General features: G+C 40.6%; 65 protein-coding genes and 1 pseudogene. 10 read left to right on the top strand and 56 right to left on the bottom strand.

The window, feature by feature from the left end:
- The 9 genes from G589_RS0115820 to G589_RS21425 all read right to left on the bottom strand — a co-directional run.
- Window positions 1–849: MFS transporter (locus G589_RS0115820; RefSeq protein WP_035776349.1), on the bottom strand; the 849-nt coding region annotated here is incomplete at its 3' end.
- 46 nt (window positions 850–895) lie between these two features.
- Complete coding sequence (crcB, locus tag G589_RS0115815) at window positions 896–1,264, bottom strand: fluoride efflux transporter CrcB (protein WP_013282473.1); 369 nt, start codon at window positions 1,262–1,264, stop codon at window positions 896–898.
- 32 nt (window positions 1,265–1,296) lie between these two features.
- Window positions 1,297–2,223, bottom strand: coding sequence for a GNAT family N-acetyltransferase (locus tag G589_RS21430; protein ID WP_013282472.1), 927 nt, complete (start codon window positions 2,221–2,223; stop codon window positions 1,297–1,299).
- Between the two features lie 279 nt (window positions 2,224–2,502).
- On the bottom strand, window positions 2,503–2,850 hold the full coding sequence (locus tag G589_RS0115800) for a type II toxin-antitoxin system HicB family antitoxin (RefSeq protein WP_022766333.1): 348 nt from the start codon (window positions 2,848–2,850) through the stop codon (window positions 2,503–2,505).
- A complete protein-coding gene (locus G589_RS0115795; protein ID WP_013282470.1) occupies window positions 2,847–3,107 on the bottom strand; it encodes a type II toxin-antitoxin system HicA family toxin in 261 nt (86 codons plus the stop codon). Before G589_RS0115795 ends, G589_RS0115800 begins: the two co-directional genes overlap by 4 nt.
- Before the next feature lie 78 nt (window positions 3,108–3,185).
- On the bottom strand, window positions 3,186–4,514 hold the full coding sequence (locus G589_RS0115790) for a hypothetical protein (protein WP_022766334.1): 1,329 nt from the start codon (window positions 4,512–4,514) through the stop codon (window positions 3,186–3,188).
- On the bottom strand, window positions 4,495–5,493 hold the full coding sequence (locus G589_RS0115785; protein WP_022766335.1) for an ATP-binding protein: 999 nt from the start codon (window positions 5,491–5,493) through the stop codon (window positions 4,495–4,497). Before G589_RS0115785 ends, G589_RS0115790 begins: the two co-directional genes overlap by 20 nt.
- A gap of 3 nt (window positions 5,494–5,496) precedes the next feature.
- Window positions 5,497–7,434: a Mu transposase C-terminal domain-containing protein gene (locus G589_RS0115780; RefSeq protein ID WP_026522813.1), complete on the bottom strand. Its 1,938-nt coding sequence runs from the start codon at window positions 7,432–7,434 to the stop codon at window positions 5,497–5,499.
- On the bottom strand, window positions 7,427–8,083 hold the full coding sequence (locus G589_RS21425) for a hypothetical protein (protein WP_022766337.1): 657 nt from the start codon (window positions 8,081–8,083) through the stop codon (window positions 7,427–7,429). Before G589_RS21425 ends, G589_RS0115780 begins: the two co-directional genes overlap by 8 nt.
- Window positions 8,084–8,363: 280 nt before the next feature.
- On the opposite strand from G589_RS21425, the gene G589_RS0115770 reads away from it, so the two are divergent.
- Window positions 8,364–9,422 carry a tyrosine-type recombinase/integrase gene (locus G589_RS0115770; protein WP_026522812.1) on the top strand — a complete coding sequence of 353 codons (1,059 nt, stop codon included), beginning with the start codon at window positions 8,364–8,366 and terminating at the stop codon, window positions 9,420–9,422.
- 15 nt (window positions 9,423–9,437) lie between these two features.
- Here G589_RS0115770 and G589_RS0115765 read toward each other — a convergent pair whose 3' ends face one another.
- Window positions 9,438–10,736, bottom strand: a complete 1,299-nt coding sequence (locus G589_RS0115765; protein ID WP_026522811.1) for an ABC transporter substrate-binding protein — start codon at window positions 10,734–10,736, stop codon at window positions 9,438–9,440.
- 2 nt (window positions 10,737–10,738) lie between these two features.
- A complete protein-coding gene (locus G589_RS21420; protein ID WP_051192471.1) occupies window positions 10,739–13,324 on the bottom strand; it encodes an ATP-binding protein in 2,586 nt (861 codons plus the stop codon).
- Window positions 13,325–13,475: 151 nt separating this feature from the next.
- Between G589_RS21420 and G589_RS20310 the strand changes: the two are divergent.
- Window positions 13,476–14,792 (top strand): annotated as a pseudogene (locus G589_RS20310) (heavy metal translocating P-type ATPase); the annotation flags it as partial.
- Between the two features lie 71 nt (window positions 14,793–14,863).
- On the opposite strand, the gene G589_RS0115750 reads toward G589_RS20310, so the two are convergent.
- The gene (locus G589_RS0115750) at window positions 14,864–15,088 is read right to left on the bottom strand and encodes a hypothetical protein (protein ID WP_026522810.1); all 225 of its coding nucleotides are present in this window, start codon (window positions 15,086–15,088) and stop codon (window positions 14,864–14,866) included.
- Between the two features lie 216 nt (window positions 15,089–15,304).
- On the opposite strand from G589_RS0115750, the gene G589_RS0115745 reads away from it, so the two are divergent.
- The 3 genes from G589_RS0115745 to G589_RS21410 all read left to right on the top strand — a co-directional run bounded on the left by G589_RS0115745 (window position 15,305) and on the right by G589_RS21410 (window position 19,438).
- A complete protein-coding gene (locus G589_RS0115745; protein ID WP_026522809.1) occupies window positions 15,305–16,003 on the top strand; it encodes a zinc-ribbon domain-containing protein in 699 nt (232 codons plus the stop codon).
- A gap of 234 nt (window positions 16,004–16,237) precedes the next feature.
- Window positions 16,238–17,971, top strand: a complete 1,734-nt coding sequence (locus G589_RS21415) for a response regulator (RefSeq protein WP_081669091.1) — start codon at window positions 16,238–16,240, stop codon at window positions 17,969–17,971.
- 33 nt (window positions 17,972–18,004) lie between these two features.
- On the top strand, window positions 18,005–19,438 hold the full coding sequence (locus G589_RS21410) for a GGDEF domain-containing protein (protein WP_026522808.1): 1,434 nt from the start codon (window positions 18,005–18,007) through the stop codon (window positions 19,436–19,438).
- A gap of 43 nt (window positions 19,439–19,481) precedes the next feature.
- Here G589_RS21410 and G589_RS20295 read toward each other — a convergent pair whose 3' ends face one another.
- The 38 genes from G589_RS20295 to G589_RS0115530 form a co-directional block, all read right to left on the bottom strand.
- The gene (locus G589_RS20295; protein WP_051192467.1) at window positions 19,482–19,955 is read right to left on the bottom strand and encodes a DUF4256 domain-containing protein; all 474 of its coding nucleotides are present in this window, start codon (window positions 19,953–19,955) and stop codon (window positions 19,482–19,484) included.
- 32 nt (window positions 19,956–19,987) lie between these two features.
- Window positions 19,988–22,108, bottom strand: a complete 2,121-nt coding sequence (locus tag G589_RS20290; RefSeq protein ID WP_051192465.1) for a DEAD/DEAH box helicase — start codon at window positions 22,106–22,108, stop codon at window positions 19,988–19,990.
- A gap of 42 nt (window positions 22,109–22,150) precedes the next feature.
- On the bottom strand, window positions 22,151–22,774 hold the full coding sequence (locus tag G589_RS0115720) for an L-2-amino-thiazoline-4-carboxylic acid hydrolase (protein WP_196811899.1): 624 nt from the start codon (window positions 22,772–22,774) through the stop codon (window positions 22,151–22,153).
- Between the two features lie 19 nt (window positions 22,775–22,793).
- A complete protein-coding gene (locus tag G589_RS20285) occupies window positions 22,794–23,171 on the bottom strand; it encodes a hypothetical protein (protein ID WP_026522806.1) in 378 nt (125 codons plus the stop codon).
- Between the two features lie 13 nt (window positions 23,172–23,184).
- Window positions 23,185–23,622 (bottom strand): GNAT family N-acetyltransferase, encoded by a 438-nt coding sequence (locus G589_RS21405; RefSeq protein ID WP_051192464.1) that lies wholly within the window; start codon window positions 23,620–23,622, stop codon window positions 23,185–23,187.
- A 10-nt stretch (window positions 23,623–23,632) separates the two neighbouring features.
- Window positions 23,633–24,088 (bottom strand): GNAT family N-acetyltransferase, encoded by a 456-nt coding sequence (locus G589_RS0115705; RefSeq protein ID WP_035776346.1) that lies wholly within the window; start codon window positions 24,086–24,088, stop codon window positions 23,633–23,635.
- A 25-nt stretch (window positions 24,089–24,113) separates the two neighbouring features.
- Entirely contained in the window at window positions 24,114–24,545 is a 432-nt protein-coding gene (locus tag G589_RS0115700) for a helix-turn-helix domain-containing protein (protein ID WP_026522804.1), read from the bottom strand.
- Window positions 24,542–25,618, bottom strand: a complete 1,077-nt coding sequence (locus tag G589_RS0115695; protein WP_026522803.1) for an acyltransferase family protein — start codon at window positions 25,616–25,618, stop codon at window positions 24,542–24,544. Before G589_RS0115695 ends, G589_RS0115700 begins: the two co-directional genes overlap by 4 nt.
- A 454-nt stretch (window positions 25,619–26,072) precedes the next feature.
- On the bottom strand, window positions 26,073–26,741 hold the full coding sequence (locus tag G589_RS0115685; RefSeq protein WP_155832565.1) for a hypothetical protein: 669 nt from the start codon (window positions 26,739–26,741) through the stop codon (window positions 26,073–26,075).
- A 298-nt stretch (window positions 26,742–27,039) separates the two neighbouring features.
- The gene (locus G589_RS0115680) at window positions 27,040–27,804 is read right to left on the bottom strand and encodes a hypothetical protein (protein ID WP_026511902.1); all 765 of its coding nucleotides are present in this window, start codon (window positions 27,802–27,804) and stop codon (window positions 27,040–27,042) included.
- 50 nt (window positions 27,805–27,854) lie between these two features.
- A complete protein-coding gene (locus G589_RS0115675) occupies window positions 27,855–28,196 on the bottom strand; it encodes a hypothetical protein (RefSeq protein ID WP_026522801.1) in 342 nt (113 codons plus the stop codon).
- Window positions 28,197–28,231: 35 nt separating this feature from the next.
- A complete protein-coding gene (locus tag G589_RS0115670; RefSeq protein WP_026522800.1) occupies window positions 28,232–28,672 on the bottom strand; it encodes a GNAT family N-acetyltransferase in 441 nt (146 codons plus the stop codon).
- Between the two features lie 42 nt (window positions 28,673–28,714).
- A complete protein-coding gene (locus tag G589_RS21400) occupies window positions 28,715–29,104 on the bottom strand; it encodes an Imm6 family immunity protein (protein ID WP_051192458.1) in 390 nt (129 codons plus the stop codon).
- A gap of 142 nt (window positions 29,105–29,246) precedes the next feature.
- On the bottom strand, window positions 29,247–30,065 hold the full coding sequence (locus G589_RS0115660; protein WP_026522799.1) for a hypothetical protein: 819 nt from the start codon (window positions 30,063–30,065) through the stop codon (window positions 29,247–29,249).
- A gap of 98 nt (window positions 30,066–30,163) precedes the next feature.
- Window positions 30,164–30,817, bottom strand: a complete 654-nt coding sequence (locus G589_RS0115655; RefSeq protein ID WP_026522798.1) for a hypothetical protein — start codon at window positions 30,815–30,817, stop codon at window positions 30,164–30,166.
- Between the two features lie 207 nt (window positions 30,818–31,024).
- A complete protein-coding gene (locus G589_RS0115650) occupies window positions 31,025–31,534 on the bottom strand; it encodes a YcxB family protein (protein WP_026522797.1) in 510 nt (169 codons plus the stop codon).
- Between the two features lie 141 nt (window positions 31,535–31,675).
- On the bottom strand, window positions 31,676–32,446 hold the full coding sequence (locus G589_RS0115645) for a hypothetical protein (RefSeq protein WP_026522796.1): 771 nt from the start codon (window positions 32,444–32,446) through the stop codon (window positions 31,676–31,678).
- A 64-nt stretch (window positions 32,447–32,510) separates the two neighbouring features.
- Window positions 32,511–32,771, bottom strand: coding sequence for a DUF3795 domain-containing protein (locus G589_RS0115640; protein ID WP_026522795.1), 261 nt, complete (start codon window positions 32,769–32,771; stop codon window positions 32,511–32,513).
- 102 nt (window positions 32,772–32,873) lie between these two features.
- On the bottom strand, window positions 32,874–33,458 hold the full coding sequence (locus tag G589_RS0115635; RefSeq protein ID WP_026522794.1) for an HD domain-containing protein: 585 nt from the start codon (window positions 33,456–33,458) through the stop codon (window positions 32,874–32,876).
- Between the two features lie 42 nt (window positions 33,459–33,500).
- On the bottom strand, window positions 33,501–34,022 hold the full coding sequence (locus G589_RS21395; RefSeq protein ID WP_026522793.1) for a hypothetical protein: 522 nt from the start codon (window positions 34,020–34,022) through the stop codon (window positions 33,501–33,503).
- A 998-nt stretch (window positions 34,023–35,020) separates the two neighbouring features.
- On the bottom strand, window positions 35,021–35,821 hold the full coding sequence (locus G589_RS0115620; RefSeq protein ID WP_026522792.1) for a Cof-type HAD-IIB family hydrolase: 801 nt from the start codon (window positions 35,819–35,821) through the stop codon (window positions 35,021–35,023).
- 147 nt (window positions 35,822–35,968) lie between these two features.
- Window positions 35,969–36,496 carry a nitroreductase family protein gene (locus G589_RS0115615; RefSeq protein WP_026522791.1) on the bottom strand — a complete coding sequence of 176 codons (528 nt, stop codon included), beginning with the start codon at window positions 36,494–36,496 and terminating at the stop codon, window positions 35,969–35,971.
- A gap of 51 nt (window positions 36,497–36,547) precedes the next feature.
- On the bottom strand, window positions 36,548–37,330 hold the full coding sequence (locus G589_RS0115610; RefSeq protein ID WP_026504501.1) for an aminoglycoside N(3)-acetyltransferase: 783 nt from the start codon (window positions 37,328–37,330) through the stop codon (window positions 36,548–36,550).
- An 84-nt stretch (window positions 37,331–37,414) separates the two neighbouring features.
- Window positions 37,415–37,792, bottom strand: coding sequence for a hypothetical protein (locus G589_RS0115605; RefSeq protein WP_026522790.1), 378 nt, complete (start codon window positions 37,790–37,792; stop codon window positions 37,415–37,417).
- 97 nt (window positions 37,793–37,889) lie between these two features.
- Window positions 37,890–38,231 (bottom strand): hypothetical protein, encoded by a 342-nt coding sequence (locus G589_RS0115600; RefSeq protein WP_026519507.1) that lies wholly within the window; start codon window positions 38,229–38,231, stop codon window positions 37,890–37,892.
- 57 nt (window positions 38,232–38,288) lie between these two features.
- Window positions 38,289–38,927, bottom strand: a complete 639-nt coding sequence (locus G589_RS0115595) for a GNAT family N-acetyltransferase (RefSeq protein WP_026522789.1) — start codon at window positions 38,925–38,927, stop codon at window positions 38,289–38,291.
- A 68-nt stretch (window positions 38,928–38,995) separates the two neighbouring features.
- A complete protein-coding gene (locus G589_RS0115590) occupies window positions 38,996–40,303 on the bottom strand; it encodes a glycoside hydrolase family 53 protein (RefSeq protein WP_242826464.1) in 1,308 nt (435 codons plus the stop codon).
- Window positions 40,304–40,388: 85 nt separating this feature from the next.
- Window positions 40,389–41,000, bottom strand: coding sequence for a hypothetical protein (locus tag G589_RS0115585; RefSeq protein ID WP_026522787.1), 612 nt, complete (start codon window positions 40,998–41,000; stop codon window positions 40,389–40,391).
- A 307-nt stretch (window positions 41,001–41,307) separates the two neighbouring features.
- Complete coding sequence (locus G589_RS21390; RefSeq protein WP_051192456.1) at window positions 41,308–42,396, bottom strand: ankyrin repeat domain-containing protein; 1,089 nt, start codon at window positions 42,394–42,396, stop codon at window positions 41,308–41,310.
- A gap of 32 nt (window positions 42,397–42,428) precedes the next feature.
- Window positions 42,429–42,743, bottom strand: a complete 315-nt coding sequence (locus G589_RS21385; RefSeq protein WP_051192453.1) for a hypothetical protein — start codon at window positions 42,741–42,743, stop codon at window positions 42,429–42,431.
- A 66-nt stretch (window positions 42,744–42,809) separates the two neighbouring features.
- Window positions 42,810–43,226: an immunity 70 family protein gene (locus G589_RS0115570; protein WP_026522786.1), complete on the bottom strand. Its 417-nt coding sequence runs from the start codon at window positions 43,224–43,226 to the stop codon at window positions 42,810–42,812.
- 487 nt (window positions 43,227–43,713) lie between these two features.
- Entirely contained in the window at window positions 43,714–44,370 is a 657-nt protein-coding gene (locus G589_RS0115560; RefSeq protein ID WP_026522784.1) for a zinc ribbon domain-containing protein, read from the bottom strand.
- A 204-nt stretch (window positions 44,371–44,574) separates the two neighbouring features.
- A complete protein-coding gene (locus G589_RS0115555; protein WP_081669088.1) occupies window positions 44,575–45,162 on the bottom strand; it encodes an SMI1/KNR4 family protein in 588 nt (195 codons plus the stop codon).
- Between the two features lie 45 nt (window positions 45,163–45,207).
- On the bottom strand, window positions 45,208–45,579 hold the full coding sequence (locus G589_RS0115550) for an SMI1/KNR4 family protein (protein ID WP_026522782.1): 372 nt from the start codon (window positions 45,577–45,579) through the stop codon (window positions 45,208–45,210).
- Between the two features lie 48 nt (window positions 45,580–45,627).
- Window positions 45,628–46,728, bottom strand: coding sequence for a Fic family protein (locus tag G589_RS0115545; RefSeq protein WP_026522781.1), 1,101 nt, complete (start codon window positions 46,726–46,728; stop codon window positions 45,628–45,630).
- Between the two features lie 124 nt (window positions 46,729–46,852).
- Window positions 46,853–47,215, bottom strand: a complete 363-nt coding sequence (locus G589_RS20250; protein WP_026522780.1) for a GNAT family N-acetyltransferase — start codon at window positions 47,213–47,215, stop codon at window positions 46,853–46,855.
- Between the two features lie 95 nt (window positions 47,216–47,310).
- Window positions 47,311–48,258, bottom strand: coding sequence for an L-lactate dehydrogenase (locus tag G589_RS0115535; RefSeq protein ID WP_026522779.1), 948 nt, complete (start codon window positions 48,256–48,258; stop codon window positions 47,311–47,313).
- A gap of 19 nt (window positions 48,259–48,277) precedes the next feature.
- Window positions 48,278–48,967: an ATP-binding protein gene (locus tag G589_RS0115530; protein ID WP_026522778.1), complete on the bottom strand. Its 690-nt coding sequence runs from the start codon at window positions 48,965–48,967 to the stop codon at window positions 48,278–48,280.
- A 106-nt stretch (window positions 48,968–49,073) separates the two neighbouring features.
- Here G589_RS0115530 and G589_RS0115525 point away from each other — a divergent pair, with 106 nt between their 5' ends.
- From G589_RS0115525 to G589_RS20245, 4 genes are all read left to right on the top strand, one after another.
- Complete coding sequence (locus tag G589_RS0115525) at window positions 49,074–49,733, top strand: Crp/Fnr family transcriptional regulator (RefSeq protein ID WP_026522777.1); 660 nt, start codon at window positions 49,074–49,076, stop codon at window positions 49,731–49,733.
- 112 nt (window positions 49,734–49,845) lie between these two features.
- Complete coding sequence (locus tag G589_RS0115520) at window positions 49,846–50,811, top strand: hypothetical protein (RefSeq protein WP_026522776.1); 966 nt, start codon at window positions 49,846–49,848, stop codon at window positions 50,809–50,811.
- Window positions 50,812–50,825: 14 nt separating this feature from the next.
- Window positions 50,826–52,049 (top strand): hypothetical protein, encoded by a 1,224-nt coding sequence (locus tag G589_RS0115515; protein WP_026522775.1) that lies wholly within the window; start codon window positions 50,826–50,828, stop codon window positions 52,047–52,049.
- Window positions 52,050–52,095: 46 nt separating this feature from the next.
- Window positions 52,096–53,943: a glycoside hydrolase family 3 protein gene (locus G589_RS20245; protein WP_051192451.1), complete on the top strand. Its 1,848-nt coding sequence runs from the start codon at window positions 52,096–52,098 to the stop codon at window positions 53,941–53,943.
- Window positions 53,944–53,949: 6 nt separating this feature from the next.
- Here G589_RS20245 and G589_RS20240 read toward each other — a convergent pair whose 3' ends face one another.
- The 5 genes from G589_RS20240 to G589_RS0115485 all read right to left on the bottom strand — a co-directional run bounded on the left by G589_RS20240 (window position 53,950) and on the right by G589_RS0115485 (window position 56,528).
- The gene (locus G589_RS20240) at window positions 53,950–54,453 is read right to left on the bottom strand and encodes an SDR family NAD(P)-dependent oxidoreductase (protein ID WP_051192449.1); all 504 of its coding nucleotides are present in this window, start codon (window positions 54,451–54,453) and stop codon (window positions 53,950–53,952) included.
- Between the two features lie 3 nt (window positions 54,454–54,456).
- Window positions 54,457–55,092, bottom strand: a complete 636-nt coding sequence (locus G589_RS0115500; protein ID WP_026522774.1) for a hypothetical protein — start codon at window positions 55,090–55,092, stop codon at window positions 54,457–54,459.
- Between the two features lie 311 nt (window positions 55,093–55,403).
- Window positions 55,404–55,871, bottom strand: a complete 468-nt coding sequence (locus G589_RS0115495; protein ID WP_026522773.1) for a hypothetical protein — start codon at window positions 55,869–55,871, stop codon at window positions 55,404–55,406.
- A 10-nt stretch (window positions 55,872–55,881) separates the two neighbouring features.
- Complete coding sequence (locus tag G589_RS22000) at window positions 55,882–56,034, bottom strand: hypothetical protein (protein ID WP_155832564.1); 153 nt, start codon at window positions 56,032–56,034, stop codon at window positions 55,882–55,884.
- A 17-nt stretch (window positions 56,035–56,051) separates the two neighbouring features.
- Entirely contained in the window at window positions 56,052–56,528 is a 477-nt protein-coding gene (locus G589_RS0115485) for an RpiB/LacA/LacB family sugar-phosphate isomerase (protein WP_022767566.1), read from the bottom strand.
- A gap of 82 nt (window positions 56,529–56,610) precedes the next feature.
- On the opposite strand from G589_RS0115485, the gene G589_RS20235 reads away from it, so the two are divergent.
- Window positions 56,611–56,934: a nitroreductase family protein gene (locus G589_RS20235; RefSeq protein ID WP_081669086.1), complete on the top strand. Its 324-nt coding sequence runs from the start codon at window positions 56,611–56,613 to the stop codon at window positions 56,932–56,934.
- 104 nt (window positions 56,935–57,038) lie between these two features.
- On the opposite strand, the gene G589_RS0115475 is transcribed toward G589_RS20235, so the two are convergent.
- A partial coding sequence (locus G589_RS0115475) for an IS3 family transposase (RefSeq protein ID WP_026522772.1) occupies window positions 57,039–57,266 on the bottom strand: 228 nt, incomplete at its 5' end.

Below are 57,266 nucleotides of genomic sequence, written 5' to 3'. Positions count from 1 at the left end.
CCCGACCTTATCATAAAGCCAGCCAAAGAATAGTGCAGCAAAGGCATCCACAGCCATTGCCCCAGCATATAGCAGGCTGAGCATGGATTCATTAAATGCTCCGGTATTAGCCGAATGAAGTGTGATCAGGGTGAAGTCTGCAAAGCCAAAAGCAAAAAAGCAGATGGCCGCCATGAACAGAACAAATGACTTCCTGAATTCAAAGCTTGCCGGTTTATCTTCCTGCTTTTCAAAGATCTCCGGATCAGGGTATCTTATCTTTGCTGTCAAAACAAGAGCTATGGTGATCATTGCAGGAACAAGCAGTATCGCAAAAGAGATTCTATATGTTGTAAAAAGGTCGTCTGTACCTTTTACAAGAGCTGTTACAAAAAGCAGTACCGGTCCGAGAAACGCGCCAAGCTGATCCAGAAACTCCTGATAGGCAAAGCCTTTTCCGGTTCCGATCTCGCTTGCCGCAAAGCTTACCAATGTGTTTTTGGCAGGCTTTTTTATCGCTTTTCCGATACGCTCCAGGATTACAAGACCGCAGGCCCAAATCCAGCCATGTTCAGGTACGAGTGCCAGTGCAGGAATCGCCAGAGCCTGTATTACATAGCCCGTGATAACAAATGTCCAGTATTTCTTCGTTTTATCTGCTATAAATCCGGATATGAGCCTTAGTGAATACCCGCACAATTCTCCTATACCGGACACAAATCCGATGGTTGCAGCGGATGCCCCTGCGAGGTTCAGATATTCGCCCAATATGCTTCTGGCGCCTTCATGAGTCATGTCCGAAAACAGACTTACGATTCCCATCAGGGTTATAAATATTATGGCGCCAGACAAAGCCCTTTTTTTATCCATGTTCTACTCCACTAATCCCGATTTGCTTATTTCATTATCCTGAAATTCAAAGTTTTATTATCGTCGCAAGTTTCTTTCCGCATAGAATTCCAAATATGCAGCAACAACAACTCAGTACCACATATAATCCGCCATTCATATATTGTTTCTTCTCAAACAAATTAAAAGCTTCAAGGGAAAATGTAGAGAATGTGGTAAAACCTCCACACACCCCTGTCTTCCAGAAAAGAATGGTATTATCAGATACACTTTCTCGGTTACTGGTAATTCCAACAACGAATCCAATTAGTATGGCACCGAGGATATTTGTAATCAGAGTTAATATCGGAAAATAAGTCTTAACAGGAATCAGACTTATTGCATATCGCGCTACTGCACCCAAGGCACCACCAAGTGCTACAAATAGAAAATTCATATCAACCTCTCTATTGTCATATATACTGAAATTTAAAAAGTATTCTCTGCCTTACTCTTAAGATAGCTATCAGCCTTTTTAAGCATCTCTTTTTTGTTATCATACTCTATGGTATTGATAGCATCTTCAAGTTTAAGAATCTTCAGAGCTTTGACCTCGTCTGGTCTTGTTATGCTCGGAGATGAGTCTTTATACTTAGCAAGGAAATAAACTACCTGCTTTGTCACTCCAGGTTTTTCTGAAAGCGTATACTGTTCGCTTGCTCTAAATTCAGTGTCTAACTCGACTTTCAGATTTGTTTCTTCCTTTATTTCACGAAGCGCAGTTTCTATTTCAGTCTCGCCTTCTTCCATATGTCCTTTTGGAAAGCTGTGAGATCCGCTCATTTCCTCAACTAAAAGATATTTTATTACTCCACCGTCTATAGTGTATACTATTGCCCCGCAAGATTTTTCAAACTTATCATTGAATTCTTTTTTACCCAGTTCCATGTAAATATAAAGAGAAGGATCTTCTCCTAAAGCAATAACATACTCAGGCATTTCTTTCTGAATAAATCCCAACTTACGGTACAAATTTATTGCCTTGGCATTAGCTGGATGGGGATCAACCCACAGATTTTCAGCTCCTTGTTTAAAAGCTTCTTGAATAGAGTATAGTAGCGCCTGCGTTGCAATCCCTCGGCCCCTGGCAAATTCAAATAACTTAATATCCAAAGAAGCATTTTTAGTTTCCGAATCAATACGATATTGAGTCTCACCGCAGTATTTGCCATCTTCAAAAATTGAATAATGATTTTGCTTTGGTCTTGCAGATATGAATCTATCTAACCATTCTCGTACTGCTTCCCCTGTCTCATGCAATCCTCCTGGCCAGATATACTGCATGACGTCTTCATCTGCCCACAGGTTTTGTATATTCTTGATATCATCATATGTTGATTCTTTAATAGTTATCACTTAGTTCAGCCCCTAAATCTTTAGTTTGTCTTAGTCAGTTTTAACTGAAATCTAATCAGCGAAATGAATCACTTCTACAGATTATAATGTCCTAATTTTCTCCACAACTTTTTTAAACTCATCATATCTAATTTGCTCAGAAAAGGTTTCATACCCTTATTTTTTAATAGTTGAAACAAATAAAGAAAAGCCTTGTCATCAAGGCCTTTCCATTATAAAATCCATCTTTAGTTATCAGTTCTCGAATCGGCGAATTAACAAAAATATTGCGTCTTTGGGCTAACCTTCTAGGATGTCCAGTTCATCATCAATAGCTCTGGATACAAACTGGTTTATTGTGATTCCTTCATTGGCAGCATATAATGCAATTTTCTTGTGCTGTTCGGGTTTAATACGGACATTGAAGGAGCCTTTAAACTCACGCTCAGGCTCTTTACCAATCTTTTTGCAGTAATCCAGGTAATTATCTATACAGTCATGCATTGACTGGGAAAGCTCTTTTACCGATTCTCCATGAAAGTTCAGAGAATCATTGATTCCGAGAACATGACCGATAAAAATCTGATCTTCCTGGTCAAATTCTACCTTTGCATGATATCCGTTGTATTCCATCAGTGAACTTATCATTCTATCTCACCTACTTCCTTAAGAAATGCTATGACCATCTTTACATGATACCTGTACAGCTCATTGCCTGGGTGTGGACCGTCAAATTGAAGGATGCGCTTGGTTTCAACATGATAATAGCCTATTCCTGATCCTCTTCCGCCCTCGAACTTTTCGCAGCCACATTGCTTCATAAGTGCGTCGAGTTCTCTTATTGTAAAACTTGTCGGTGCGGGTTTGGACAGTATTTTTTCTAGTAATTTTGATTTCTTTGGCACAGTAATTCCTCTTGCAACTATTTTCTAGTTACAATATAACACTTTAGCCCTACCTCGTCAATTCCAACAGAGTAACAGCTAGCATTTCCTTATTTCATACATATCTTCATGTTTCAGATACAATACCTGATATGTCGGGATTATTAGTGTGTTCCATGGATCAGATATATATACTCCGCCTGTAGACGTTGCTGATTTCTTGAACTGGATCCATAGGTCATCTATCATATCTGACATGATGAAAAGTTTAAGATAAACTTTATCTGCTTCAGATTCGCCAATTTCGTAAAAACGTATCCCACCTACACAAGTAACATCTTCCAGAGTATATGACCGTAAATTTCTTTGCATTACAGGCCGGATGTTGTGTCCAAGGCAGGCTGCGCTGATAGCATCACCGGGCTCTTCGAAGCCCTGCATTATCCATGTGAAGCATATTGCGAGCAGTGTCATATCCGAATCACGGATACTGTCCACGTAATGTAAGGTGTTAACATCGTTTTCTGACAGTGAGAAAATGCCCTTGCCTATGATAGACATATATTTTGCGAATAAAAAGCAGTCAACCATATCATAAGAGTCATACTCTGCAGGCATAATACGGAAGAACTTCTTTATGCGCTCAAATGGGTTATATACTACATTCTGCTGATTAAACCACGTGAAGAAACCCGCTTGAAAACAATTATATGTTTCCGGGCGTCGATCAACATACATTTTCGATATTATAGGCGTTTTATCTGCTTCTTTAGAAAGAATAGGTGAATAAAGATAACTTATATTTGAAGTGTACACTTTCCCATATTTTTCAAAAGATCTATTGATCACATCTGTATCATAAAAGTCATTTGGATTAGTCCTGCAACAAGGAAGGGGTAATAAATAAGCATTAAATCCTGTCCCTTTCTCATACGGACTGCATCTGATTCCTTCAGCGTGATAAAAATTATGTTCAAAAACAAATCTCCCATCCGTCCCTGTTCCCGGGTGGAAAGGGCAGGTCTTTACATAATGGAACTGATGGATTATGCTATGATATCCATCTTTCAGGCATTTGGGGCATATTCGCATATGATATGTACCAAAATAAGATCTTGCAGTGTTATAATCCATATGCGCAAAGATTTCCATTTTGTCTATATACCACTGGGGCAAAATTTTATTAAGGCACTCGATTGTTTCTAAACTGTTTCTGCAATGTCCATCCATCTGAAATCCTTCTATATATTTCTTCTCGTTGGTCGCTTCAGCTCCAAGCATTTTGAGCGCATGTTTACTTGAACATATGTTGACCCTGCAAAAGTTTGCAAGAATGCTGAATATGGATTCATAAGGTCTCACCCATTTTTTATCCCATCTGTATTTTCTGGAAAAAAGTAAATCCTCTTTATTTAGTGTATTCATCATCTGATTCACCATAGCCCGAAAGCGCTACACAACTTTCAAGTTCCTTTCTCGTAGGGAATGCAATTGGACTGCTTCCCAGTTTTCCATGCTTATTGAGGCAGATCACCAGTGAATCTATGAAATATTTCATGGGAATATCTTCTGCCGCAATCCTCTTTTGGATCCTTACACTCTGAAATGCTTCCCAGAAGTCATTGCTGATATCAAAAAAGGTCTTACCATCTGCGTAAGGAAAATAAAAATCCACAAGTCCATCCGATAATATTTCATAGTCTGTAATGCAAACATGAAGTTTATCTACCGAAGCCATGCAGAACTGGAGCTCTTTGGGATCCTGTATACCAAAGAACTGGCTTTCATTGATCATGAAACGTCCAACTATCTGATCTTTGCCCTGAAGTTTAAAGGAATGCTTAAGATCCTTAAGTTCCCTTGTCCCGTACATGAACACAGATAACTGGATATCTTTTCCGCTAAGATTGTTATATAAATCCATAAGCCAGTAAAAATCCTTTTCCCTTAGTTTCCAGGCTTCATCAATGAACATGACTGCTTTCTTAAAGGGGGTCTCGTGAGCACGTAATATAAGCTCATTAAGAACTCGTTCTTTTAGTATTAGTGCGGTACTGTATCTGGGACATTCATAGCCCATAGCCATAAGTATCGAGGCATAGAAGTTTCTCTCAGTTTCGGGGTGATCAGTCACATTCCATATAATGACCATTTCACGGCTCCCATATTGATTTCTTATGGATTCAGCTACATAGTTCATACACACCGTCTTGCCTATCCTGGCTCTTCCATAAGTAATACTCCCACAAGCTCCTATGCCGAGCCATGAATTGATTCTCCGTTCTTCATCAAGGATGCTCTTAGTCGGAAATACAAGCTTACGGGAAGTAAGATAGCGGATAGTCATCTGTGATATGAACTGTTCTGATATATTATTAGCTGATACAGCTTCTTTTGCAGAATACACGCATTAACCCTCCTTTCTGCTTTGGAACATCAACGTATAAAGGTCTTCCGGTGAAAGACCTTTAATATCTTCATATCTTAGTACAGCCCCAGTTTCCTGTTTTTTACGTACAGTCTCCAGGTTAAATGTATTATCACTTTGCTGTTCTGCTGCTATGCCCTTGCCAATCTCACGTCTGACTATATCTGCCCTGGTAGCGTTTCTCCGGCTTTTCTTTCCTTTGACATCAAGGCTTGATATATATGCATCTATCGGTGTATCAAATATTAGTTTTGATCTCCCACGCTCTCTGGCAAGCTTCAGGGCATTCTTTCTCGTCCTGACGGAATGTGATTTTGTACCGAATTCCCCACTTGCCTTAAGCGTGTCTATATATCTGCCATCCTGATCATATGCCTCAATACTGGAAATATCCCTGGGGTCATAAAGGATGGTCAGTGACTGTCCAAGGTAGTGTTCAGTGGCAGAGAGTATCTTGCTACGATACTCAGTACCCATAAACTGAATATATGCGTGTTTGCCATGTGCTGCCCTACCTCTGACAGTGCGTTTGTCCATCCTCATGTTCAGACGTTCTATGACTGATATGATCATATCTTCGTCAGCCACATATGGGTAAAGCCCTGCTTGAAACAGTTTGCAGCTCATGCACTCTAATGGTGAAAGTCCATCTACCCCTTTATGGGGTGTGTTATTATACTCAGCTATGAGAACATCTATCAGTTCAGTCATCTGTTCATATGTGACATCATATTTTATTGCATTTTTTTCAGGGTTTTTTCTGACAGGATCTTTGGTATCTGACCCGGTTGTTGATGGCAGCATATGGAATCCTCTGGACTCTAGCGTTCCGAAAAATCTTTCAACAATTCCTCTTGTTTCGGGAGTTGCAACAGATCCATAGTTAACGCAGCAGCCAAGCTCATCTACAAGTTTTCCTACCGTGTATGCTGAAAGATGCGATTTTGCATTATCCAGCATTATTGAATCAAAGACTGCATATTTGAAATCAGAAAACGCGGTTGAATAGAAACCGCCATTAGATGGATACTGAAGTCCTTCGATGGTCAGATCCAGCAGAGTTTTCGGTATGATGGCATTTTTAATAGCATCCATGACATCATACTGGTCGTAATTAAATTCCTGAGAAAGGGAATATCCAAGGATACATCTTGTTGCTATATCTATCACGGCTATTAACCACGCCCTTGTAGCAACAACCTTGCTAACAGTGCCGTCTGTATTGGGTACATCAATTACATATTCGATATCTATGATGTGGCCGTCAATCTGTACTGTAGCAAAAGGAGCCACCGGATTGACTGTAAGCCTGTGCCCAATCCCTGTAGACGCAAGCTTCTGGGCAGTATTTTTATCAAATCTTCTGGCATTTAAAGAAATGTTATCAGCTTCAAGTTTATGGACGTAGGCACACATGCTGACATATCCACGGTTTTCTGTAGTAAATGGGTACTGCCACTCTGTGATGCCAAGATTGCGGCATTCTTTAAGAAATAACCTGTGAAGTGATGTTATGTTCATGTTCCTGACAAGCGTATATTTCCTGTCACCAAAATAACACCCTATTATGAACTCTTTCAATTGAGGATACTTCTCCAGAAGCTGATCAAACTCTCTGCCATGTCCTGATCTCGTTTCTCTAAAGGGTTTACCTCCTGTTAAAAGACCGTGATATCCAAGAATATTCCCTGCATCATTTGAAGAAAGACATCTTTCTATCAGCGATACCATCCTCGAACCGGGGATACCTGTCATTTCAGTAATCTTTTTTACAGATTCGCCATCTATGTACATATCTACAGCCTGCTTATTTAGCATATACCTACTTCTTTTAGATTCAGGGACAGTACTGATAAGCGGTTCAGTCCACATGCTCCTTGCCTGGCGGAGTTCTTCGATATTATATTTTTTATTAGCCAATGGAGATCACCTCCGTATCTGCAGAGATGCAGTCTGTATTCATATTGCTCAGTGTGACCAATCCTCTATAGTACAGATCTGAAATATAATCCAGCGCTCTGTACTTTTCTAGGCGCCCCATCTTTTCAAGTTCACCGATACATATATGCCTTTTTGCCTGGATAAAACTTAGGAAGATCCTGTCTGCATTTAATCCACAAGCTGTGAATCTTCTGGCCCTGGCTGCAAGAAGCGATATATTTCGGATATAGAAAGGTCCTATTTCAATATTCTTTTCGTTTCGGAATACAAAATTGACATCATTCTGTAAGCACCACGCCGACTGGCAGGCAACCTTCACATGATCCTTACTATCATCAGAACTGCAAAGATATGCAACACCTTGATATTCTTCTGTTCCGTCTTTATATTTTACCCATGCATTGAACAGAACCTTTGACTCCTTCCCTCCTATATAGACAGTAGTTTCCAAAGGATATTCACAGTACCACTCCACATCAGGATTCATCTCAAGAGTAAGAATATTCTCATATTCAAGGTTAGAAAATACTGCTACTCTTCTCCGAAGTTTTCTGCTGTGAAATACCCAATAGTTACTGCCATAGCTTGAACTTCTCAGCCTGAAAATAGGTTCCTCGTATCGATACATTTTTAGTGCACCTCCTATCGATAAAATTAAGTTTATATAACGATAATATTATCGGCATAATTATATCCTTGGCACTCATATTCGGCTTTTTACACTTTTATCTTTAAAATTACGGCTTTTTACAAAAATAGCTTAAATGGTACGGCTTTTTACGATTTTTAGCTTTAAAAATTTAACCTAAATGGAGAGTAATGTAAAATGTGAAAAAAAAGAAAGCCCATGGTTGTGAGCTTTCTCGTATATGTATATTTTACTGTTTTAGGTTAATCTGACAAATGCCATGGCTGAAAGAACACCCGCTAAGACAAATACACAGAAACTTAGAGAAATCACGGATTCTTTACCTGAATTTACCCATCAGTATTTTTATTCGGGAACATCGAGTAAAGCCATACTTACAAGGCTTTCTTATGCGCTTGATATAAGGTTTTTCCTCGAATATGCAGTGAATTTCCTGCCATATTTTCCTGAGAATCAGGTAAAAGACCTTTCCCTTGCGGATATTAAGCAGATTAAAGCCACAGATATCGACAATTTTCTCACCTGGATGGATGAGGATCAAAAGCTCTCGGAAAGAACCAGAGCAAGGCGCAGATCCTCAGTATCCGGGCTCTTTGAATACCTGATAAATACCGAGAGAAAGCTTGATTATAATCCGGTTTCCGGCTCACAATCCGTGGAAATCCCTGAAAATGAGTATGTTACATACTTAAATCTCGATGAGCAGGAACAGCTCCTTAATTGCATCAAATATGGCACGGGACTTACCAAAAGACAGCTTGCCTTTCATGAAAAATACCAAAAACGTGACCTTGCAATAATATTTCTTTTCCTGGATACAGGCCTTAGAATCTCGGAATTACAGGCCCTTGATGTAAATGATGTGGTTATTTACGAAGACCCTTTTGATGAAGAAAAAAACGAGTGTTATGTTTTAGCACTGCGCAAAGGCAAGAAAAAAGCCGGCGTTGCGTCAAAGGTCTTTTTCTCCGATGAATCCAAGGAATATATTCAGGATTATCTGGAATCAAGGAAGATCCACGGCGAAAAGTTCACGGAAGACACTCCCCTCTTCTCTACTACTGCCGGAGAGCGCCTATCCATCCGTGAAATACAGCAGATGCTCAAAAAGTATGTAAATGCGTCTCTGAAACGCAGTGATATCAGCGTCCACAAGCTCCGCTCCAGCTTTGCAATGGAGTTTTATAAGCATGAAAAGAATATCCTGGTGCTCCAGCAGCGAATGGGACACAGATCCATCAATGCCACCAATATCTACGCCAGAGCCAGCGACAAGGAAGAAGCGGTCAAGAGTTCAAGAAACTGGCGAAAAAAATAGAGCGTTGTTAACGCTCTATTCTTCCGGAATATTTCCGTATGAAGCAATAGCTTCATCGACTGTCATTTTGCCGTTTCCGATAGCATATATAGCAGCTCTGAACTGTCTTACTGCAGGATCCAAAAGACCTGTTTCCTTGTCACTAAAGCTCCGTTTATCCGGTACATCTGCCAGCGCCGAATAACGTTCGTCAGATGAGAAGTCATCGGTTGGTGTGATCAGTCGCTTTAATCCGGCCATGTTATTAAGCTCTTTTTTGGTGATCAAAAAGCGCATGAATTCATTGGCCATATCGAGATTCCCGCTGTTTTTGTTGACTGAGAAGCAAATACTGATCGAATTGATGAAATATCCGCCGTCGTCACCTGCAGGTACGGTAAAGAATCTGTATTTAAAGGGATTGGCGGTAAAAGCATCCGACTTACTCTCTCTCTTGGCTGTTCCTGATACTACATCGCCTGTAGCAAACATCATTGGAACATCGCCCTCAAAGAATCTCATGATAACCTGATCATATTCGTCTGTGATCTCTTCCTGGCATTTTGCGATATCTATGGCGTCAGATTTAATAAATTCATCAAGCCTCTCAAGTGCCGGACGCATCAGCTCTCCTGATCCCGGCTCAAAATTATTGAGAGCATCTACCTTATCACTGTTCTGTATTACATTGTAGGCAAACATAGGATATGCAAAGCAGTTAAACAGACCGGATCCGCTGAATTTGTCTGCTCCCATCATGGGGGACTCATATCCTGCGCTCCTTAGCTTCTCGCAGACGCTCACAAGCTCTTTATAATTTGTCGGAACCTTTAAACCCTCTTTTTCAAAGATATCCATATTTACGAGCATTCCGTAGGACGTGGTAAATATCGGGAGCATGAGAACATCGCCGGAATCCGTGGTACGTATCAGTGAATCCCTGATGCAGGAATAGTCGATATCAAGCGAAGAATCTGACAAAACTTCGCAGGCTTCAAACATGGCATCATACTTCTCATTTCCGATCATTGCACTGTTGGTCGTAAAGATATCCGGTGGCTCGCTGCCTACAAGAGCACTGGAGATTACGTTATGGTAGTCGTCCATTGTCACATACTGCAGGCTTGCGTTGGGATAATATTCGTAGAAACGCTCAAACTCTGCTTCCAGCGACTCGAAGTTACCGTAACTTCCGGCAACAGTCAGGGAGAATTCGGTATCTTTGTCATATTTTGGGACAAAGGCCTTATCCGCACTCTTTCCACTGCCACAGCCCGGTAAAAGAAGCATAACAGCGATGCTCAAAGCAAGTACCATCCTAAAGTTCTTTTTCATGATCATTCCTCCTTTTCATTTAGAGGCTCCAGGTCATTCGCCAGTTGCCTGTATCTGGAAAGTAGTTCTTCAAGTTCTTTATCCAGCGTATCTAAATCACCGCTTTTTCCGGCTTCTTCAAGCCTTGCGGCGAATTCGCCCAGCTCCAGCGCGCCTATTGAGCGTGATGCACTCTTAAGCGCATGAACCTTTATGGTTGTGTTCTTTATATCTTTCTCAGCCCAGTATTTTTCAATCTCTTCGGCCTTCTTTTGGGCGCTGCCCGAGTACATCTTAAGAGTTTCGATATAATCCTCGGCATCGCCACAATATGAAAGACCTGAGTCTAAATCCAGCTCCCCAAGGCTGTTTAGGAAGTCCGGAAGTTCCTGATCGGGCGCTGTATTGTTATCGGAAACAACTGTTACCTTGTCCTTCGGAAGATATTGCAGTAACGTCATTTCCAGTCGCTCTGCGTCAATTGGCTTGGTGAGATAGTCATCAAATCCGGCATTGGTGTACATCTCGCGCATTCCCGATATCGCATTGGCGGTAAGACAGATTATCGGCGTTTCTCTATTTGAAGTGTCAGCTATGCCCTTCATCTCCTTAAGGGTCTCAATGCCGTCTTTTTCAGGCATCATATGATCCAGGAAGATAACATCATAGTGATTTTGGGTGAAAAGAGCTATTCCTTCATCGCCGCTTCCTGCCGTATCTATCTGCAATTCGGTGCGCTTTAGCAGATTTACAAATACAGTGAGATTGATGGCAGTATCATCAACTACGAGTACCCTTGCATCAGGCGCTGTGAATTTCTCGCGGTAATTTGCCCGCTCGTTGAGTGAACGTCTGAAGGCTTCCTCGAAATCGCCGATGGGATCCCATTTAACGACCTTCTGCTCAAGTTCAAAAGAAAATACCGAGCCCTTACCATATTCGCTCTCAACCTCAAGATGACTGCCCATCATGTCAAGGAATCTCTGGGTGATGGCCATACCAAGACCTGTACCTTCGATATGCCTGTTCTTCTTTTCTTCTATACGTTCAAAAGCAACGAAAAGCTTGTCAATGTCTTCCGGTTTTATTCCAATACCGGTATCTGCAACGCTCACTCTAAGCATGACGCGATCCGGCTTATTCTCAGGCTTATGAGCATGTACCGAGAAGGTAACGGATCCTTCCTTGGTATACTTCACGGCGTTTGAGAGAATGTTTGTGATAACCTGCTTTATCCTGATCTCATCGCCGCAAAGAGTCGTTGGAATATTCCTGTCTATATCCAGGTCAAAAGCAAGGCCTTTTTCTTCTGCTTTCTGTTGCACCATATTCACAAGATCATTGAGAAGTGAAGCAACACTGTAATCTACGTTTATGATCTCCATCTTTCCCGCTTCTATCTTGGAGAAATCCAGAATATCGTTGATGATGCCAAGAAGCGTACTTCCCGCAGATCTTATGCTCTCTGAATACATTCTGATACTGTCATCTTTTGAATCCCTGAGTACCATCTCATTTAAGCCGAGTATCGCATTCATAGGCGTACGGATGTCATGAGACATGGTGGACAGGAAGTAGGACTTGGCCTCATTTGCCTGATTTGCCTGCTGCGCAGCCTCTGATAGCTTGCGATTATAGGTCATCATTACAGTCGAATTGAATATCAAAAGAACTATGAATCCAAGGGACGCTATTCCCAGGAGCAGCCAGTCTATGGACCTGCTTGCCACAAGGTCTTTTGCCGGGATATAGGCCAGTAAGAACCATGTCGTCATAGTCTCAAGGGGCGTGTAAGACAGCACACAGTCCTCTCCCTTATAGTTCTTGATGGTCATAGTGCCTGTTCCGCCGGCTATTTCGTTTATTACATTCTCATATTCCTCTGACGAGGTCGTATTATATGACTTGAAGTATTCAAAGAAATTGCTGTTTTTAAAGGATTTACCGTGGACAACGTAATTACCTTCCTTGTCTACGATACTTATTTCGACATTTTCATATTCGCCTTTTAAAAAGACAAGCTTCTGTTCAAGACGGCTGAGCGGAACAACTCGCATCAGCAGCCCATCCTTCTGCATTCCGCTTTCTTTATCAAGCAAAGTCACATGGTTTAAGAACGCGATGGACTGTACACCGTTCATGGGATTTGTATAGGCCCTTGTAAGGTGAACAACTTCGCCTGAGCTGCTCTCGCTGTCGATATTGTCAAAGATATTTATGTTTTTGTAGGAAACTGTATAGTCATCGGGGTCAGATACTTTGGCTGTTGTGGAGATGCCTGTCCTCTCAGGGCTGTCAAGAAAGACCAGATGAGCCACAACCTCAGGCAAGATCCTGGTTTTCCCGACAAAGGATATGGCTTCCTCTGCTGTCATCGGGGTACCGGCTTCTGCTGAACGATTGATATAGTTGGCCCATATATCACAAAGGTGTTGTTCATCTTCAAGGTAGTTGGCGATGATCTGATTGGTGGTCACGGTCATCTTTTCAAAGGCGATGATGCCATTTTTATTGCTCTCTTGCGCCCTTGTATTCGCATACCTGATGATGAAGAACAGAATGAACCCCATTATGAGAAGATTTATTGTTATTATCAGGCTTCTTTTCAACCTCTGCCCTCCGGGTTACAGCAAAGATAGTTACTTATTACTATTAATTATATCATTTTTACGACAACGAAATTCCTAAATAACAATAAACAATTACAAAAAGAGCTCTGAACAATTTCTGCTCAGAGCCCTTAATTATTCACAAAAACATAAAGTCGAAGGATCCCTGGTATATGCCGGAACGGTTATTGATGAAGGTGAGCTTGTCATTACTGTACAGAAAGCCCAGGGTAAGGGACGGTATGACAGGATCGTGGCCATGATAGAGGAATCGGAGAAGCTCAAATCTGAGTCGGAAGCAAAGGCTGCACATCTTGCAGACAAGCTTGTTCCGTATACTTTCGGTGCTACTCTCCTCACCTGGCTGATCACAAGAAATGCCACCAAGGCAACTTCCATACTAATGGTTGATTTCTGTTGTGCGCTTAAGCTTGCAATGCCGATTTCAGTACTCTCTGCCATGAGGGAAGCAGGAAATCGCAAGATTTCCGTAAAGGACGGTAAGTTCCTTGAGGCCGTAGCTGAAGCAGATACGATTGTTTTTGATAAAACCGGAACTTTGACACATGCTACCCCGAAGGTAGCTAGGGTTGTCACTTTTGGTGGCCATGACGAGAACGAAATGCTGCGCCTTGCAGCGTGTCTTGAAGAGCACTACCCTCATTCCATCGCCAACGCTGTTGTCAAAGCTGCAGAGGAAAAAGGCCTTGTCCATGAAGAGAAACATACCAAAGCAACCTATATTGTTGCGCATGGAATATCAAGCACCATAGACAATCAAAAAGTGTGCATTGGCAGTCATCATTATATTTTTGAAGATGAGAAATGTACTGTTCCGGATGGTGAAGATGAGCTTTTTGATTCTCTTCCACCTGAGTATTCGCATCTTTACATGGCTATAGGCGAAGTACTTGCTGCAGTTATACTTATTGAGGATCCGCAGAGAGATGATGCACCTTCAGTAATAAGAAGATTAAAAGAAACCGGTTTTGAAAATGTTGTTATGATGACCGGAGACAGCGAAAGAACTGCCAGATCTGTTGCAGAAAAGGCAGGCGTAACAAGATATTTCTCTGAAGTTCTTCCGGAAGATAAGGCAAACTTCATAAGGAAAGAACATGAAGCCGGCAGAAAAGTCATTATGATCGGCGATGGAATCAATGACTCCCCTGCTCTTTCCGAAGCAGATGCAGGAATAGCAGTCAGCACCGGAGCGTCCATTGCAAGGGAAATCGCTGATATAACCATATCTTCAGATGATCTTGGAGCTCTTTTAACACTAAGAAGTCTCAGCACTAAGCTGATTCGAAGGATCAATCTGAACTACAATTCCATAATCGGGTTTAACTCATTCCTGATAATCATGGGAATGCTGGGAATCTTTACTCCCACAACCACTGCATTTCTTCACAATGCATCAACTATTGCTCTCAGCATGAAGAGCATGACGAATCTGCTTGATGAATGAGTTAAAATTCATCAAGGTCAGACATGTAAAACTCTGACCAGCTGTACTGTTTCATAAAATCGCCCATATACTTATATTTTGAGGATAATTCCCTCAAGTCCCAGGCGAGTAAATGTATTCTGCAGATCCTGTTGCGCAGCTGTATCAAGCTCTGCCCTGGCGCGCTCCTCTTCTGTCATTGAATCATAAACAGCCATAACTTCTTTTGTCATTCCATCAAACGCCGGATCATCTTTCAAAAAGGACTTTGCAGCCAGGGATTTATTCTTTTGTCGCTTTTTTCCTTTATTTGCCATATATACATTATAACAGAGAGTTTTTCTTGCTTCTATGGCCGCCAGTATACTGCAGAGTGTTTTGATGTTCTTCTTCAGTATCGTTAACTAATACTTCTCATCAATGGTCATATATTGTATTATAAAGTTAGAAACGCAGTGAGTATTTATGCACATTTTGGTTGGAGGGGTTATTAATATGTGCAGTACTAAATTACCTAATAAGGAGGATGAAAAATGTATTGTAGTAAATGTGGGGCAGAAGTAAAAGAAACAGCGGAATTTTGCTATAAATGCGGATGTTCGCTAAAAGATGAAAGACCTGAAGAATCTTCCAAAAGAATGATATCATTTCAACAGGCAGAATCACAAAAATCCAACGGTACGTTGCATCTTGAAATCGCAACGCCCAATTTAAGTAATATTAATATAACAGAAAGATCTCTTTTTCTTATAATTATTCTTTTTTCAAATGCTCTTGTAACCGCTAGTTTTCTCTTTGATACCGTAGAAGGAAGTGTACTGGGGCTGTCAGTTTCAAATGGTTCATTTGGTATGTTTAAGATGATTAATAAAATGGGTTCATATGGGATTTCAACTGGTGGACTTAAATTTTTAGCTTTTCTTTCTATTATTTTTTATATTATTTCAGCGCTATATCTATTAAATGCATTTCTAATGGTGAGAAACAAAGAGTTTAGCAAAGTAGCACCTTCTGTTAAGATATCTACTATAACCGGATTAATTCCAATATTGGTTCAAGGATTAATTATTCTTGTTTGTAACTTTGCGCTCAAGGTTAGTTTCTTTGACGAAAGCCCTTTTAGTTATACATTCTATGGCTGGCTTGTCATTATTGCTGCAATTTCAAACCTGTCATATAGCATAAAACGATTCATAGCAGCTTTGGCAAAAGATGGTATTATATCCCACTAATGAAATTGCAGTCTTTTTTGTTGTGATATTAAATTTATTGGTAAGAAAACCAGGGTTAATTGATTTTAAGCAAATTAGTCCTGGTTTTTTGAATAAGATGATATAAAAAGCATATCTAATTATTGTTATTAAAAAGAAATTGCCAGAAAGGCGGCAAATAACTGGACTTTTGTTATGCTTAAATAGAAGCAATTAAATAGACGTGCTACGTTGTATCCATGTTATAATCTTTTTATGGAAAACAATAAATCCCGCGTGCTTATCGTCGATGATATGCGCATAAACAGAATAGTGCTGGCATCTATACTGGCGACACATGGAATCACCTCTGATCAGGCCGAAAGCGGCATAGAATGTATCGATCTGTGCAAGGCAAATGACTACGACCTGGTCCTGTTAGACCATCGCATGCCCGAGCTTGACGGAGTAGATACTCTTGTCAGGCTAAAAGAGATGTTTAAAGAGCGCGGAAAAGATGTTCCTATAATCTGTCACACAACAGAGGAAGGCCGAAGCAATGTAAATCTCTACAAAGCTGCCGGGTTTGCCGATGTTTTGATAAAGCCCGTTGATCCAAGGGAACTCTACGAAGCCATCATGATGTACCTTGGGGATGAAGAGCATTCCTCTGACACGGAAGAAGATACTTCTTACGACTCCGGCTTATCTGATGCTGAGATTGTAAGCGGCGAAAGGTCCGGAGATTATGAAATTGATGTCAAAAAAGAAATAGAAAAGCTGCCTGTTTGGCTCAAGATCATTCCACAGCTTGATCTGGGCGTAGGTGTTACGAACTGTGGCGACTATGAGGATTATCTGGACGCCCTATATATCTTTTACTCTTCTGTGGATGAAAAAGCTGATGAGCTGGGATTCTTTCTTGAGTACGAAGACTGGACCATGTATGCCTTAAGAGTCCACTCTTTAAAGAGCATGGCAAGACTTGTTGGTGCCAAGAAACTTGGAAAAACCGCAGCAATGCTGGAAGCAGCTGCCAGAGAAGAAAACTACAGCCTCATAAAAAGAGAAACAGGCGACTTTCTAAAGGCCTACAGAGAATTTAAGAATTCCCTCTCTCCTATTGAAAATGAGGAGATATTTGCCAATAAAGCAAAAGAGTCTGAGCAGATATCACCTGTTATTTCTAAAGAAAACAACCCCTTCCACCGCCCTTCTATTCTATATATCCAGAGCGGCGAGGGAATCGTCAAAAAAGGTATCGTAAATAATCTTACTGAGGCTAAGTTTAATGTCATTACAATACCTGATGAGCCCGACAGGATCATAACCGGCAGAAATGAAGCTGACATTGTGATCTACAATCCCGGGTCCAATGACGCATCCAATATCAGCATAACTATGAATCTTCTGGGAGAAATATGTCAGGATGATTCCAAGATACTGTGCCTTACAGGTGAACTTACCGACATCAACAAGGCTATGGCGTCAAATGGCTCACACAGAGTCTCAAGGACCTATCCAAGGCCGGTTGATATCGGGACTTTTGTAAATGATATGGTCTTTTATACCGAGCTGGAAACTGATTTCCACAGAAAAAAGACCATCTTTGTAGTTGATGATGATCCTGCGTATCTGTCAGTTATCCATCACTGGCTGAGCTCTCTTTATAACGTGCAGTGCTTTAACAGCGGAAGCGAGATGCTATCGGGGCTCTCCACGGTTACTCCCGACCTGTTATTGCTTGATCTGGAGATGCCCAAAATGGATGGCTTTGACCTTATGAAGATCATCCGCACAGATTATACTGATCCCAGAATCCCTATAATACTCCTTACAGGCAATAGCAATAAGGATATCGTATTCCACGTTCTTGAGTACAAACCGGATGGATATCTTCTGAAAACCTCACCCAAGGAAAATATCCTTGACGTGATACGCAGGTTTTTTGCTGAGTCTATGTTTAAGCTGGCCCATGAGGGTAAGGCTGTTAATGACGAGAATACATAAGAATCAGGCATATTTATGGTCGCAGGAGGGAATATGCAAACAGATTTAATCATAAAAGAAAACGAATTGATCGATCCGGCGATCTATCCTGAAGATCAGCGCGGTCTGGTTGAGGATTTTAATGCGCGTATCAAGCGCTTGACAGGTATTATTACCGGAATTGGAAAAGAGTATCATACAATCTGGGTCATCAATTCCAAAACAATGGACATGGATCTGTACCGCTCCACCGGAGAGAATACAAATCGCTCTGCTGTGGCACTCGGATTTCAATTTGACAATTACGACCGCTTTATTGAGGAATACGTTGACCGTTTCGTGGTAACCAACATTGAGAGCATCCAGCGTGATGTGAAGATGGACTACGTACTTTCCAGGATCAAAGACGGAGATCTGTTTACGCTTGATTATATGCGTCTGGCTGATGACGGAAATATGTCCTATCATCAGATGGCATTTGCACTGGCCGGACAGCCGGGTGAAACGGATAATTTCATCCTGGCTTTCAGGGACATTGATAAAACCATTCGTAAGCATATTGCAGATAAGCGCTATTTAAGAGAACAGTTGGATATCGTGGAAACCTTAAGCCGCGATTACTACAATATCTTCAAAATAAATCCCAAGACCGGTGATGTGGTGATCCTGAAGCTGGACGGCTATGTTACCAAAGGTATGGAAGGTGCCGGAGAAAAGGTATATTCCTACGATGTACTCTATAAACAGTATGTAAAGGACCGTGTGTATTCTGAGGATCAGGAGTGGATGTATAATGCCATCTCTCTTGAGACGATTAAAAGCAAGCTAAAAGATAATTCGGAGTATGTGTCCAGTTACCGAGTTATGGATAAAGGCGAGGTACACTATTATCAGTTTACGTATATTCTCATCAATGCCAATGTTCCCAACAGCGATTTACTTGCCGGTTTCAAAAATGTAGATGACATTGTGGCTTCAGCTAAAGAGCGACAGAATCTTGAGATTCTTGCCAGCACCGATTTAATGACCGGTATTTTAAACAGGGGAAGCGGCGAGCGTAAAGTGATCGACGCTATGGCTAACAATAAGGCAGGAATGCTCTGCATTCTGGATATTGACAAGTTTAAAGAATTCAATGATAAACTGGGCCATAATGTCGGTGATAAGGTGCTTCGAGGAATCGCTGATGTTTTAAAGATCACCTTTAGGGATGAGGATATCATCTTCCGCTTGGGTGGTGACGAATATGCTGCATATGTTATGAATTTGAATGATGAAGAGGCCGGAAAAGTCGTATTGGAGCGTCTTTTTAGTGAGATTGCCAAAATGGATTTTCCTGAACTCGAAGAGAGAAAAGTCTGTGTCAGCGCCGGTGCTGCGTTCTACAAAGGAGGCGTGAAACAATCCTTCGAAGAACTCTATAAACTGGCGGACAGCGGCGTATATGAGAGTAAAAAGATAGATGGAAGTGCAGTGACTTTCCGCTAAGATAAGCAAAGAATAATCCAGGCAATGCCTGGATTATTCTTTTTTATATAAGCGTATAGCCTCTGAACCCGCGCACGGAATAGTACGAATCCGCCCCGTTATGGAATGTGAAAACCGTACCGTAACGTCGTTCGCAGAACAATGCACCGCCCTTGTCGCGAATATCATCCGGCGTAGTGATCCAACTTGACGTTTTCAAATCAAATTCCCCGAGACTTTGCAGTCGGCGATAGAGTTCCTCCGTCATGATCAAAACGCCGATTTCTTTTGCTTTCCATTCGGCGCTGCCTGACGGCGGGTTTTTAGCACGCCCCTGTAATGCCTTTTCGTCATAGCACAGGCTTCTGCGCCCAGAAGGGGACTCCTTTGCGCAGTCGCAGAAAATTGGCTTTCCCGTCTTTTCGTCATAGCCGATGGTATCCGGTTCTCCTCCGCTCTCCTCCATCCTTCTCAAAACATCCATGGAGCCCGGATGCTCAAGCAAACGTTTCTCCACGTCAAGCCAACTCAGTTCCATATGAAGATTCTTATTATCCTGAAACCTCGCTTTTAATACTTCTTGCTTTCTTTTTCAATCACATCGCTGATCCATTCCTTGTCCATAAGGTTGTCGAAAGCACCTGCCAGTACTGATTCGCCTGCATAATTGTCGAATTCGTTCTGCTTCTGTTCAAGCACCAGCATCATTTCTTCGTCTATGGTTTCCGGGCAAAGAAGATGGTACACCGTCACGTTCCTGACCTGGCCCATTCGGTAAACCCTGGAGAGTGCCTGGCTTGTAAGGGACGGCTTTATCTGCGGCTCACAGAATATCACCATGCTGGCAGCCTGTATGTTAAGACCCACTCCTCCTGCTATTATCTGGCAGAGCAGGATGCTTCCATCTTTTGCCTCGCCAAATCTGTCGACTATATCCTGCCTATGAGCTACGGGTGTATCTCCACTTATAACGCCTATGCACTTATCGCCAAGGATCGTGGCCACTTTGGATATGGTATCTCTAAAGAAGGAATACACAACGACTTTTCTTCCCTCCGCCTTTGCCTCATTGCACAGCTCAAGGAGCCTGCAGGTTTTAGCGGAAGTTTTTATGTCTTCCTGAAGAAAGCCCACGCGGCGCATATCCTGGAAATTCCTGTTCATGACAGCCGCAGTATACGCTTTTTGGTCGTCAAAAGACATTTCGCACCATTCCTGTTTCTCGTCGATAGGAGGCAGCTCTTTTAACACCTGAGTCCTTGTCCTTCGCAGATAAACAGGAGATAGCGCCTCTCTGAATTCCGGAACATGGCTAAGGTGCGCCATTCCTCGAACCTCCTTGGTCATGTCAGGCCTTACAAAATCTATCAGATTGCACATTTCATCGACACGATTCTCCAGAGGTGTCCCGGTCATCATAAGAATGCGCTTGGATTCATTATCAAGGCGCCTGATGTACATGGTCCTCTTGGCATCGGGGTTCTTGATGTAATGCGCCTCATCAATTACCAGCATCTCGAGAGTCATGTGATTGTCGATACGATTCACTATTTTCCCCATGGATTCGTAGTTGGTGATGGCGGCTCCCCCATGATCTCTCCACCTGTCAAATGCATCATCTAAAGTCTGGCCATGCAGAATGTACGCATCAATGTTGCTGAACTTCGATAGCTCTTTTGACCAGTTGACAAGGACACTGGCCGGGCAGACCACCAGAAAATGACATAATCCATCCGTGGTTTCTTGAATATGAGCCATGGCAGCTATCGCCTGAATGGTCTTACCAAGGCCCATCTCATCGCCGAGGAGGACCTTGCTTTGATGCAATATATACTTTGCGCCGAATTCCTGATATACACGCAGGTTCCCTCGAAAGGTCTTTTGCGAAAGTTGTATGCTACTTATTTCTTCGGCCAGCTGCCCGGGTATGCTGTCGTAGATAAACGGCCTGTTACCACTGCTACTTCCAAGCTTCTCCAGCAGGGCATAGAAATCCGCGCTGTTTAGCGTAAAAGCCTGCACTGCATCTTCGCTAAGCGAATTGATGGCGCAGTGATACCTGTCAATAAGGCCAAGGAGCTTTTCAAAGAAAGCGCTGTTGCAGAATTCGTATATCTCCGAAACCATATTAATGGTGCGGGTTTTTTTATCGTTTCCGGAAAAGAGCCATCCAAAGCCGCCAAGTATTATACCTGAGGATGCGACTTTCGCGGCATACAGATCAAGGTTTTTGGCCGGCTCCTGAGCATCTCTGCGCACATCTTCACTCTTTAGATAGCGGTACATCTCAGTAATCAGCTCAGGGTCATTTGCATCAAGCACGATGGAAACCCTTGATGAGAGGCTGTTTGCAAATTCAGTGATAATATGCCTTATGGCCTCTATCTGCTTATCGCCGATGCCTTCTATGTTCCGGATGTCGTAATCAGTAGCTTTTGCGATCTTCCCAAGGTCGGTATATCCGGCCTCCTGAAGGGCTGCCACGCGTATACCAACCTTGGCATTCTTAAGCTCCTCAACGGAAAATTCGCCAAGAGATTCTCTGGCTTTTTCGGATGCCATCCTTTTGCAAATGGCTTTAATGCGGCTTTCCTGCGAGTCTTTCTCTGCATAGATGCTCTTAAACGCATCGTTGGTGTCATTTATCGCCTTTATTAGTTTTTTCAGATCCTTAAAGTCAGGTTTCTTCATGGCTTCATACCTTTATCGGCTGTGTCTTGAGACAATTGTACGTCAAACTGAAAGTTTTTTTCTTCTGAACTTATAATCGCACATAGTCCCGCCGTTCCCTATCTGCTGTGAATATAAAAAATCCGCACGGGGCAGATCACTGTATAAAATATCATCAACCTTGCAGAATATCGCAGTCATCTCAGGCATACCATATTTTTCGAATATCTGATGGAAAATGCACTTATGCGTTATCATAGAAAACTCATCCCTACCGCACTTCGGGAACTCAACATCCCATCCATATCCAAGTGTATTCCTAAACTTCATTGGCATAGTAAGCTTGAGAAAACGCACAAACCAGCCATTGTTCGCCAGCTTTTTCATAGACTTGATCTGCGGTTCTATGAACTTATACATAGCATCGGCTGTATACTGTTCAGCCTCTTTTCTCGGCATGCCCTTACTTTCAAGCACTTGAACGATAGCAAGGGATGTAAGAAGATTACACAAAAACCCGTAGTTCTTGGAATCTGTATATTGAGAGTTCTCGAAGAGAAGGACATTCATCTTATCTATCAAAAGAGCCCGGTCCTCCTCGTCCCATTCTTTATACAGGTCTCTGAAACGACTTCGAGGGATCATTTTCCTTGGTATATATTTCTTGTTCATAATCTCACTTTTCATTTTTAGGAATTCGTCCATATTATTGCTTCAGGTAATCAATTATCCCCTGGATGATCTCCGGGTTCGGATATCCTTTACCGTCTTTGCCTTTCATACCGTATAGCATCGCATAGGCAAAGTTATCCGCCATACATTCCTCCGGATCAGTTACATAACCGGTATTTGTTCCAAAGACCTCATCAAAGTTTGATGCCTGTTCGCTGGTATAATAAATATCCGTTCCGTCAACAGGAACTAGAGCCGTAGCATCGTTGGACATAAAGCCTGATTGTGCCTCGGCATAACTCTTTGTTGTGATACAGGCCGTATAACAATCAATCAGTTCTCCGTCTATCAGAAATGTTGCGTAGGAGTTGTGGTGCTCCACATCAGGGTTACTGATATATCTCTCAAGCACACACGGAGGTAGTTCATCGCTCAATCCCTAATATGTGAGATTTCATTTTGAAACCATACTTTTCATACAAATGAATCGTCTTGTTACCATCAACCACTTTTACTTCGATATGTCTGACATTATTTTGGTCAAACATTAGCATAGCCCAGTCCATGAGTTCTTTACCAAACCCTTTTCCTCGGAATTCTTCCTTCACCACCAAATAGTCCAGTTTACCGATTCCTCCTATAATATCTACTTTGCAGAAGCCGATAATCCGGTCTTCAATTTCAGTGACTGCAATATAGGATTTTTTCTCTCGTAATGCAGCCTCAAATGATTCCAGGGTCTTTTCATATGAATTTAAAGGATAAAATCCTTTGAAATTCACAGAAGTTGTATTGTGATAGTCTGATAACTCACGAATACAATCGTACAGTTTGCTTACCTCGTTCGGTGTTATTTCTCTCATACTATTCCTCCTACAGATTCGTCAGTACCATACATTCTGTAGAATCAGTAAAGCCCATACTTTCATAGAGTGGTCTTCCCATTGCGGTTGCATCAAGACTGATCTCTGTTGCACCTTTTTCCCATGTTTTCTCGATCAGCATTTCAACCATTTTTCGCGCTATTCCCTGACGATGGTATTCACTTCTTGTGTAGACATTCATAAGATGGGCTCTTTTTCCTGTAGGGTGCGCAAAGGTTGGCATTATCCTGATAAAACTCATGGATGCACAACCAATAACTTTATCTCCGTCGCTAGCCAGAACAGTCATCTGATCTCCATTTAAAAAGTAATCACGACTTTCATTTATCACTTCATCTGAATGTTCATAATTTTCTGGTAGGTTGTTCACTACCGTAAGCATCTCAAGGCGAATACTCATCAGACAGTCTATATCATCTTTTGTAGCAATTCTTATATCAATCATTTTCATCTTCTCCTCTTGTTCATAGTCACTCCATACTTCCTTTTGCACTGTTGATAAGTCCCAGGAGACCTTTTTCTTTTATAAGGGCAATACCCTGGAATTCATCTCCGAGAACTATCAGATTGTCGCCTGTTCTTATATCGAAGATCTTTCTTGCTTTGGCAGGAATGACGATCTGACCCTTATCTCCTACTTTGACCAATCCAAAGATATGTTTTCCTTTTGGTGGTATGCCATATCCCAGGTTCTCTGAATCAGTCTTTTCATATGAGATAAGATCGTCCATGGTTACACCGAAGATGTCCGCCAGCTGCTTACACCTCTCTATATCCGGAAGCGACTCTCCGGTCTCATATTTTGAAAGCGTCTGCCTGGATACGCCTATTTTCTCGGCGATGTCTTCCTGCGACAGATTGTTAAGCTTTCTTAATTCAATAAGGTTATCAGCAAAACTCATTCTTTCTTCTCCTTTTTTATTCCCAGAACACACCACCTTATGAAAGGTATACGGCTCATGATTTCATACAGAAGGTAGGAGCCTGCGAATGCTGCTATTGCAACCAACAGGTATACGATGACAGGAGCAAGGGACGGACATAATGTATGCAGATACCATCCGCTGACAGCGATCATCAGATAATGGAATACATAGAGGCCCCATGATTTTCGGCACATCCACCTTGAGAAGGCATTCTCAAAATTGCCCCATTTTTTCATGAAGGCAAGTATACCGAGTGTTCCAAACCATGCGTATACATTGCACATGATTGTATCCAGAACCACGTGATCCGGATAAGGCTGACCTATATATAAAATCACGAAGGCTACGCAGGATGCGAGGGCAAGAATGCTTAATAACAGCCAGCTTTCGCCAAGTCGATCCATCACTTCGTCATGGGACAGTACAAAGTAGCCGATCAAAAAGCCCAGTCCGTAAATACCGAATCTGTATACCACTATTATCGGTGTGTTAAGTATCTGCGCTGCTCCGTATACGGGTATGACAAGAAGTATAAGTGTCAAAAGATTTGCTTTGCCACAGATATTATAGAATCTGTCTTTTTCAATCCTTCTGATCAGTACCAGTATCAGGCTGAAGAGCCAAAGCATCTGAATGTACCACAGCGGACCTGATCCGCTGACTGCCATTATCAGGAAAAGGATTGGCCCCGGTACGTTGTTCATGGAATTAAAAGCACCGGACATCAGCATGTTGTAATAGCCAAGAACCCAGCCGAAAACCAGAAGGCCGATTGTTGATGGCACAAGATACTTTCTTGTCCTTACTCTGATGAATTCCTTCTCTGTTCGCTTAACCAGTTCATAGCGGGCTGACATGCCGGATACCACAAACAGAAGTAACATGAACCAGGGATATACAATGTACTGATACGTATCCTGGGGCTGGTGCTCACTGAAGGGACCGATGATTCCATGTTGTATTACACCGTTGAATATGTAGATTACATGATAGATGACAACCAGCACTACTGTTATCCAGCGAATATTATCCAAATATGCCTTTCTCATATTTCTACCACCTTTGCTAAATATTTTAACATTTTTTTAATCATAAAAAAGTAAGCTCCGCCTGTCTACCAAGCGAAGCTTACAAATTTTTCTATTTTTTGTTAAATTTGGTTGCGAGCGATTAGTTATATAAAAGCTTCTGTTAAATTCATGTTAGTTCCGCCTTTTCCCGTAAAGCACGCTGTTCTTCATTGTTTTCTCCGTTCTTATCAGAAAACAAAAAACGAGGCGATGAGTTACCTCTGTTGCAAAGCTCCGTGGCAAGTTTATCTAAATCCTCTAAGCCAAAGCTATTGTATTCAGCTTCTGATATCTCAAAATACCTGTCGTACCACGAAATCCATGGAACCACGCATGCCATAACGTATTTGTTTATGCTCGGTAGATATCCTACTCGATACAGCTTTTCGCTGCGGATCTTTTCATTTTGTAATATCATAATATTCTTTCATATTTAATCCATCAGATCGCTGACCTTTACCACTCCACCGGAGATACTACAGCTCCAGTAATCATCCTTAACAGTATTAAAATCAGCTGTGTCACTGCGATCAAAAGTATAATATCTATCGTCATCAACCGGATATGCTACGATAGTATATCTTTTTCCATCTGTTGCTATATCCTTGCAACAAAGCTCCATACGCTTATTCATGTCAGAATTACTGGTTAATTCCCTCTCTGGAATGATGAAGCGAATGTATACTCTTATATTTGGATTTGCTTCATATAGATCATCCAATGTGCTATTGGCATCAAGGTCACTCGAAAGATATCGAATTGTTGGATAAACCTTATACTCAGCAAAAAACTTATCAAAGTATTTAGAGATATACTCAGCTTCATCATACTGTAATAGGTAGGATGCATACTCATCCTTCAGAACGTCCTCACGATAAGATACAGCAATCTTTTCATTGGACGCCATTTGGCTAGTCCGGTATCTGTACTGTGAAGTTTCCTCGTCATTGTCTATATATTCGAATCTTTCCCCATACTTTTTCGCCATCTGGCGGGCCACATGACCTTGACTTGGAGCGATAAAACCGCATCCCGCCAACAAGGAAATACAAACGGCCAATATTCCGGCCCCTGTAGCCTTTTTCATGATCATTTCAATCATCGTTTACATGCCATTCCTTTTGTATCTGTAATTCCGTTTTTATACATATATTCTAATTCTCCTCCGTGGCAATTTATCTTCCGATATATCTTACTATCATATATTTCTACAATTACGAACTCAGGCAAGACTTTTTATCCAATCCCCTATGGGCCCCAAAATGCAGAAGATGATCTGATCATTCGTTGCTACAAAATTTCTTCGCATTTATCCTGCATATCCTGCGTGATCTTGTCAAAAGCTGCGGCTCTGGGTGCAAGGTACCCTCCGAGAGATATACCTATGATCGTCACATCCTTCAATTTGAAATAGTCAATGCAAATATCACTGACCAGGATACTATAATGATACCTAAAACCAACTTGATGCCCACTTCCGGCCTGAGGTCATAGAATTCCATTTTGCCAAATCCAATCAGAGACATCAGGACTCCAATTATGATCATGATCAATGGTAGCAGCGTCGCAAACAAAAGAAGGAAAATAGCTGCTGCGAAAAAAGCATCTACTCGTAAGCAATCACTGATCATTGAGCTATTCAAAAATCCCACTAGCAAAAAAATGCCTACGAATAGAAAAATAATACCGGCAATGCGAAACAAAAATCCCTCTTCCCAGCTTAAGCGTTTGTGATTCCATATTCCCGGGAGATATGCAAAACCGTGATCTCTCAGATAATGTTCAATGATGGAAAGGAGTTTGTCCTCATCAAATCCAATATTCGCCCAATCCTTATGATCGATTCTTTTTCTCCAAGGCAAATTCTTCGGTGTAGAGAGTGAAAAAACAGCTCTGGTCTCCGTGGACAATGGCGGCTTATAAGTATCTTTGACAAGCAAGGTTTCACCGCCGCAAAACGTTTTGTCTCTGCTAAGTATATATGTCACATAAAAGGAACCGGTGTCCCTGTTGTCAGTTTCTTCCGAGATTTGCTGCGTTTTCCACCTGGCAACAATTTTATTTTTTTGAACAGTTACAACAAAGGGATATTCATCCGAGTTTAGATCCCTTTGTATTAAAGCTTTAAAATCATTAAATTCTTTTCTATTAATCCTTTTCTTCATGTTTTACTTAGTCCATTATCCTGTAATTTAATCGCTCTACAAATTTGAATTTATTGTATAAAATACCTTTTCACCCATTTGTGATGAAGAAATACCATAATCAGAATAGGAATAATCGTGCCTATACATAACGGAATCACGGAGTATATGCTGTCTCCTCCAATAAACGCAGAACAAATCCACGAGCCAATAATACAAATGCCATAAATGATCCACATTACGCCATGTTTCTTATTCCATGAATTGACATCTGATAATTGATCTACTTTCGGGGGTTTTTCTCCTGTATAAAAACCAACAGGTTCCTTACTCTTTAGCTGACTAACTCCAATTCCAAGCATTATCATTGCAACTATACAGAAAATCACACCAGAAATAATTGTTCCAGCCATCTTTTTTCCTCCGTTATCCTGGAATATATTCCGATTTATATATCAAACCTATAGACTTTCACTTTTCGTTTACCCTCCGCATACATTTCATTATCTTCTGGAATATTTGCTGTCTCAATAAATATACCGCCTACATGCTCGCAAGTTTTGTAAGAAGCTACATTAGCCGGATCACATGTAATAATCAAATAATCCAAGCCATGTTTCTTCGCCTGTTGAAACAGAAGTTTACATGCCTTGGCGGCATAATGGTGCCCGCGATAAGGTTCATCAATTCCATAGCCGATGTTGCCGCCAATATATGTTTTGTCATTGTGTCCTATCCTTAAATCGCATTTTCCAATCGTGGTTCCATCCACTAAACAAATATCCAAATAATAAGCTGGGAGCCACCTCTTCTCAGGTTGTTCCTCACATGTTTTAGTTAGTTTTAAAAATATTTCATCTGTCTTTAAATCTTCTACACCAAAAAACATATTTTATCCCTTCAAATTCATCTTTCTCGGTTATCCTGAAATTTACTGTTTCATACATTTCTCATAACCAGCTATCAATCTTGAATAGGTGTCTTCATCAACCAATTCAATCGGCTCGGGAAAATAATCTGCACCTTGTTCTTCATAAATCTTACGGCATATATACGCTACCGCATCAATAATGCAATTCCATACTTCAATCACACACTCATCTTTTTCAGATTCCTGATACAGTGTCAAACTACATTCTTCATCATCTAAAAGATCATACAACTTTTGAGATACATCCGTTTTATCATTCAGCCATTTCCGGGTTAAATCCATAGCTTTTTCGACATAGCAAACTGCGTCCTCATCACCTATCTGTTTCTTTATATTTTCGATTATTCTAAGACAATGATGTATTTTTTGTAATTCAATTTGATCAGCCATGCGTCTTAATTCCCTTTTATGAAACATTCCTTTAGTAAGTTATGCTGAAATATAACTATTCCAACAAATTTGAATTTATCTTTCAATAACATAGTACGTCAAATCACGTTCTTCTCCGAGATACTCAAATTTAGCAAAGCTTTTACCACAATTTCATTAGCTGCTTTTTCATTTCACACATCATTGGTATCATCCTGCCGATAGCCCATATGTAAAGGGTAGATTTGTTATTATGTACATGATAGCTCTTCCAGCCCGAAGCCACGTTATACAAAGGATGAATCGCGGCACAGCCGGGAACAGTCAGCTCTACATGTTGTTTGTCATAGTTAATCTTGGCGCCATCATAGACAAGCATTATTTCTGACAAAATAGCAGCCAGCCCCATGAAAAGGTCATACATCTCTTCCTCATTATCGGGAGTTATCTCTGCTTCCCTTTTATCCCACAGCACTTCATCAATACGTTTCAGCTTATCCTCTGCGGATTCAATTGAAAGAATATGATAGATAGCATCATACTTTTCTACCAACTCTTTTCTATGCTCTTTAAAATACTTCTTTCTTTCAGGTGTTTCAAAAGGATCCTCCTGGACAGGACCCTTGTCCGTTAGCATCTCTTCCAGGATTGCAGGGGCCTTTTCCTTTAAAAATGAAGCAAAGAATTCTATTACTTTTACGAACTCCTCGTCTGTTTCAGCCTCCCAGTTTCTCTTGTTCTTATACTCAGGTAAAACCTTACCGATTTCCACAATATCATGCCCTCTGGCAGATGTGTAGATCATCAGCATGTAATCTTTTTGAACCCAGCTTTCCTGCTGAATAGATATGCACTGCTCTACGCTTCCAACGGTTCTTGAGAAAGTCCATATGACACCAAATAATTTACGCTTGTAAGTAAAGCCCATATCCTTTACGGCCTGGCCTATAACATCTTTTATTACTTTATTCCTATTTAGCATAATCGTATTTCTTTTCCTTGAACATAAACATCTGGACTATTATCCTGGAATATAACCATTCCTTCAAACTTAAAGTTATAACAATTGAAAAACGGTTACTATAAAATGAACAGTAACGTAATGATAGGTAATGCTTTCCTATAATCTTTGTTTGTAAAAATATATGCTGTTCCAAATAGAAAACCAGCCACTGCAGAAAAAATCCCAACAAGCACACTACCTTTAGTCAATATGTGAAACAATCCCCATATCAGTCCAAGAACAATTCCCCCATAAGGAATCTTATCGTTATTAAACCATTTCTCAAATGCCTTCTGACCATAGACAATAACAAGAGAAATAAGGAATCCTTCTGCCAGATAATAAATATATTGGAATATGAACAAGATCGGTTCCTTAGAATTCCATTCAATAAGGACTTTAAAACCATTCCAATCCAGATACTTCGCAATGATATTTACTACGAAGCACACCAAGAGTGCTACGTATTGCCATCTCTTTAATTTTTCACGGCGCTCCCAGATATCGAAGTTTGTCGTTTTCTTTCCGATATAGATTACTATAATTCCGGCAATGACCCACAATACTGTAGTTATTACCCAATGAATTATGTTTTGCGATGCACTGTAGTTACTTACATCAACCCCCATCTTCCCTTCAACGAACTGACTCAGCAATTCTATAGCAAAAGCCGCACATGCATACAGCGCACACCATAAGAAATCAAAGCCAGTTACTTTCTTTTCACCCATAAAAAAGTTTTCCTCCCAAAACATATTAAATGCAACTTCTCAATGATACTATTTCCATGCAAAGAAAAAAAGAGGCCCTTACAAAATCGTAGTAAAGACTCTCTTCTCTTCATTTCACTTTTATTATAGAAAATAACTTCCAATTTTCCGCTCTAAGTCCATAGAAGGTGGAGCGTTATACTGAAAGATAAAGCTTTTCTTTATGTCTTAAAGCTTTTTTTTCTTATTGCAGTTTATCTCAGTCTTTTTATTCTCCAGGAAAGCTATCAGCTCAGACGAGCAGTTTTCTTTTGGAACTATCATCATCTGTCTCGCTGAAGGCTTAAGGAAAAAGAAGTTTTTGTCCTCGACAATCCTGTAGATAGCGCTGTAATTTGATCTGGCGCTAACCTTTGGAGATGTCCACTCGAAATCTTCTTCATTGAAGGTGTAGTGCACATTTAAATTTCCCAGGGCTTTATTGGTCTTTACCTGTCTGCGAACACTGAAATCAATTACAAAAGCATAGACAACTATTAGAATAATTGAGGCACTTGCACCTGCGAAAATATCGCTGGCATTATTCTTCATTATGCCGGATATGATTAATTTGCCCGGCATAGCTATGTAAATAAGGAGAAATAACCACCAGTATTCCTTTAGCATAATAATCAGCCTAGCTCTTGTCGCCTTCTTTAACCCCTTATAATCACAAAAAAAATCTGCTTCATATGGCATTTATGTTTTCCTCCAAACAATACTTTTTTCTTATGCTATTGCACAAAATCACAGAGAATTATATAACTTACCAGCACGGATATCAAGCCAGTTAAGCTGTATGATAATCGTTTCAAAATCATTCAAAGATTAGAATGCGAACTACTCTTCTTCAGCAAGCTGCATCAAAATAGGCTTGGCATCGATACTGGTGTCATTCAAATTGCATCTCATCTTGTCTGCAAGATCAAGATTGGAAAGTATCTCTTCCTTTGTTATTTTTAGGCTCCTTTTGCTCTTGATCAGGTCTTCATGAACTTTGCCATCCGCACGATACGAAATAAACGAATACTGCACACTATGGATAAACCATGCTATTCTTACATCGAGGTCCTTAGATCGCTTTTCCTGGCAGAACCTGCCGTACATTTCTTTATAGTCTTCACGGCTATCAACTTTTAACAACTCCGGAAGAATATACTGCTCGAAATCATCTCTTATATATTTCTTGATCTCTTCAACAGGCATATCTACGGGCATTCCATCCCTGAACCCGCCTATATTGTAGCCTTCAACATTATACAAAGGTGAGCACATTCCAAAATACGGCAAGAAATAATTGCTATCTATCTTCATCTCGCCTATTCCGTATTTTGGTTTTGCTCCATTCCTTCCATCATGCAAACTGATACGAAAACCAAAGGATACTCCAGACAATATATTGTTAAATCTGTTTCCATCCATGTGGATGACCAATTTCTCTCCGTCAGACAACTTCCTGCACCAGGTATTTCCACCTACAGTAAAACCATGTTCTTTTAACATAGGCTTAATGAGTTCTTTGACCACTGCATCCCTTATCTCAAATGGATTAGATTTGGTCAGGCGAATAGCCTCATTGTACACATCTTCGAAAGTCAGGTCTTCTTTCATGTTTATTTTCTCCTTAGTCGATTCTACTGAAATTTAATCGCTCTACAAATTTGAAGTTGTCGGGTTAGCGGTTCGCATTCATCGATACCATTCTGTGATATGCTTCTTTGTGACTTTTTGACTCCTCATAAAAATCTGCCATATCATCACACGGAAAGTTATTGCAAAATGCGCAGAAATCGATCTCTTTTTCTTTGCAACACTTAACAGGCATACATATATCTTCTTCCGTCCACTGTGTATGCTTGCAGGAAGGACAGATTTTGTTAATGTAATCAGAACATGCAAAGCAGTTAACTCCGCAGTAGGCTATTTGGGTATTCATCACGCGCTCCTAAAATCTCGATTTGCTTAACCGTTTATACTGAAATTTAATCGCTCTACAAATTTGAATTTGCAGATGCTTTACTTTCCAGACTTCCTATTGCTAAGGCCTAAAATTAGCCTTATCAACCACTTCATACAAGTCTTTACCCATTCTTTTCTCGAAGTATGCTTTCAATCCAAGATTCGTGTTCCATTTGGACTGATCATAACTGCCATACCGATTCTTTACATCAGTCATCCTATCAATGATATCCATGACACCTTCAGCTCCTGAGATTGCATCACAGAGTTGAATCAATTTGTCGTAATCATCCAGTTCTATTTCTGCAAGCCCTGTTTGGATAAGTTCCGTTTCTTCGGGAGTTGTATCACGTTTTCCGACGTATCCTTCGATGTCTTTCTCATTAAATGAGTGTGTAAGACAGATACGCGCCACATCATCATACCCAAGTGACATCATATAGGAATAACCGTCTGAAACATGTCCAAGATGTCTTTTCCCGAACTTTCTGCCTATATCATGAAGCAATCCTAAAACATATGCCTTCTCGGAATCCATTCCGGAGTATTCAGCAATCTTCTCTGCACAATGAGCCGCAGTTCTGCTATGATTGCCCCAAGGCCCCGGATTGCAGCTCTCTGCTTCTCTCAATATTTCTTCTGTCTTATCTCTAACCGGATACATAGTCACCTCTCATCTGCCACAAATGCTAATAGCAGCTATCAATTAAATGAATATAATTTTCTCTTTCAAACTCAAAATTGCAATCCACTCGAACCATTCTTTACTGTCCACTTTTGCCAAAGCTATATTGTCGCCATAGAGCTCCCAGTCCTCATCCGTGTATTTTTCCAAATCTAGAATCCCGCTAAGCCTCTCTTCTTCGCCATCTTCTTTGCTATGGTCTACTATCCCGATCCGCTTCCAAATAACTGTTTTTTTCTGCATAATAACATCCACAACAATAACTAAGCAGGAAAAATCAAAATCATCCGGACAACTAAGTATGGGAGTTATTGCCTGTCTTTGATTCAATACAAATCTCATAAATCTGGCATCTCCCTCATTATCATATTTGTCTGTCCAACAGATTGCAAAACAATCCAGTGGAGTTAACCTTTTCATAAACTCTGAATTGTCGGGTAGCCACTCCTCGAAATATTCATATAATGGTTTGCCATCAATGAAAAAGACCCTGTTCTCATATCCACTTGGTATTCTGATTTCCTTGATATCTATTGTATTCATTGTATTTCCTTCTGCGTAATGGCAAACCGCGATTTATCAATCTATCAAATTATATAATCACTCAACAAAAAGGAAAAGTATTTACCATTTTAGCCATACATAAAAAGCCGCAACTCAAGGATTTTTCATCCCCGAGCCATGACTCTTCTACGCTTTTATCTGACCTGTAATTGTATTCAAAAGACGAACATACTAGAATAGTAAACAGACTTAAATAGAGGCCGATGTTATTCTTATCATTATTAAATAAGGAGCAATATGAAGCAAATAAACTTTTATCAAAAAAAATATGAAGCATTAGAGACGTTTTACGGATTGGATGATGACGAAATAATGGTATTTAACGAAGAAATTGAAGAGGTTGAGGCGTTACTGTAAAATAAATGGTCTCTTTAATTTTCTGAACATTTCACCTAGAATTGTTGCGCTTTCCGGATCTTCCAAAGAGGTTTCCAGCCCCGTGAATACTGATAAACGAATATAGGGGTTTTTAGATCTTAAGCTCAGGTTTGTACCGAAAAAGTGTTCACGAAACCAACTGTTTTGAGGAGGGGAAAAAAGCTTTTGGAGGCGCTTAATTGATATGATTTAAGTAAACGTTCAATTTAATACTATTAAAACTAAAGAAAAGGACAGGTATCACACTGATTCTGTCTTTTCCAAATTTTCCACTATTATAATAACGTGCGAGAAAACCCCTTCCGATGAAGTCGGTTGTGGGATGAATCGCCTTTACACGAACAGTTGTTCGTACTAAAATAAATCAATCGGAACCTTGAAAACTGTATATATGGGGTTGCGCCACGAATCAAACAAATCAAGAACCTGTGGCACGTAAAATATACAAGGTGTTTGTTCCCGGCGCCACAAGCGCATCTAACAACATTTGCAAGTATGCCGAAGGGTTTTACCCGACGGAGTAGCGGCACTGTGAACGTGCCTTACTATACTGCTTTGGTATTGTAGAAACCATTTCCGATGTTGTCGGTGATGGTAGTTCATAATAGGCCAATACTCCTTAAGGCTTCTGAAATGCTCTCGTCATCATTACTTCCGATCACACACGAGAATTCCTTCTTCAATTCCTCCGGAGCATTTCCCATCAGAAAAGGAAATCCTACAGATCGTAGCATTTCTGCATCATTAAAATGATCACCAAAAGCAACCGCTTTCTCCGGCGGAATGTTCATATACGAGCATACTCGCCTGACTCCGTCGGCCTTTGTAATTCCCTTTCTCATGATTTCAAGAAGAACATCTGAGGATTTAACTATCGACAGCTTTGGAAATCTCTTTTTCAATTCATTTTCTATACCACATATTGCTTCAGGCTTACATATGCAAAGGAGCTTTCCTATGATTGCATCTTTTGGAAGAAGCTCTATGCCGCCCTCTGTTGCACAGACCTCAACGATTTCCTCTTCTGCGCGGACCAGTCGGTCATTCCTGTCATTTACAATCCACAATTCTTCTGAATAGATATTCCATGTACAGTCAATCTTCTCCGCCTCTATATAAGAAATAATATCCCTCGCGTCATCGGCATCAAATCCCTCCGAGTACATTATCTTATCGTTTTCATCAATGATAAGCGCCCCACTATAACAGATCATCGGGCAGGTAAACCCGTATCTTTTAAAAATCGGCCGTACTCCGGATGGTCCTCTTGCTGTCGCAATGACAAAAGGGATATTGGCTTTCTTTAGGGCAAATATTGCATCAAGTGTGCCCTTAAGCATTCTATGTTCACTGTTTAGAATTGTTCCGTCTATATCTGAAAAAACTATTTTGAAATCCATTGATGTCTCTTAACATTTCTTTCTAAAATGAAGTTGTATCGCCGGGTATGAACCGAACACGGGATCAAAGGCATAGCCAAAGGTTCCCGCCGCCACCCGAACATCCCTCAATCATCACATCAGGGAAACTGTCCCTCAATCTCTCCATCAGCCTTTGAATGTATTAAACCAAGCTCTCTCTTCAAACACTTTTTTCTTTGGTACCAAGGGTTCGCTTTCAGCCACTCCTACCGGTAATATACATACAACTTCATAATCCTTCGGCACCAAGAGAATATCCGCTATTTTGTCACATATTCTATCTTCATCTGTAATATGGCCTTCATACCAACAACTCTGATATCCAAGTTCCACAATCGTAAGTAGCATGTTCTCAATTGCAGCAGAGTAATCCTGCACTGCAAAGCATCTATCCCGATATGCATTTATCCTTTGCGTCAACACCACAATTATCGCCGGTGCTGTTTCACATGCCGGTGGATTGATTACTTCCTTAATCTTCTTTAAAATATCCGGGTCATCAACTGATATAAAACTGGTTGTTTGCTTGTTACATCCCGATGGAGCAGCCATTCCTGCTTCCATTATTTTTACCAAATCATCTTTGGGAACCTGTTTAGACAGATATCTTCCTCTATAGCTGTGTCTTTTATTTATTATCTCTATTACATTCACCGCGTGATCCTCCGCAAACCGCCTCTTTGTCGTTCTAATTTATCCTGAAAGTTATTTTCTGTTACATTCTATCCACGATACAGCAAAATCTACTAATTCACGTTGGTTCATCAGCTTTATATCAGCATTGCCCACTTTTACCTTACATGTAGTATAGGCTACTTCAAATGCCCTTCCTATATCTTTGAAGTCCTCTCCATCAACATACAATGTTTCGTAAGCTTTCCAGACACGAACACCATTCTCCATGACTGCACTGTGTTCAATGCAGGTATGTTTGCTTGAGTATTCTGCACGCGCATCCGCTAAATGAATGGAAGTATTCTTATCATAATCAACTCCAATCAGTAAAACTTTCCCATCGAGTTTATAAAGCCTCCCAATTGGTGATGAGTCTCCAAATATATTCGAAAGATCATGGTTCTCAGTTAAATACTTAGCATTCTTTCCCCAAGCTGCAACAGATCTGGCAGGATGGTCACTCCTTAATGTTCCAGGCCATGAACGGAACATTTCGGCAACCGCACCCATAGTGTTTGTCGGAGTAATCGCCTTATCATATGCCGGCCAGTTTTCGCGTATTGTATCCCAGTCAGCCTCATCTGCATCCCAATGAACTCCTGTTTCCGGATCAAGGTTTTTCCATGACTGTGTAGGCATCATAATAGTTCCATTCTGCCCCACAACATCAATCAAAGCTTCAATAATAGTCTGTGCACCACCACATACATATCCAATCTGTCCAAGTGATGTATGTACCATTACTGAATCACCATTCTGGAGCCCAACACTTTTTAATGCACTTACTATATCTGATTTAATGATAGTCTTCATACTCTCCCCTGTTAGACATTTTAAACTGGAAGCTTTATTCCAGATTCAAAGCTTCTCTTATAGCACTTTCATAAAACAGTAATTCTACTTTCTAAGGTTTTTGTCAGCAAAAGAATACACGATATTCCAAAACTCGTCATAATCATTATTCAAAGCCAGTTTACTATAACAGTCCTCGACTTCTTTATCTGAAGAAGCCGCACTAATAAGTGATAATACACTTGCTTCTTCAAATATTCCCAAATTATTTAATGCTTGTATTTCTCGCTCATAAGTTCTAAATTCCAAGCCTTCCATCTGCAATTCGGTATCATAATCTATTATTGCTATAATATCGTTTATCCATTCCGGATAGTCTCTAAGCTTAATTCTAACATCCGGATGCTTGTAAATATCAGCGAGGGCTTGAACTAATTCTTCGCCATTATGGCAATTATGTAACGCCTCATCAATAAAATTCATAAATTCTTATAACCCCTTCTATTAAGCAAAAACAAAATATTCTTAGTTAATTATCTTCCAATTTTATGTTCCAACGTTCATCCCGACAAACTTGAATTTAACGCTCTGATGAATATTTTGCAATCCAGCCATCTTCAGTGTATAACTCGCCAGCTAATCCATCTGAAACATCTCGAATATCATCTTCACCGACTGTAAGTATAAAATTATCGCTATCTTCAATCATACACAAAGTATTATGAAGGCTTGTGTCCACAATCATAGGGATTAGGTCCTTAATAAATTCCTTAGCGCTTTCATCCAATGATTCATATCTTCTAAAAAGAGCCTGATTATCCTCTGATTTCATCAAACCACTTATTTTTTTATGATACTGTCTAATGGTGCGATCTCGAACCTCTTTTATAAGATCTTTTCCGAAATCATCCTTTGAATACATATCTTCCTCCTACAAATATTGATTTGTCTTAGTCGATAATACTGAAATATATTCCATTTATAGAATCAGTTTTTTTCTCACCGTATATGTATTGCCGGACAGTTCAAAGATTTCAAAGCCGGCCTTTTCATATAATCGTAACGGTCCGGTAAAAGCCATTTCTATATTCTCTCCATCCTTTACCGGATATGCTTCAACATATTTGTATCCTTCGAGCTTTGCATCATCACAGATTCTACGTAAAAACTGCGTTGCAATTCCCTTACCTCGGTATTCCGGAGAAATTTCAAAACATACTATAGCCTTAACTTCACCTGGAGCAATGTTATGTGTGTATTCCTCATCATCAGGCAAAGTATGCAGATCAAATTCACCGGTTCTATAGTAGCTCATCCTGTCATTCGAATTGCACCAGCCTATTGCTATTCCATTATCATATGCCAAATAGCCCTTGATTTCTCCTGACTGCACCATTCTTTCAGCTGATTCCCTAAGTGCTCTTATCCAGCCTTCCAGTCCGTTACCATAATCCTCTGCCCTCTGATACAATTCCTTTTCCATTCTTTCTTTGCTTAGATTGAATGCATTGCAATAACACGGATAGAATGGCGATCCATCTGAAAATGCCCTATTATCAAAGAAATCAAAATAATCCTCCGCCAAATCAGGAGTCAAACTCTTTATTACATATTCCATTTTCTGCTCTCCTCGTAAGACAAACTGCCGATTTATCGTTCTCGTTTAAATCCAAAGATAATTCTCCCTTAGTAATTTCTACCATTTCGCATATATTTAAAAATATTCAGAGAATCCAATGGGTGTCCTTCGAAATCAAAAAGCGCCTGATTATCCCAAGAGCTTCCGCCATAGTAAAGACCCGCATCCTCCGGATCATAATCTGAAGCGTAGCTACTGGCCCATCCACTTCCATATTTCTCCCAGATAGCGGAGTTATCTGCATCAGCAGGACCTACAGGAATCCACGCGCCTTCCCAGTAGAAAACACCTATTCCCCCTACTTCATTCACATTCTTACAAATATCACGGATCATTGTGGCCTGTCCTATGGCAGACGCGGGATAACCCTTTACCAAATCATTAACAGTAAAACTGTTTGCTGATCCATCGCCATCTGAAGTGGTATAGCAATAAGACGTCTCTGCTATGAAAGCTTTTTTTCCATACTTTTCACTAATAAGCTCAAGGACACGACTCATGTTTTCAAAGCTGCCATCCCAAAAGGGATAATAGCTCATACCAATCATGTCAAAGTCAAGTTCACCCCGCACCAGCCTGTCAACCAGTGTAAGTACATCTGCTTTGTCTTCAATCCTGGTATAGTGGACAACTACAGCAATCTCTTTTCCGTAAGATTCTGATACTTCACGTACTGCCATACTTCCCGCTTTTAAAAGTTCAAGAACCTTTTCAAACTGCCGCTCTCCTGACATTCCGTAGTTAATCTCATTACCAACCTGTACCATCCCTACATCTACGCCGGAATCAAGAAGCTGTGAGAGGCTGTCTTTAGTAAATTCATAGAGGGCATCCGCTTTTTCTTCCACGCTCATGCCCTCCCAGGCTTTGGGAGCGTGCTGTCTCTTAGGATCTGCCCAGAAATCGGAGTAATGAAAATCTATCATTACTTTCATCCCATTGGCAGTAGCTCTTTTCCCAAGCTCAACAGCTGTTGGAAGGTCATTATTACCGCCACCATACCCATTCCCATTCTCATCATAAGGATCGTTCCAGACTCTTAAGCGGATATAGTTAATCCCTGAATCAGCATAGGTTTTGAATATATCCTGCTCTTTGCCGTCAAAACCATAGTACTTAACACCACTTTTTTCTTCAGTCAGTACTGAAGATGCATCCATTCCAAATATGAAATCATCTGAAAGTCCATCAATAGGCGATTCCCAGGTTTCTTCCGGTACTTCCTCAACTACTTCTTGCGTTTTAACCGTCACTTCTTGCGTTGATACCGGTGCAAGCTCAGTTTCTAAATCTCTACAGCCAGCTAGTGATATCAAAAGAATCATCGCCAAGACGTTATATACTACTTTTTCCATAATCCAACACCTTTCCCAGTATACTGAGTAAAAATATTCTCCGGCCATTATTCCCCCTGCAAACTTCTATTTTTCATCTTAAGCATTAAAATGATTCTTTATCCATTTTTGACACAGCCACTGCGCATTCAATAGCAATCCTTGCAGCTTCATCTTTTGGAGCTCCCGCCTTTAAAGACATCATCAATATATTCTGCAGAACTACACCAAAAAGAATGGGCCATTCTGATGGATCTTTGCAATATTTTGCAGTCATATTATTATATATGCCTTCCCAGCACGACTCTACCCGCTCGTATAAAGCCTTGGGATTTTGTCCACACACAGTATAGTTTTCATCAGTAAAGTGATTTGCAAAAGCCGAAACAATCTCTATCACTTTATCCATTGGATAATCTGTCACAGCCCTACAAAACGACACCACGCTAAGTTTATTTTCCAGAAGGAATTTATTAAGATCGTCTCCGAAATAAAATTTTTTGCCCTCTTTAGTCGTCACTTCAGCCGCTTTTCCGTGTTGTGCAATAACCGCGCGATGACAGGCATGTCCGGCCATTGCTGCCACAAAAATAAGCTCCTGTGTGGCATCTATTCCTTTAGGAGTTGTAAAATATGCGTTAAACATTTGCACAACATTCCCAGCGTTTTTTGAGATTCTTTTTAATTTTTGCTCATCGTTTTCTTTGAAAAATAACATAATTAACCGAACCTTTTTATAAATCTAATATACTCAACAATGCTGTTAAATTATCTATCTCATAATCAGCGCTTCCCTAAGATTTCTATCCCCGGCTACAAGTATAAGATTGGCACCACAACCGCATGGACAGAACAGTTCTCCTTTTTTGCTCTTCTCACGAAGCAAATTTAGTTTCTCCGGGATATTGATCTGCTTATCACCAATGACAGTATATATGGACTCAATTCCTATAGATTTCCCGTTATATATAGCCTCCGTCCTCTGGGCCGCTGTACTCTGCTCCTTTTATCGTCCGTTTACTGATTCAGCCCTTTCCCATAAACTTTTCAAATTCCTTAACAGCCTGTTCATCATTAAGCTTTTTGAATATTTCAAGTTCTTCATCCTCAGACATTCCTTCCCTCACATAAACATTGAGGTTTAATCCGGGATAAATAGAATACTCCTCAGACTGTTTTATCTTCATCATTACATTGATGCAGGTATCAATGATTCTTTTTTTGTGCTCTTCATACATATCCTCATAAAGATCTTCGTCTTCTCCGCACCATTTTTCAACAAGTTCATAATGATACGCCAGATCATCAGATAAATCTTCTATTTTTTCCCAGATTCCCCAGTCTTCCTCGCTATATTTATAATCGTTTAGTGAAAAGGAGCCTTTCTGGGCGCACTCATTCAGATAGGAATAGGAATTTGCAAGTATATTAATAAAAGAGGTGAACTCCGGCTCATATTTAATTGAAAAAGCATATATATCATCTCTTCTGTCACTATACTTTTTCATTACTTCACGCATTTTTGCGTATAGTCTTTCTTCAAAAGAGCCATAGTCAAATTCAGGCTTTTTTGACGAGTCTACAACAACTTCTCTTTTTTTCTTTTCGACAGGAGGCTCTTTTCCAAGTTGCTCAGATAAGTAGCTAAGTATTTCTGTCTTTGCATAATGGCTGGCATATTCACAAGCATCCATCTGCTTACCGCCAATTGTATACTTTGGAGAAAGATCAATTCCTTTCTCAACCAAATACTTAACAACATCCAGGTGCCTTTCACAAATGGCTGCAAATAAAGGATTCTCGTCAAAGGTATCCACATATAGCTTGCATCCGTTTTCATATAATAGTTTTACTATATCCAGATATCCTCTATATGCTGCAGAGGTCAGCGCTGTACTATTACGATAACCGGCTTTTTTATTTACATCTATTCCATTGTCCACAAGATATTTGGCAATTTCATAACTTCCAAATATCGCAGCATCATGCAGAAATGTTCCAAAAAAAGTAACAACTTCCAACGTATCGCTGTTTTCACTCGCCATTCGTTTGAAATCATCGACTCGGTTTTCCTGAATCGCCATCCTTATTTCTTTAATTGTTTCTTTATCCATTTTTTGCTCCTTACAATCAAGTCTATGGTTTTCTAGAATCCTTTTGCTAATTCTTTTTCAAAATAATCCTGATTGCTTGGAATCTTTAATAAGAGCTTCGGATTATTTCTTAAAAACTCTCTTTTTGCCTCACGAACCTCATCCTCCTTAGGAAGCCACCTGCCATTTTTACAAAAGAACATGACCTCGTTTGCATCCTTTTCAGACTTTTTAAGTCTCTCAAATAACTCCTGGGTAATATCATAATATTTAATGGTTCCTTCAATACCCTCTGCCCAGCATATTTTCATTTTTCCATCAATTTCAACCACAGCATATCCAGTTCCTTGATATAATACGTTTTCCATTATTTCACCTTAATATACCTTTCTCATCCGATTCCTCCACTGACATACATTTATCATTAAGCAACATCATAAGCTCGAAATATGTACATCCTCATTAATCTGCAGTCCCATTTCAAATGCATCCCTGATAGTCGTTATAAGATCTTCACCATCACTGGTCACAAAATAATTTGATAAATCAGTTATATCAGTACTGATATTGCTTCCCCATGGTGGCTGTTTTGAAATATCTTCAATATCCCAAATGACCTTATCTGGAGGCAGCTTCTTTAGTCCCTCTGTTATAACATCTAATTCAGATAAAGCCTCAGTAATTCTGGCATTCTTTAATTCACCGTCATAGAAGTCTTTCATAAATACAGGAAATCGGCTTCCCCAACTACCACCTTCAAGATTGAAAGCAATAGTTGAAAAAAAGGAATGGAAAAAATCTCCTGTACCAATCTGATACCAATAAAAATCTACTGTTATCCCAACTGCCATCTATTTTTCTCCTTATTTAATCTTAAATATACAATGTAGTGTAGGAAATTATCAATATTATTAAGACGTACTTGTGCGTTTTAAATAAATACGCAAAAGCCCTAAAGTCAACCTATGAATCCACAAATAAGGCCGTTTCTTTTTCATATGCTAGTCCTTACATTGTAGATAAACTTATAGAGTACATGGAAAATGGCAGATGTGACTCCATCAAAGAATGCTTAAACCTTTATGAGCAAGAAAAAATCCAGTACGAACAAATGAGAATGCTTCATGGCATTAATAAACACGCAGCATTAACTAGTGCTGCTACACAATACCTGGCATTTGATACCTGGATTAAGAATGTTGCCAGTCTATTCTAAGGGAAAAAGTTAAAAATAATAAAGAAATCAAGAGCCGCGACTCAAGGATTTTTCACCCCTGAGCTGCGGCTCTTTCACGCTTTTCCCTTACCCGTAATTGTTCCTAACAATGGATCTGCCCATTACTCAAAATATACTATAAGTTTATCGTAATACTGCGCTGATTTTTCATCAGCCTCGCTAAATTTATCTGAATATGAATTAAGACTTCCGGATGGATTCAATGCACAATTGACCAAGACAAAATATTCATCATAAAAATCCATGAATACACCATGTAACTGTTCGCAGTTCTTTGGTGGATTCTGTAATTCTTTCATTCTTGCATTTACTTCCTGCAAGTTTTCATTTATATCTTGAAGATCTTCTATAAAGGCATCATCACTAAAGAGATTGTCTAGTGCATCGTCAAAATCATCGTAAAAATATCCGTATTTATCAATAGTATATTTATCAGTTTCTGAATCCTCTATGCCCCATATTGAGTTATTCCATACAGCCACTATCTTGTTGCAGGCATCCTCTGCATCCTTAGCGCCTTCTAACATTGTATAAGCACATGTTTCAACTTTAGTTTTATAATTCTCTCTGGCCCAAAAATCGTAGGCATATTTTGCTGCCCCCAGAATAATTGCTGCTATGATGATGGCTATTACTGTGCCTCTCACATGTTTAGAAGACCGTGACTTCTCATTTTCTTCGTAAATATTGCATCCACAGTTAGGGCAAAAGTGATCATCATCATTAACCAAAGTATTACATTTAGGACACACGCTCATAAGGTTCCTCCATGCTTGATAAACAAAAACATTGCGTAACCACTAAGGCATTTCTAGTTCTTATTATTTAAATTATAAGTATGTTTGGGAACAATATCAAAACAAAGATTAACCATTGGCTCTGTTCGGATTGAGGAGGCCAAAGCTCTATTTTCTTTCGATAACTTTCTACCCCTCCTGCATGAGTACTATATCCTTCAAATTTTAGAATTCTATCTCCTCCTGGTGGTATCCCGCGTATCTGTCAATCTCTTTTTGCCAATTACGAATAGATATATCTGAAATTTTATCCCCTAATCCAGCAGCTATCATATCAGCCTTTCTTTCTTCAATAGTTCTGATGTGACCAATCTTCTCACTTTTACATTCTCTGACAAATTCTCTAAAACTATCAGCAATCTTAATTGTGTTATCCTGATTGTCATGTCTAATTACATATACTCCGGTTTTCTCAGAGGAGCAGTCTAAAACATAGAAATCTCCATATTCATTGGATGCTATTGGAAACAGCTTCTTTTCAAGCAAATCCTCTCCAATTTCAAAATCCAAAATTGAATCTAAGGAATACATCTCCTTATTCACCCCAAAACCATTAAAAGCTCTCACGCCTTCTTTTTTTCTACCTACTTTAACAATTGTTTTGGGAGTTTCTCCACCATTATACTTCTTGATAAATCGCACATAGTCCTCATCAAAACTCAGGTCTTTCTTTTCTTCAAACTCCTTTAATTGCTCGTTATAATTCCCAAACCTTGATATAAACATTTTTATCTCTCTTTTATTTATTGGCATCTCTTCTATTAAGCTAAGGAAAATATATCCAATTTAATATATCATTTAATTACGGAAAAATTCCTCAAGTGAATCTGCAATTAGTTCTGATTCGTTATCTATAGGATCATATTCATAAACTTTACCATCAAACAAATAAAATGGATTGCCTGCACCATCATCCGAGAACACCACGCCTGACAATCCGTACTTATTCTGATAATAAGAACTCCACTTTTTGATTTCATCATAGGGATAGATGATCCATCCAATTTCCATCATTTCTCCGGTCTTAGGATGAATCATAATTTCCATTATCCCGTTTGAATGCCCAAGTATTGCTATCAACTCTTTAGGAAGAGTATCATCACAGTTTAAAGGTTCCTGTAAACTTATCTTCTCTTTATACTTTTTATTTATCAGATTGAATACATTCATTCATATCCACCCTTATTCTTACCTCGATAATGATTCTGCTGAATCAAGTTATGAAATCATCTTCTTTATCCTTTTTTCATTCTCCCTCGTATAATCGCTTAGTTCGTAAGATCTGATACGCTGATTTACCATAAACGGTTCCACAAAACCATTTTTTACCAACGCAGATAATCTGTTTATTACCGTTTTGTTTGTCACACCGATTTCACGACTGACTTCGATTGGAGTAAACTCTCCTTTATATTTCTTAATCAAAAATAAAAGCAGTTCCTTCTCTTTGCCCTTTAAATATGATAAGCTTCCGCTTATTTCATCCTCGCTTGAACTTTCCGACAGTTCACAAATCTTATTAGAATATAACAGCACCATGCGAAGGAAGTAATTCACCCACACTTCCGGATTTGGTGGATTATTTCTTCCCGAGTAATAAAGGGCAGGCAGTCCCATCTGTATCGATTTATAGTACTCGTTAATGTCATATGCGAAGTATTCCTCTAATGAACCGATACCATTAAATCCATATCCATTGATATCCAAAATGTATCCCGAAAGCAAACGTGCAGTTCGACCATTTCCGTCTTCAAACGGATGTATCGTAACCAACTGATAATGTACAACCGCCGCAACTATCAACGGGTGATCATCAGTAGTATTTACATACTCGACCAATTCATCCAATAGATCCGGTATATCGAGGTACTCCGGTGGAATATAATCAGGATTCCCAGTCTGGGAATCATATACGGCAAACAGCACGCCTGGAGGCATAGCTCCTCTTAGTCCTATTTTTTCCTTAGATGCTCCCTTCTCAACATATTTCTGAACATCTAATATCAGTTTCGTTGAAAATTGTTCTTTCTTTTTTACCTTCTCCTCCAGATAATTTAGCGCCAGAAAATAATTGCGCACTTCCTGCTCCGGCTTTAAAAAGTGCTTTCTTTCATCCCGCTCTATAACCTCATCAACCTGCTTTTCAGAGAGTGGATTCCCTTCTATCTTATTTGAAGCATATGAACTCTTTTTCTTTGAATTCTTCCGCAGTCTGCTTGATACAGACCTTGGTAGTTTTACGGAAGAAACCTTGTATCTGTTCTTATCTATTTCGGTTATATATTTTAATATCTCATTTGTCAGAACCACTTTAATCATCTTAATTCACCTCGATGATATTATAGCAGAACGTCCTTGAAAATCCCATTAAATTTTCACTATTTTTTCACTATTTTCCACTATCCTTAGTCAATAAAACTGGAATATATTCCCATTTATAGAATCAGTTTTTTCTCACCGTATATGTATTGCCGGACAGTTCAAAGATTTCAAAGCCGGCCTTTTCATATAATCGTAACGGTCCGGTAAAAGCCGTTTCTATATTCTCTCTATCCTTTACCGGATATGCTTCAACATATTTGTATCCTTCGAGCTTTGCATCATCACAGATTCTACGTAAAAACTGCGTTGCAATTCCCTTACCTAGGTATTCCGGAGAAATTTCAAAACATACTATAGCCTTAACTTCACCTGGAGCAATGTTATGTGTGTATTCCTCATCATCAGGCAAAGTATGCAGATCAAATTCACCGGTTCTGATATACTCTTTCCATGCTTCCTGCGGACTTATGCTCTGCCCTTGCATATACTCAGAAAAAGAAAGCGGTAAAATATGTACTCGAAATTTTCCAAAGACTTTTAAATATATCTATTAACTTTCAATATAACCTTTTTTGAGTTTCAAAGTGATTCGTTAATTACTGCTTTCAGAGTCTCCGATGACTTCATCAATGCCTCTTTTTCCTGCTCACTAAGTCTGATCGGCACAGAACCTTCAACGCCACCTCTTCCGACAATTGCAGGCATACTGAGTGCAACTCCATCAATGCCGTTTTCACCATGCTGCATGCTCGATATAGGCAAAACTGATTTTTCATCACGTATTATAGCCTCACAGATACGTCTTACACTCATGGCAATTCCGTAATAGGTCGCACCTTTTTTCTCAATGATCTCATAGGCGCTGTTCTTAACATTTTCAGCAATCTCTTTCATGGCTTTTTCATGTTCGAAATGCCCCCTCATCTCACAGAAATCATGAATTGGAATCCCTGAGACATTTGCACTACTCCATGCTGCTATCTCACTGTCCCCATGCTCACCTATAATAAATGCATGCACTGAACGGCTGTCCACACTCAAATGTTCCCCCAGAAGATATTTGAATCTGGCTGTATCAAGAACTGTTCCCGAACCAAACACCCTGTTTTCAGGGAATCCACTGAACTTGACTGCGGCATATGTAAGAATATCCACCGGATTCGCCACGATAAGAAGTATTCCATCTTTGTTGTACTTTGCAATCTCAGGAATAATAGACTTAAAGATGCCTACATTCTTTTTAACAAGATCAAGCCTGGTCTCGCCGGGTTTCTGTCCCGCACCTGCTGTAACAACCACAACTGCAGCATCCCCTGCATCTTTATAATCACCGGCATATATCTGCATTGGCTTTGCAAAAGGAAGTCCGTGGCTGATATCAAGGGCTTCCCCCTCAGCCTTCTCTTTATTCACATCTATCAGCACCATCTCGGAAAAAAGCCCGCTTTCCATAAGGGCAAATGCTGATGCCGAACCAACAAATCCACAACCTACTACTGCTACTTTTCTTTCGTTTAATGTTGCCATAATGTGCCTCCTGTGAAATTTAATCAAGTACCTCTCCGTTACGAGAGATGGTTACAACCTGCCAGGGAAGGAACTTTCCGCTGTTCTTAATAGCATTCTCTGCGGCTCTCTGCAGTCCTCCACAGCATGGAACCTCCATCCTTACTATGGTAACGCTGACGATATCGTTATTTGATATGATTTCTGTCAGTTTTTCTGTGTAGTCACCATCATCCAGCTTTGGGCATCCTATCATTGTAACCTTCCCCTTCATGAACTCTTCGTGCATGTTTGCATAGGCGTATGCTGTGCAGTCAGCTGCAACGAGGAGCTTGGCCCCATTATAAAAATCTGCCTGTGTCGGCAAAAGTTTTATCTGACATGGCCATTGCATTAATCTTGATGGATGAGTGCTCATTCTTGAAATCATATCCTGACTGAGATCATTCTCTTTCTGGTTGCCACTCTTGAGCGTCATAAATCTTGACCCCGGGCATCCGTGCGCTGCCTTTACTGCAGCTTCATCATACGCAGGAGCTTCTCTTTCTTCAAAAGAGATTGCTCCCGTAGGGCAGCCAGGCAGACAATCTCCAAATCCATCGCAGAAGTTCTCTCTTACCAGCTTTGCTTTTCCATTCACAATATCAATAGCACCTTCGTGGCAGGCACTAGCACAAATACCACATCCATTGCACTTTTCTTCGTCGATCTTTATTATCTTTCTTACCATCTTTAAACCTCTCTGTTCTTAGCCTTAAACTTGTTCTGATGGTGTCAGTATAATATACTATTCATAACATGTATGTTGTTTAAACCACATTTCCGGAGAAATATTTATGAATCTTGAAAGTATAGAAAAAAGCAGACTGTTCCAGGGAATGACAGCAAAAGAGCTATCCTCGTGCCTTGACTTCCTGGGTGCAAAGGAAAAGAGATTCCGAAAAGATGATGTGATTCTCCACGCCGGAGAACAGACTTCCAAAATAGGCATGGTGCTTTCCGGTAGTGTTACTGTTGAAAGCAATGACATCTGGGGCAACCGTACTGTATTAAGCCATGTGGGAAAGAACCAGTACTTTGCCGAGACCTATGCTCTTCTTGGTGAAGTCCTTCTGGTTGATGTCAGAGCAAATGAGGAAAGCCGCATTCTCTTTTGCAATATAAAGAACCTTCTTGAAGATAGCAAAAAGAGCTCTCCCTGGAAGGAAAAGCTCCTTAAAAATATACTTATCATCTCATCACAGAAGAATCTTGTCCTCTCCGGACGTAGCTTTTATACTTCTTCCAAGAGCTGCCGCGGACGCCTCCTGTCATATCTCAATGCCATTGCACTACAGACTGACTCCAGAGAATTTGACATTCCATTCAACAGACAACAACTTGCTGATTATCTGAACCTTGAGCGCACCAATATGTCAAAAGAACTCTCACGCATGCAAGATGAAGGCCTTATAGAGTATAAGAAAAGTCATTTCAGACTTCTTAAGACTGATTAGCCAGTATTTAAACTTACACTTTTTCAAAAACCGCGGACATTATCATTGATAAAGGTTTGTCTTACTGATATAAATAGAGAGATTAAAGTATTTGGGGAAAGAGGAAACAAAAATGGATGGAAACTTCAACAATGGCCAGTATCAGGGCCAACCACAGTATCAGAACGGATATTACAACGCATACCCGAATCCGGGAGTAGCTTATACTCAGCCGGTAATTCCGGGTATAAGAGAGACGGTTAGAGAGGCTCTTAGGTCAACGCCATTTCTTATTATGGCAATAACTTTTTCTGCAAGCCTTGTTATGTCTGTCATAAATATGATCTACTATATGGTAGCTGTTAATACAGGGCTTAGCACGCTCTCAGACAATTCTTTTGAGAAAATACTCGCCTCCGGGTTCGGCAGCTCTTTTATGTTAGTACTGCTTATTCCTATGGTCATCACTACAATAGGCCTTTGGCAGATTTATACGGGAGCCGGCAAGGACACCCCCATCATCAAGGGCTTTGGCATGTTGAGGGGCATCTGTGTATTATGCATGATCCTTTTCATCCTTTTAGCCGCTATTTCCGGTATCGCAATAGCTTTATTCGCAGTAGGCGCAGGACTTTTAAGCGCCCTCGGTTCAACGGATTTTGGCGATTTTGGAAAAATAGCAGCTGTCGGAATAGGCATTATAATCGCACTTTTCGCACTGTATCTTGTGCTCGTAATACTGGCAACTATTTACTATTATAAGCTGAATGCATCAATAAAGCGAATTGAAGACGGCGCTAACCTTGGTTATATGACAGGCAATATTTCAACATATGTCATCGTATTCACTGTTGTTGGATGCGTAACTAGCGTATTGACTGCGATAACTACTATAATTACTGCAACAGTTGGCAAGGCTATAAACTCCGCCATATCATCAGGCCTGATGCTTAGTCAGTACGGCCTTGGCGATCTGGAAATTGTTTCATCCACAGTGCTTAATGCAATTACCGGTGTTTTTTCAGCCGTATTTGTTATTTCTATGGCTTTGTTCCTTGGGAATCTTCACAAGAAGCTCTCTGCACTTGGCGTAAGATGATTCATTAGAAAAGCATGTATCCAATCCATACAAGACCAACAAATAAATACAGCTTTGACAGACTCATGACCCTTTGGGATAAGTATCCCGAACACCACGAGATCTCTACTTTTGCCACGCTTGATTCAATTTTAGAGGAGCATGATTCTTACAGAAAAGACTTTGATGACGAAGTCCGCGCTGAGTATATAGAGAAAGGCTATGAAGCATTTCTTATCAAGCTCTCATGGGATGATCTACCTTATCGATATAAAACAATGGAATTGCTATCTTCTGCTCCTGAAATACCAAGAAACAGCTATGTGGATGCATTTCTGTCACAGTTTTCTGATATAGACACCGACCATAAGGCGTACTTTATTTTCCCGGAGAGCTTTGTGTCACAGTTTTTTGTAATATCAGAAGTCTGTAAAAGAGCTGAGAGCTTTAATCCGATAAAATGTCTTTTCCCTGATGAGGAAAAGGTCCACTATTTAGCAGTCTTTGATAAAGAAAACATGGATGATGTGCTTCTTATGTATCATCTTCTATACACAAGTTCTTCTCAGGATGTCTTTGGAGGATACTCACTTTATGATTATCCGCTGCCCTGGTATCAGAGCCATTTATGGCAGGACGGTCATGTCCTTCGATCCCCATATCTTCCTGATAAGATCGCTAAATTCCAGGGAAACATTCCGTACTATCATAATCCTGCAAAAACTGTGTATGTAAGAAGAAACATAGAACATATCCTTGATTGTGGCTATTTTTCTTCTGAATTGGAGTTCTTTTTATCTCTTACCCGAGATATTATGCCGCTTTTTCAATGGCTCTATGAAGATATAGCCATGTATGAGGAAAAAGATGGGTTCAAGTCAAACTGGCGGCTTGAACGGACTAAGATAAGGACGGACCTTACAGCTGCCGGAATTATCAGGCCTAAATGGAAGCATGAACTATCCCTCTTTAGAGAAATAAGACGGCTCTATCCTGACACACTCTATCAGTACAGGCCGGAGTGGCTGGGGAAGCAGAGCCTTGATCTGTTCATCCCATCCATCAAGGTGGGAATTGAGTATCAGGGGATCCAGCATTTTGCTCCTGTTACTTTCTTTGGCGGAGAAGAAGCTCTTTTGCAGAGAAAAGAGCTTGATAGACAAAAGAAAAGCCTATGCGAGGAAAATGGCATAAGGCTTATTGAGTGGAGCTATGATATGGAGCCAACTCTAAAGAATATACGCGCTGTTCTGAAATAACTGATTGGTTAATACTCACGTAGGACCACATTTGGAGGAATCATCTATGAAAATGAAGAAAATACTATGTATGCTACTCTCAACCGCAATTATTGCAGGAATGCTTGCAGGCTGTGGAAAAGCAAATGTTCCCGGTCCTGAAGCCGGAGTAGCTACAGATACCACTGACGCAGCCATTACAGCGGATGCTTCAAAATACGCAGGTCAGACTCCTGAGGAGATCCTTGCGCAGCTGTCTCTGGACCAGAAGGCTGCCCAGATGGTTCAACCTGCCTGCTACAGCGTAGACGAACAAGGAATGCTCACCTTCGACTACGGCAGCATCCTATCCAAGGCAGAAACCCTTGATTACAAAAACTGGCAGCAATATGTGGACAATTTCCAGAAGGCTGCGGTCAAGTCGGATTCAGGGGTTCCTTATCTGTACGGTCAGGACGATGTTCATGGCGTAAACTACTGCCTTGACGCTGTTATTTTCCCCCACAACATAGGCATGGGCGCTGCCAACGATGAAGAGCTGATGTATCAGGTCGGTCAGATAACAGCCGACGAAGCCAAGCTCTGCCACATGCTCTGGAACTTCTCTCCCTGTGTTGCTCAGTCGGTTGATCCAAGATGGGGACGAACCTATGAGAGCTACGGCTCAGATCTTGAAATGATCAAGCGTCTCTCCACTGCCTATACGAAGGGCCAGCAGGACGCAGGTATAGCTGCCTGTGCCAAGCACTTTTTTGCAGACGGCAACATCTCATACGGAACCGGCGAGGAGCAGCTTGGAAGCATTATGGACAGAGGCGATTCAAGTCTCTCTGACGATGAGATAAAAGAGCTCCTCAGCGTATATCAGGCGCAGATAGATGCCGGGGTAAAAACCATAATGATAAGCCACTCATCCCTGAACGGTGTAAAGATGCATGAAAACAAGAAGTACATCGATATTCTCAAAAACGACATGGGCTTTGAAGGCTTTATCGTAAGTGACTGGAATTCAGTAAAAAACACTTCTCCTACCACCTACGATCAGCAGGTCATAACCAGCGTCAACGCCGGAATCGATATGCTCATGGAAGTCGATACTTTTGAACATGCAAGAAAGATCATTGTCAAAGCCGTTAATGATGGGGATATCAAAGAGGAGCGCATCGATGATGCTGTGCTCAGAATACTGAAGGTTAAAAAAGACCTTGGCCTGTTCGAAGATCCTTTCCTTAAGAACATGGAGACAACCAAAAGTGAAACAGGCTCGGCAGAATACCGTCAGGTCGCAGAAAAGCTGGTTGAAGAGAGCCAGGTTCTCATAAAGAACGACAACAATATCCTCCCCTTTAAGGAAGGAAGCAGCGTGTACATCATGGGGCCGGCAATGGACAACCACGTCTCTCAGTGCGGTGGATGGACCATGGATTGGAACAAGAGCACCAGAGCTAAAATCCCGGGTGTCACATCAATTAAGCAGGGCTTCGAAGATGTTGCCTCAGCTCATAACATAACTGTGATCACAGATGAAAAAGATGCTGCTAATGCAGATGCCATTCTCCTTGTTCTGGGCGAAGATGCCTATGCAGAATGGAACGGCGACGCAGAAAACATGGACATCTGCGGCGAACATGGACTAAACGGCAACAAAGCAGCGATCGACCAGGCAAAAGAGCTGGGAAAACCCATTGTATGTCTTGTAATAGCCGGACGAAATGTGTTTATAAAAGACTATATCGATCAGTGGGACGGCGTTGTAATGGGCTACCTTCCCGGAAGTGAAGGTCAGGGCGTCGCTAAAGTCCTCTGCGGAGATGCAGACTTTACCGGAAAACTCCCAAGTCCCTGGTATGCTGACGATGAAGGTATAGAAACACAGACTCCATGGCTTGAATACGGATATGGACTGACTTACTGATTTCTACTAACAACCAGGTGATATTGAATTGACCCTGACTCTTCCGGAAAAACTTGCTGCCAGGGCGTGAGTAAGCGATGCTATTCCGCCTTTTGCTGCAGTATAGCTCTCTGTCTGGGGCTGACTCATCCTGTCTCTTGATGAAGAAATATTGATAATTGAACTGCCCTGAGAAAAGTAAGGGCTAAAGAGCTTTGAAAGATAAAACGGCGCTGTCACACCAACAGAAAGGGCATACTGGAACTCTTCGTAAGAACAGTCATCAAGCCCTTTCATAAGAGGCAGCGCGTTATTTACTAGAAAATCTATGTGTCCGTGCTTATCTATGACATGCTTCGCAAAGTCCTCCAGGACTTCCTTGCGAGAAATATCCCCTACAAAGTGATTCCCCGGCTCTTTGTCGATCACTTCTACGATGGCACCATATTTGCTGAATTCTTCTGCGATGCATTTTCCGATGCCGTTGGCACCACCGGTTACAACTGCTACTTTGTTTTTGAAATAATACATAGGTTATCCTCCAAAACCATTATCTGCAATATATTTAAGATTGGATCTGTTGATCATCCATGGCTTGGACCTATCGCCGTTTTTATAGTCACTTACCTGACGCTTATACTCATCAGAAAGGTTGTCATAAATATCTTTCGCCTTTTCTTTTATCGCATCTGTGCCAAGAATATCTGCCACAAAATCAAGATGAACATTGTAATCTTCAAAATGGTCGTTGAATAGTCTCTCTGTTGCTCCAATGAAATCTGATTCGAAATCCAATGCCAATTGCACTGCTGTCGCCTGTATCCTATTATTCAAGTCTTTATATACATCCAGCAATTTCTTTTCGGTAGAAATATCAAACCAGTATCCATCTCCCTGCTTGCCTTTCTCAGGAAGATATTGAACTGATGCAACGATATTGTTCACAGGCACAGATCCATATTTTTTATAGATCATTCTGAAATCTGCATTCATTTCGACGCTCTGATGAGACTGATTCCATTTTGATCCAAAGAAGTTTATTTCAAACACCAGGTCCTTAACTGTTTTCCTGAGACAATTCCTGCTTTTTAAGTATTTCCAACCGGTTGATTCAATCAACAGGCCTAATATTTTATCTCGTGCTTCTTCCACGGAATAAATGTAATCCATATTGATAGCCCTCTTTAGTATTTACCAGGTCCACTTATAGTTCGGGCAATCGTCAGGCGTTTTGTGTGAAAACACATTGCGATGTTCACAGGGCAAAGTCCTGCATTCGCTGCATCTATAACCGGTATGATTTCCGTAGCGCTTTCTACATTCCAGTGAGCAGAATATGTGCCCGGACTTTTTTGCAACAAATTCTCTTCCACAATTTATGCATAGCTTTTTGACGTTGCTACTCATAGATCACCTCTCTGATTCTGCATTGCCTCTGACGTCAGATATGATTCCAATTAGCATTTTATCGGCTCCTGTTTTCAGTCTGCGTTAAGAGCTGCTTTGATCTCAGTTTTCTTTTGCTCCAATTTCTCTTTAGCTGTTTCTTCGTGCTCAGGGTCGATGGCTGTTGATACTGCAAGGTCTGTAAGTGACTCAAATACTGTATCCACGAGATCGCTTGCATTCTCTGCAACATCGTACTCGTCATAAGCATTTTCAATGAATTCCTGATTGGAGACTTCGATAAAGTAATCCTCGGGAGAATACTCAATATCATAGCCTGAGAAAACATCGGCAAGGCTTTCCTGACGTGTCTTTTCAGCTTCTTCAAGTTGGAGTTTCTTAGTTGATGTGAAGCTTACCATCCAGTCACAAAAAGCGCCGTTATCAGTCAGGTATATTGTAGAAAACCTGAGCCCTACCAATACTGTCCCTTCAAGCTCTTCAGCTATATTCCATTCATTTAAAATGTCAGCTACTATTTGGAAATCCTCTCGATTAGACATTTGAACCCTCCTACAACTTTTCCTTTAACAGCACATCATGTATAGCTCTTGCCAGAGCCTCATCCGGCGCCTTCTTTAAAGCTTCCGCAGTCGGATTTTTCTTCACCTTTATATCCTGCTTCTTGCTCTCCGCCGGCAGCTTTTTCTCCTGATTCTCACTCATAAGCAGTAATCACCCTCTTAAAGCTCTTTTACCGGAACGCAGTGCTTATCGTTAATCTCACAGACCTTCTGCACTCTTCGTCTGTACTTCTCTTCCATTAGTGGCTCTGTGGTAAGCCATGTCTTAACAACCTCCATGGCCATCAATCCGCCGATTATCTTGGCTCCGAGGCACAGAATATTGGAGTCGGTGTGCTGCCTTGCAAGCGTTGCGCACAAAGGATCCTGACACACAGCCGCGTAGCAACCGTTTATCTTGTTCGCTATCAGCGCGCTTCCATAGCCGACGCCATCGCAGAAAATTCCACGGTCGCACTCTCCCTTGGCAACTGCAAGAGCCGCAGGGTATACGAAATCGGACAGATCACAAGACTTATCATCATATGTGCCAAAATCTTCTACTTCGTAACCTTGAGAAATAAGGTACGCTTTGATCTCTTCCTTCATCTGTGTTCCGGCATGATCATTTGCCATTGCGATTTTCATCTTTTCCATTTTGTATAATCCCCCTTTCATTCACTAACTATATATTACTATATTACGCGAGATATCGTTCTTAAAATTGTATTAAGACGTTGTGCAAAAATCATTTGTGCACACCTTCTACGGTGCTCCTACAGTAGTTGTAGTATTTGGCGATCCAACTCTTCCTTTCGGAATCGCAGACGGTAACCTCGTTATCGGCAACCTCTTAAACGCAGCTCACGCAGTTGGCGTTGATTCCTGCTATATCTGGCGTGCTGAGGAGAGCTTTGAGAGTGAAGAGGGAAAAGAGCTTAAGAAAGCATGGGGAATCCCTGACAACTATGTAGGTGTCGGAAACGTAATCCTCGGCTACGGAAAGCTCGGCAGCATCGGTCCCGCTCCTGCCAGAAAAGAAGGATATATCAAGAAGGTTTGATATCATCATTCAGCATATGATTTTAAAAAAAGGATAGAGCGTATGAGGTGACCCCCAAAAGTTAGACTTTTAAGCGTAGCAGTTTTATGGCTGCTACGCTGTTTTTATGCAGCCAAGAGGTTGAGTCTATACTGGACAGGACTCATCCATCCTAGTTTCTCTTTAATTCTTTGTTCGTTGTAATACTTTATATATCGCTCTATTTCAGCTTTCAATTCTTCGTAACTATAATAAACTACTCCATAATAGATTTCTTGCTTTAGCAGTCCGAAGAAGTTTTCCATTATTGAATTATCAAGGCAATTACCTTTTCTAGACATGCTCTGGAAGAT

It is taken from the genome of Butyrivibrio sp. VCB2001 (genome assembly GCF_000423965.1).
Classification (GTDB): Bacteria; Bacillota; Clostridia; order Lachnospirales; family Lachnospiraceae; genus Butyrivibrio.
This window is presented reverse-complemented; position numbering and strand designations above follow the sequence as displayed.

What these genes read in the sequence shown, in the direction of transcription:
- G589_RS0115530 (WP_026522778.1), bottom strand. Translation starts at nt 48,967, where the DNA reads ATGGTAAGAAAGATAATAAAGATCGACGAAGAAAAGTGCAATGGATGT.
- crcB (WP_013282473.1), bottom strand. Translation starts at nt 1,264, where the DNA reads ATGAATTTTCTATTTGTAGCACTTGGTGGTGCCTTGGGTGCAGTAGCG.
- G589_RS21390 (WP_051192456.1), bottom strand. Translation starts at nt 42,396, where the DNA reads ATGGATAAAGAAACAATTAAAGAAATAAGGATGGCGATTCAGGAAAAC.
- G589_RS0115600 (WP_026519507.1), bottom strand. Translation starts at nt 38,231, where the DNA reads ATGTATTCAAAGGATGATTTCGGAAAAGATCTTATAAAAGAGGTTCGA.
- G589_RS20245 (WP_051192451.1), top strand. Translation starts at nt 52,096, where the DNA reads ATGAAAATGAAGAAAATACTATGTATGCTACTCTCAACCGCAATTATT.
- G589_RS21385 (WP_051192453.1), bottom strand. Translation starts at nt 42,743, where the DNA reads ATGGAAAACGTATTATATCAAGGAACTGGATATGCTGTGGTTGAAATT.
- G589_RS0115550 (WP_026522782.1), bottom strand. Translation starts at nt 45,579, where the DNA reads ATGAATGTATTCAATCTGATAAATAAAAAGTATAAAGAGAAGATAAGT.
- G589_RS0115595 (WP_026522789.1), bottom strand. Translation starts at nt 38,927, where the DNA reads ATGGAATATGTAATAAAGAGTTTGACTCCTGATTTGGCGGAGGATTAT.
- G589_RS0115525 (WP_026522777.1), top strand. Translation starts at nt 49,074, where the DNA reads ATGAATCTTGAAAGTATAGAAAAAAGCAGACTGTTCCAGGGAATGACA.
- G589_RS0115535 (WP_026522779.1), bottom strand. Translation starts at nt 48,258, where the DNA reads ATGGCAACATTAAACGAAAGAAAAGTAGCAGTAGTAGGTTGTGGATTT.
- G589_RS0115675 (WP_026522801.1), bottom strand. Translation starts at nt 28,196, where the DNA reads ATGGCTGGAACAATTATTTCTGGTGTGATTTTCTGTATAGTTGCAATG.
- G589_RS0115520 (WP_026522776.1), top strand. Translation starts at nt 49,846, where the DNA reads ATGGATGGAAACTTCAACAATGGCCAGTATCAGGGCCAACCACAGTAT.
- G589_RS0115495 (WP_026522773.1), bottom strand. Translation starts at nt 55,871, where the DNA reads ATGTCTAATCGAGAGGATTTCCAAATAGTAGCTGACATTTTAAATGAA.
- G589_RS0115645 (WP_026522796.1), bottom strand. Translation starts at nt 32,446, where the DNA reads ATGAAAGAAGACCTGACTTTCGAAGATGTGTACAATGAGGCTATTCGC.
- G589_RS0115720 (WP_196811899.1), bottom strand. Translation starts at nt 22,774, where the DNA reads ATGAAAAGTGAGATTATGAACAAGAAATATATACCAAGGAAAATGATC.
- G589_RS0115635 (WP_026522794.1), bottom strand. Translation starts at nt 33,458, where the DNA reads ATGTATCCGGTTAGAGATAAGACAGAAGAAATATTGAGAGAAGCAGAG.
- G589_RS21400 (WP_051192458.1), bottom strand. Translation starts at nt 29,104, where the DNA reads ATGGCTGATCAAATTGAATTACAAAAAATACATCATTGTCTTAGAATA.
- G589_RS0115560 (WP_026522784.1), bottom strand. Translation starts at nt 44,370, where the DNA reads ATGAGCGTGTGTCCTAAATGTAATACTTTGGTTAATGATGATGATCAC.
- G589_RS0115485 (WP_022767566.1), bottom strand. Translation starts at nt 56,528, where the DNA reads ATGGAAAAGATGAAAATCGCAATGGCAAATGATCATGCCGGAACACAG.
- G589_RS0115800 (WP_022766333.1), bottom strand. Translation starts at nt 2,850, where the DNA reads ATGATAAGTTCACTGATGGAATACAACGGATATCATGCAAAGGTAGAA.
- G589_RS0115790 (WP_022766334.1), bottom strand. Translation starts at nt 4,514, where the DNA reads ATGATGAATACACTAAATAAAGAGGATTTACTTTTTTCCAGAAAATAC.
- G589_RS0115620 (WP_026522792.1), bottom strand. Translation starts at nt 35,821, where the DNA reads ATGGATTTCAAAATAGTTTTTTCAGATATAGACGGAACAATTCTAAAC.
- G589_RS0115655 (WP_026522798.1), bottom strand. Translation starts at nt 30,817, where the DNA reads ATGGGTGAAAAGAAAGTAACTGGCTTTGATTTCTTATGGTGTGCGCTG.
- G589_RS21425 (WP_022766337.1), bottom strand. Translation starts at nt 8,083, where the DNA reads ATGTATCGATACGAGGAACCTATTTTCAGGCTGAGAAGTTCAAGCTAT.
- G589_RS21415 (WP_081669091.1), top strand. Translation starts at nt 16,238, where the DNA reads ATGGAAAACAATAAATCCCGCGTGCTTATCGTCGATGATATGCGCATA.
- G589_RS0115685 (WP_155832565.1), bottom strand. Translation starts at nt 26,741, where the DNA reads ATGATTGAAATGATCATGAAAAAGGCTACAGGGGCCGGAATATTGGCC.
- G589_RS0115695 (WP_026522803.1), bottom strand. Translation starts at nt 25,618, where the DNA reads ATGAGAAAGGCATATTTGGATAATATTCGCTGGATAACAGTAGTGCTG.
- G589_RS0115650 (WP_026522797.1), bottom strand. Translation starts at nt 31,534, where the DNA reads ATGCCATATGAAGCAGATTTTTTTTGTGATTATAAGGGGTTAAAGAAG.
- G589_RS0115545 (WP_026522781.1), bottom strand. Translation starts at nt 46,728, where the DNA reads ATGATTAAAGTGGTTCTGACAAATGAGATATTAAAATATATAACCGAA.
- G589_RS21405 (WP_051192464.1), bottom strand. Translation starts at nt 23,622, where the DNA reads ATGAGAGAAATAACACCGAACGAGGTAAGCAAACTGTACGATTGTATT.
- G589_RS20290 (WP_051192465.1), bottom strand. Translation starts at nt 22,108, where the DNA reads ATGAAGAAACCTGACTTTAAGGATCTGAAAAAACTAATAAAGGCGATA.
- G589_RS0115640 (WP_026522795.1), bottom strand. Translation starts at nt 32,771, where the DNA reads ATGAATACCCAAATAGCCTACTGCGGAGTTAACTGCTTTGCATGTTCT.
- G589_RS0115590 (WP_242826464.1), bottom strand. Translation starts at nt 40,303, where the DNA reads ATGGAAAAAGTAGTATATAACGTCTTGGCGATGATTCTTTTGATATCA.
- G589_RS20250 (WP_026522780.1), bottom strand. Translation starts at nt 47,215, where the DNA reads ATGCAAGGGCAGAGCATAAGTCCGCAGGAAGCATGGAAAGAGTATATC.
- G589_RS21410 (WP_026522808.1), top strand. Translation starts at nt 18,005, where the DNA reads ATGCAAACAGATTTAATCATAAAAGAAAACGAATTGATCGATCCGGCG.
- G589_RS0115700 (WP_026522804.1), bottom strand. Translation starts at nt 24,545, where the DNA reads ATGAGTTTTGCTGATAACCTTATTGAATTAAGAAAGCTTAACAATCTG.
- G589_RS0115500 (WP_026522774.1), bottom strand. Translation starts at nt 55,092, where the DNA reads ATGGATTACATTTATTCCGTGGAAGAAGCACGAGATAAAATATTAGGC.
- G589_RS0115765 (WP_026522811.1), bottom strand. Translation starts at nt 10,736, where the DNA reads ATGAAAAAGAACTTTAGGATGGTACTTGCTTTGAGCATCGCTGTTATG.
- G589_RS20240 (WP_051192449.1), bottom strand. Translation starts at nt 54,453, where the DNA reads ATGTATTATTTCAAAAACAAAGTAGCAGTTGTAACCGGTGGTGCCAAC.
- G589_RS0115770 (WP_026522812.1), top strand. Translation starts at nt 8,364, where the DNA reads ATGGCTGAAAGAACACCCGCTAAGACAAATACACAGAAACTTAGAGAA.
- G589_RS0115610 (WP_026504501.1), bottom strand. Translation starts at nt 37,330, where the DNA reads ATGAAGACTATCATTAAATCAGATATAGTAAGTGCATTAAAAAGTGTT.
- G589_RS0115555 (WP_081669088.1), bottom strand. Translation starts at nt 45,162, where the DNA reads ATGCCAATAAATAAAAGAGAGATAAAAATGTTTATATCAAGGTTTGGG.
- G589_RS0115605 (WP_026522790.1), bottom strand. Translation starts at nt 37,792, where the DNA reads ATGAATTTTATTGATGAGGCGTTACATAATTGCCATAATGGCGAAGAA.
- G589_RS0115670 (WP_026522800.1), bottom strand. Translation starts at nt 28,672, where the DNA reads ATGTTTTTTGGTGTAGAAGATTTAAAGACAGATGAAATATTTTTAAAA.
- G589_RS0115570 (WP_026522786.1), bottom strand. Translation starts at nt 43,226, where the DNA reads ATGGCAGTTGGGATAACAGTAGATTTTTATTGGTATCAGATTGGTACA.
- G589_RS20295 (WP_051192467.1), bottom strand. Translation starts at nt 19,955, where the DNA reads ATGGAACTGAGTTGGCTTGACGTGGAGAAACGTTTGCTTGAGCATCCG.
- G589_RS22000 (WP_155832564.1), bottom strand. Translation starts at nt 56,034, where the DNA reads ATGAGTGAGAATCAGGAGAAAAAGCTGCCGGCGGAGAGCAAGAAGCAG.
- G589_RS0115745 (WP_026522809.1), top strand. Translation starts at nt 15,305, where the DNA reads ATGTATTGTAGTAAATGTGGGGCAGAAGTAAAAGAAACAGCGGAATTT.
- G589_RS0115705 (WP_035776346.1), bottom strand. Translation starts at nt 24,088, where the DNA reads ATGATTGATATAAGAATTGCTACAAAAGATGATATAGACTGTCTGATG.
- G589_RS0115515 (WP_026522775.1), top strand. Translation starts at nt 50,826, where the DNA reads ATGTATCCAATCCATACAAGACCAACAAATAAATACAGCTTTGACAGA.
- G589_RS21395 (WP_026522793.1), bottom strand. Translation starts at nt 34,022, where the DNA reads ATGAATACAATAGATATCAAGGAAATCAGAATACCAAGTGGATATGAG.
- G589_RS0115680 (WP_026511902.1), bottom strand. Translation starts at nt 27,804, where the DNA reads ATGAAGAAAAGGATTAATAGAAAAGAATTTAATGATTTTAAAGCTTTA.
- G589_RS0115660 (WP_026522799.1), bottom strand. Translation starts at nt 30,065, where the DNA reads ATGCTAAATAGGAATAAAGTAATAAAAGATGTTATAGGCCAGGCCGTA.
- G589_RS0115585 (WP_026522787.1), bottom strand. Translation starts at nt 41,000, where the DNA reads ATGTTATTTTTCAAAGAAAACGATGAGCAAAAATTAAAAAGAATCTCA.
- G589_RS0115750 (WP_026522810.1), bottom strand. Translation starts at nt 15,088, where the DNA reads ATGGCAAATAAAGGAAAAAAGCGACAAAAGAATAAATCCCTGGCTGCA.